Source organism: Haloarcula sp. CBA1129 (genome assembly GCF_008729015.1).
Classification (GTDB): Archaea; Halobacteriota; Halobacteria; order Halobacteriales; family Haloarculaceae; genus Haloarcula.
The window spans coordinates 2,410,627-2,465,521 of sequence record NZ_RKSM01000001.1 but is presented as its reverse complement, the minus strand read 5'-3'; the positions used below and the strand labels follow the sequence as shown (position 1 = coordinate 2,465,521).

Genomic DNA, 54,895 nt, shown 5'->3' with positions numbered 1-54,895 from the left:
GACCGAAGGCAGCTCCAGCGCACAGTACGACGAGAGCTGGGGTGTCCTGCCCCCGTTCGGTCCGTATCCACGCGAACTCGCCGACACCTATCCGTTGACCGCCGAGGTCCCGGACCGGACCGACAGAGCGGCCTACGAAGCCGCAGCGGCAGGCGTCCAGCGACTGGTCGAACTCCATCCCGACGTGTCCTTCACGCTGGTCCACGACGACTGGCCGGTGACGGCGCTCGACCGCGTGCCAGAGCGCGTCCGCCTGCGTGACCTGCACGCGAGAGACTGACGGCACTCAGTCGTCTCGGCCACCGCCAGTCAGACCGCCGGCACGGCCACGTCCTCGTCGGCGGCGTCACGCCAAGACCGGGACGGCTCCCAGCCCAGCAGCTCTGTGGCCTTGGCTGTCGAGTACGCCGCGGCGTCATCCTCGACCGTGCAGTCGTCCGGAACGCGACCGTAGTGTTCGCGCATGAGTTCGACCAGCGGCCGGCCCAGCGCGTTGTCGGGGCCGACGCAGTTGAACGCCTCATGGCCGTCGATTTCTCCCACGAGCGCGGCTGCAACGAGATCGACCACGTCTCGCACGTCCACGTACGACCAATAGTTGCCTGCGCCGGCCGCGAGGTCGTTGACGTAGTCCTCGGACCGACAGGGGTACTCGCCGGGAATCTGTATCCACGAGGGGCGGATCGACGCCACTGAGATGCCGTCCCGGCGGGTAATCGTCTTCCCGATTTCCTCGGTGACGACCTTCGAGAGCCCGTAATCGTCCTCCGGCCGGAGCGTGTGCCGTTCCGTAATCGGGAGTTCGTCCGGCACCGGCGTTTCCTCGGCGAAGAAGAAGCCGTACGCGCCGTCAGAAGATCCCTGTACGACGTCAGCGCCGACGCGGCCGGCCGCCGAGAGGACGTTGTGCGCCGCCAGCGTGTTGTTCTGGAACAGGTCTACCCCGGGGTGGTTTCCGGCCACCGGAATCGCCGCCCAGTGAACCACTGCATCGGGGTCGATGGCAGTGAGCGAGTCGAACACGCTCCCGGCGTCTGTCAGATCGAGCGCCCGGTATTCGACGGCCGGATGGCCACTATCGTCGGGGAGCTGCCGGTCGAGTACTGTCACGTCATGAGATTCGGCGAGCCGGTCGACAATCCAGCGGCCGGAACTGCCCCGGCCGCCGGTCACGACAATATCCATACCGGCTCTGGGATCGCTGGCACCCAAAACGTGGTGGTGTGGCTACTCATTCAGGGACGGTGCTTGCCTGCCCCGCTACAGGTCAAGCCGGAACCGCTCGCCGTGCGTGAACGTCGTCCAGCCGAGGATGCGCTCGTCCCGATGCGGTCGGTCGGGGTCGTCGATCGCCGCCTGCTGGGCCGAGACGTACGTCGGGACGTTCTTCACCGGCCGTCCGCTCTGTTTGAGCGTCTTCAGGTACGTGTCCTTCTCGTAATACGAATAGGCAACCTCGTACAACGAGGACGCAGCTTCCTGCTTTCTGGCGGGGAAGCCGTCACTGTTGACGAACCGGTCCGGATCTCCCTCACCCATCGCTTCCCAGGCTTCTGGGTCAGCCACGTATGGCGCGTGGGCGTCGAGAATACGTTCGATTGCACCCCTGTCACCGTCGAACTTCTGGTACTCGTACAGTGTGGGGCCGTCGAGCTTGTCGGCGTAGAGTCGGCTGAGTTCCGCGGCGGTGACCAGTGCTTTTGCCGCGTACAGCGAGTATGCGAGGCTCGACGCGCGAACGATCTCGTTTTCCAGCAGGCCGTCCTCTCGGAGTTGGTTGAAGCCGTCTTGACGGTTCCGCTGCATGGCATCACGGAAGCGGTCCCACTCCCGGAGATACACTGAGCCGGCGGCATGGGTCATCTCCTTCCAGTTGAAGATGTTCTGCTGGCCCATCTCGGTCGGAATGCCATGGCCAACGTCGTCTAGGAACGTCTTGACCCACGCCTGCAGGTCGGCCTCCGTACCGACGCTGTCGTCGTTCCACGCATCGTGGCCGCGAACGAGTTCCGCGCCCCACCACATTTTCGGGAGCGTAATGAACTGTTCGATGCTGTTTGTTTTCACGGGAGCCATCCGAGTCTCCGCGTTGAGGAACCAGTGATCCAACAGTTCGACGGCTTTCTCGGCGTACCGGTCATCGCTGCTGTACTGGTACGCGAGGCCGAGGTCGCGGATCCGGTCCCCGGTTCTGATGGCGGCGACGTAGTCCTTGCGCGCCGCGGGGTTCTCGGGGCCTTTCGTTTTGAACTCGTGGCCGTCGCCGTTGTCCGTGACACTCTCGGGATCCGCTGCCATCGCGTCACGAACGTCGTCGATGAAAGCTTCGTAGGCTTCCGTCCACGGGCTGTCGCCGTTCTCGACGCGGGACTGTATCGCGGCCAGTGTGTCGAGGTGGACGAACATCGCGGCCCCGCTTTCCTTTGGTGACTCGGATGGCCGTGCTGTCGGTGTCGGGTCTGTCTCATGTGTCGCGGCTTTCGCGCCCGACTCCCCTGAAGAGAGGTCGGTCGAACAGCCTCCCAGCGCTACGGCTGTCCCAGAGAGGGCGAGCAACACGTCTCGTCGTGTCTGTCGCTGCACGGACAGTCCATCGCCCTCGACAGGGTTAGTTAGGATGTAGTTAATCGGTGGACAGCACCCACTTTCGGGAGACGGACGCAGGTCGGACTGGCACGGACGACAGCTCAGGGAAGTGGACCCGTCGCCGGCGCTAAAGGCAAGATAGTTGGTCGCGCGTGGCTGACGCCATTGCATGACCGACTACTTCGAGATCCACGAGCGCGACAGCGCCGCGCGAGTGGGTGAGTTGCGCCTCGCCGACTCCGTGCCGACGCCGGCGCTGGTCGACGACGTGGACACAGAGACACCAGGCGACTGCCGGCACGTCCTCGACGACGCCGGAAGCCGCTGGCCGACGCCACAGGACGACCCTGAGGGCGACGACTCGCGACTCACCGTCCTGCCACATCGCGGACTCCCCGCTGGCACGCCGGACGAAGTCGAGGGGGCCTTCGCGGTCGACTATCCCGACGTTGGCTTCCCGAGCGCGGCCGTCGTCTCGCCCGATACCGCGACCGACCACGGCAGCGACGCCTACGTGCTGGCCGGCGCGCCCGGCTACGTCGGCCACGCGTCGGCGTTCGTCGATGCTGTCACGACCGTCCGGGAGGCCGTTCCCGCTGACACCGCGCTCTATCTCCCGGGTGTTGCCACGCCGCGCAACGTCGCGACGCTCGTCTACGCCGGCGTCGACCTCGTGGACCCCGACCGCGCCGTCATCCGTGGGACCGAGGGCCGATATCTCACGACCGATGAGGCGTACTTCCTCGAAGACCTCGACGAGCTGCCGTGTGCCTGTCCGGCCTGCCAGCAGCCACGCGAGGCGTTCGACCGTGAGGACTGCGTCGAACACAACGTCAACGCGCTCGCCGCGGAACTCCGGCGGGTCCGTCGCCGCATCCGTGACGGCCGCCTTCGAGACTACGTCGAGGGACAGGCCCGACAGGACAACTGGCTCACCGCAACCTTCCGGCAACTGGACCAGCAGTACAGCTATCTAGAAGAGCGGACGCCACTCATCCGGCGGGCCGACCTCTCAGCGGCCAGCGACGACTCGCTGCGTCGCGTCGAAATCCAGCGCTTCGCCGAACGTGTCACTGACCGCTACGTGCCGCGCTTCGACGACCGCCCGCTCGTGTTAGTCCCGTGCTCGGCGCGGAAACCATACAGCGACTCCCAGAGCCACAAGCAGTACCACGACGCCATCAAGTGGCGCGCCCACGTCGTCTCGATGACCTCGCCTATCGGCGTCGTCCCACAGGAACTCGAACTCACCTACCCCGCCCAGCACTACGACTCCGTGGTGACGGGCAACTGGACCGCCACCGAAATCGAATTCGTCAGCCGCGTGCTCGAACGCTATTTAGAAGGCACCGACTACCCGGAGATTATCGCCCACGTACCCGGCGAAGGTTACCGCGACATCTGCGAGCGGGTGGCCGAGTCGCTGGGCCGGGAGTTCACCTACACCGTCACCGACCACCCGACGACGGCGGACTCGCTGGGCAACCTCGCCGCCGAACTGGAGGGCTGGGACCGGTATCCGAAGCGCGAACGCGAACACAACACCATCCGCGCTGTCGCGGACTACCAGTTCGGGGCGGGTGCGGGCGACGAACTGTTCGACGACCTCTCGACGCAGGGTCGGTATCCGCAACTGCGAGCTGACGACGCCGACGGGGAGCAACTGGCGGCACTGGCCCAGCAGTACGGCGTCCTCTCGCTGACCACTGCCGGGGCGCGCCGCTGGGTCGAGAGCGACGTGCCGACCAAGACCGTCGAAATCGAACCGTTCGTGCCCCACGGCTCGGTGCTTGCGCCGGGGATTACAGACGCCAGCGACGACATCCGGGTCGGCGACGATGTAGTGATTCGGGGCGATGCGGCCTTCGGCGTCGGCCGCGCCCAGATGAGCGGCCCGGAGATGCAGTCCTCGACACGGGGCATCGCTGTCCAGATGCGCCACGTCGACGAGCAGTAGGACCATTTCCGCCGGTCACCGGAGTAGACCGTACGCCATCTGACCGTCCGACTTATCTGCCGAACGGAAGAACTGCCAGTATGGACCGGTCGGGATTCCGCCACTATCTGCCCGCAGTCGGGTTTTCGCTGCTGCTACTCGTCACCTCACTTCTCCCGATTCCCGAAGGGGCAGGCGAGCAGGTCCCCGCGTTCCTCGGTTTCGCGCTGGATAAGTGGGTTCATGCGGCGAGTTACGGCACGCTGGCGGCACTGCTTGCGTGGGGCCGACAGGCCCGTGATGTGAGCACGGTTGTAGCACTCGTAGCAGTGTCCATCTGCTACGGGGCCGGGGTTGAACTGCTGCAGGGACTCGTCCCATCACGCGGTGTGAGCGGCGCCGACTTCGTGGCCAACGCGGTCGGGGCAGTTCTGGCCGGGCTGGTGTGGATCGTGGCCCACCGCTTCGGCGCGCTTTCGGACCGAGTCGATCCACCGTCCCGGCAGTAACGAAGCGGCTTTACGCGCTCATCGGCTACCTCGCCCCAATGAGCAAGCCCAGTCCCGAGGTCTACGAGGAGGGCAAGGGCATGGACGCCCACAACTCCGTGATGCGTGACATCCGGTCGCGCAACGACTCGACCTACGACCCTCGCGAGCCGACCCGCGTGTGGCTCGACGAGGACAACACGCCAGACGGCGTGTATCAGAGCCTGACTATCATCCTGAACACCGGCGGCTGCCGGTGGGCCCGCGCCGGCGGCTGTACGATGTGTGGCTACGTCGCCGAGAGCGTCGAGGGCGGCAGCGTCGCCCACGAGGACCTCATGGCCCAGATCCAGCACTGTCTGGACCACGAGGCGGAGAACAGCGACGACAAGAGCGGCCTCATCAAGATCTACACCTCCGGGAGCTTCCTCGACGAGCGTGAGGTCCCGGCGGAAACGCGTCAGGCTATCGCCGAAACCTTCGCCGACCGCGAGCGCATCGTCGTCGAGTCGCTGCCCGATTTCGTCGACGAGGAGACGGTCGGCGACTTCGTCGATGTGGGGCTGGAAACCGACGTAGCCGTCGGTCTGGAGACGGCGACTGACCGCGTGCGCCACGACTGCGTGAACAAGTACTTCCACTTCGCCGACTTCGAGGCCGCCTCCGAGGCGGCACAGGCGGCCGGTGCGGGTGTCAAGGCGTATCTACTGATGAAGCCACCCTTCCTCTCTGAAGCCGAGGCCGTCGAAGATATGAAGCGGTCGGTGCGACGCTGTGCGGCCGTTGAGGGCTGTCACACCGTCTCGATGAACCCCTGTAACGTCCAGCGCTACACGATGGTCGAGGAACTGTACCACGACGGCGGCTACCGCCCGCCGTGGCTCTGGTCGGTCGCCGACGTGCTGGAATCGACCGCTGACGAGGATGTCATCGTCGTTTCGGACCCGGTCGGCCACGGCAGCGACCGCGGCCCGCACAACTGCGGCGAGTGCGACGACAAAGTTCAGCGTGCCATCAAGGACTTCGACCTGCGACAGGACCCGTCGGTGTTCGAGCAGGTGAGTTGCGAGTGCGAAGCGACGTGGGACGCCGTCATCGAACGCGAGCGGAGCTACTCACTCCCGCTCGCTCGATAGGTCCGCGACCCGCAGAAACCGTGTGACGGCCTGTCGACCAACGTTTATCCGTCTTTCGCGCATAATACTGTTCGATATGACCCCGAACGGTGACAAGGACAGGCGCAGTTTCAATACACGCGGGACGGTCACCGAATGTGACCTGTGCGGTGAACAGCGACAGTGTATCGACGACGACGGGATGGTTGCCTGCAGTGCCTGCCAGTCTGACCTGCTGCCGTCTAACTGGGGCATCTGAGGCTGCTGACGGACACAGTTTTCTATCGTTTACGACGGCTCGTCTCGCTCCGGGTGCTCGATAGCGGGGAGAACGCCGACGGTTGCTGTCGCCTTGAACGACGCGACGAGGTCTGCGCCCACTGTAATATCGAGTTTGTCAAGGCTTGTGTCGGTCACGAGTGCAGACAGCGTCGTGTCTGGCTCGACAGCCAGTGAGACGAGCGCGATAGATGTCCCTTCATCGACATTCGCGACGGTGCCCGCGAACCGGTTCCGTGCGCTCGTCCCCGTCGGCTCCGGAGCCTCGGGTGGTGCATTCAGCGTCACCGTGTCTGCGCGGATGCCGACCTCCACCGCGTCGCCGGGGCTCGCCTTGGTGTCGACGATGGCCCGGACTGTCCCCGGCGACGTCTCGACGGTCGCCAGTTCCCCGTCGCGGTCAACAACAGTCCCTCGGAGGACTGTCTCCGCTGCCGTGGCGACGCCGTCGAACTCGGCTTGCAGCCGCTGAAAGCGGGCCAGCAACTGCTCAGCAGTGTCAGTGAGTTCGCTGCCGCCGCCACCGCTGCCGCCGCGACTGCGGTCGACCAGCGGGCCGAAGGCGTCCTCCAGTTCGACGATTCGGCGCTGGGCGTGGGCGTAGGACCGCCCGAGCGCATCGGCGGCGCTGTTCAGCGACCCGTGGGCGGCGACCGCTTGCAGGAGCGTCCGGTCGCGGGCGGTCAGCGCCACGTCGCCCTGCCCCAGTTGCACTTCGACGTCTGCGGTCGCGTCCATACTGCCACATGACCGTGCCCTCACAAAGGCGTTGCCGCGCGTGGACTGCCACCCATCCCACGCCAGTGTGACAGACATCACCATCAACAATTAAGAACCCGGCTACCGTCGTTATGTCCATGTCGATGCAACGACGACGGTTCCTCGCATCACTGGGCGCTGCCTCAGTGGTTGGACTCGCTGGCTGTGCTGGCGAGAGCGATCCCAGTGGCTCAACGGCGACACAGAGCGGTGGCGAGGCGGACGGACAGTCCGGTGGGGCACAGGCCGGTTCGGGCCAGATCGGCGACGGCGAACTAGTGCTTGCCACGACGACAAGCACCTACGACACGGGCCTTCTCGACGCGCTTCATCCCGTGTTCGAGGAGAACTACGGCGTAACGATGAAGACCATCCCGAAGGGGACCGGCGCGAGTCTCCGGACAGCACGGGACGGCGACGCCGACGTGATCCTCGTTCACGCGCGCAACGCCGAGGACAAGTTCATGCAGGACGGGTTCGGCGTCAACCGCCGGGATGTGATGTTCAACGACTTCGTCATCGTCGGGCCGGACGGCGATCCGGCGGGCATCAACGGGATGGACAGCGCCACCGACGTCTTCACGACCATCGCCGAAAGCGGGTCGACGTTCGTCTCGCGAGGCGACGACTCCGGGACGAACAAGAAGGAACTGCTCATCTGGGACGAGGCCGGCACGGACCCCAGCGGCGAGTGGTACCGCGCCGTCGGCAAAGGGATGGGCGATACGCTCGTGCAGGCGAGTCAGACCGGCGCGTACACGCTCGCCGACCGTGGGACATATCTCTCGATGCAAAACGAGATCGAGCTCGTGATTCACGTTCAGGGGCCGTTGCAAGGCGGCCCGGTCATCCTCAAGAACCCCTACGGCGTGATGGCGGTCAACCCCGCGAAATACGACGACGTGAACTACGAGGCGGCGATGGCCTACATCGGCTTCCTGACGAGTCCGACCGGGCAGTCGATGATCACCGACTACACCGCCAATGGCTCGCAGCTGTTCTTCCCGAACGCCATCGCCGAGGAGCCGAACTTCGGACAGTACGTCCCGCAGGGGTACACGGCACAGCAAGCCAGCAGCCTCTCACCACGTGACAGGGAGTTCCTGTACTGGGTCGACAAGCGAGTACCGGCGGACTACTGACACCGATGATTCCACTGCAAGCACAGCTCCCGGACGGCGGCTGGACGTACGTCGTGAGCATCGTCGTCGTCTCGCTGTACGTCAGCCTCACCGCCGTCGGACTGAGCACGCTGTTCAGCCTGCCCGTCGCGCTGGGTATCGGCTTCACCGATTTCCGCGGGAAGCGGCTGGTCACGGCCGTCGTCAACACCGGCATGGGGTTTCCGAGTGTCGTCGTCGGGCTACTCGTCCTGATTCTCCTGTCCAACAGCGGGCCGCTGGGGAGCCTTGACCTCGCGTTTACCCCGCGGGCGATGATACTCTCCCAGTTCGTTCTCGCGACGCCGGTCCTGTTGAGTGTCAGCCTCTCGGCGGTCGAAGGCGTCGACCAGTCGGTCCGCGACGCGGCCTATGCGATGGGCGGCACCAAGGTCGACGTAGGGCTGGCGGTCATCAAGGAGGCTCGCTTCGGCATTATCACCGCGATTCTCGCCGGGTTCGGCCGGGCCATTAGCGAGGTCGGGTCAATACTCATCGTCGGCGGCAACATCGTCTACAGCGACGGCCAGTCCTACACCCGGACGCTGACGACCGCGATAACCGTCGAGGCACGACAGGGCCGCTACGAGGTCGGTCTGGTTCTCGGCGTAATACTCCTCGCGCTCGTTCTCATCGTCAACGGACTCGGGTCGTGGCTCCGGAACCAGGGCCGGGGTGAGCGCTCGGTATGACGCTCTCCGTGACCGAGGTAAACGCTGGATTCGGCGACGCAACTGTCCTCCGGACTGTCTCGCTTGCGGTCGAGCCGGGGGAAGTCGTCACCGTCGTCGGCCCATCCGGCACCGGCAAGACGACGCTGCTGCGCCTGCTTGCGACCTTCCGCCGACCCGACGCCGGAACGGTGGCGTGGGACGGCCGCGACATCTGGGCGATGGCCGACGACGAGCGGCTGGGCGTCCGCCGGCAGGTGAGTATGGTGTTTCAGGAACCGAGCCTGTTCAACGCGCCCGTCCATCGGAACGTCTCCTACGGCCTGCGGGTCAGGGAGCCTTGGCAGGCCCGACTCCACCGGGGGCTTCGCGAACTTTTCGGCTCGTCACGGCCTGCCGACACCGTTCTGTCCGCGCTCGAAACGGTCGGGCTCGCGGATGCGGTCGACCAGAACGCGCTCTCGCTGTCCGGCGGCGAGGCCCAACGGGTCGCGTTCGCGCGGGCACTCGCCGTCGACCCGGCGGTCATGCTCCTAGACGAGCCAACATCGAACCTCGACCCGCACAACACGGCACTGCTCGAAAACGCAATCGAGCGAGCGCGGGACCGCGGCGTCGGCGTCGTCGTCGCCACCCACGACATGCACCAGGCGAAGCGAATCTCAGACCGCATAGCCTTCCTCCACGACGGCGAACTGGTCGAGACCGGCCCGCCCGAACAGCTGTTCGAGAACCCCACCGACGCCCGGACCGCACGGTTCCTCGACGGCGAACTGCTCGTCGGTGACCGGGGCGGGTCGCGTGCGCCACAGTCGCCGACAGCCGACCCATAACTGCGTATTTCACTTACACTCCGGTAGGCGTGCGCTTATACGGCCTGACCCACAAAGTCGTATTAGGGACCGCCGGACTATGTCACACGCTCCGCTGGTCCCTTCCCCTTTGAAACAAATTCCATAGCGGTGCGGCTACGCGTCCAGTTCCATTCTCCAGTGAAACCACCGCAATGAACCAAAACTGCCGGTGTTATTCTGCGAAGCCCTTGAGCACGCCCTGCCCGTCGGTCCGGCCCAGATCAGAAAGCGTCGCCCGCTCGGGATGGGGCATCATGACGGCGATGTGGTCGTCCTCGCCGGTAACGCCGGCCACGCTGTGTTTCGAGCCGTTCGGGTTCGCCTCCGGCGTGATCTCGCCGTCCTCGTCACAGTACTTGAACAGGATTCGGTCCTCGGCTTCGAGTTCGTCTAGGCGGTCGTCGGATATCTCGTAGCGACCCTCGCCGTGGGCGATGGGCAGTTCGACGACTTCGCCTTCTTCGTACTGGCTGGTCCAAGGCGTGTCGGCGTTCTCGACGCGCAGGTGAACGTGTTCGCACTGGAACCGGGCGCTCTCGTTGGTCGTGAACGCGCCGGGGGTCAGCGACGACTCGCAGCCGATCTGTGCGCCGTTACAGATGCCAAGCACCGGCGTGCCCTCGCTCGCGGCCTCGCGGATTTCGGCCATGATGGGCGAGCGGGCGGCCATCGCGCCGGCACGGAGGTAATCGCCGTAGGAGAAGCCGCCGGGGAGAACGACCCCGTCGACATCCTCGGGGAGGCCGTCCTCGTGCCAGACGAGTTCGGCGTCGAAATCGAGCGACGACAGGGCCTGCACCGAGTCGCGGTCGCAGTTCGAGCCGCCGAACTGGATGACGGCGATGGTCACACTGACCACCCCGTGTGGGAACAGACCATCGACGTCAGTTTTGAGACGATGGTCATTCTGCTTCGGTCACCTCGATGTCGTAGTCGTGAATCGTGGGGTTCGCCAAGAGCCGTTCGGCCATCTCCTCGGCGCGTTCGGCCGCGTCCTCGGCGCTGTCGGCGTCGAGGTCGAGTTCGAACACGTCTGCCGAGCGGAGGTCATTCAGGTCGAAACCGAGGCGTTCCAGAGAGCGCTGTGTCGTCTCGGCCTCGGGGTCGAGAACGCCCCGTTTGAGTCGGACGGTGACGGTCGCGGTAAAGGCAGTCATTACTGGCAAGCGTGCGGGCAGCGGAGAAAACGCTTGTGTTCTCCCGGCAGGTCAGGTCCCGGCGCTGACTGGCGTCCACTCGGTCGGCTGGTCGCGGAGACCGTCCACACGGAGGTCAAGGTCGCCCGCGTCGGCGCGAACGTCGACCCGCCCATCGAAGAACTGTGCCACGCTTTCGACGACCTGCTCCTCGTGAGCGTTCGGGTCAAGCACGCAGATACCGAGGCCGTCGGCGGTTCCGACCCGGCCGGTGATGGTGTTGAGGAACCGGTACACCGCCCTGACGTCGTCGCTGTAGACGAGTAGCGGCGTCAGCGTGATGATGCCCGTCCGAACCCGTGTGTAGCCGCTGGCGTACGTCGATTCGTAGTGGCCGGAGTACTCGATACCGATGCCGGTCAGGTCCGCCGGCGTGCTGACCCCAGAGACGCTGTCGTCCGGCAGGTCGCCGCTCTCCTGTGCGCAGTCGATGACGCGGACCCGCTCGCGGTCGAGCACGCCGCCGTGCCGCTCGAAGTCCTCTAGCATCGTTGCCGCATCGCTGTCCGTCGAGACGAGGACGGTCCCGCCGTCGGCATCAGCGCTACAGAGCAGTCGCAGTCCCATCTCCCGCGCGCCGCTCAGAACCGGCCCGGTCACGAGCAGACTCGTTCCCGGATCGACCGGATTCAGCGGCAGTCCGTCGAACGTGTATCGTCCGTCCCGTCGCTGCGACATCAGGGATCCCCCTGAAGCCGTCGCCGCAACAGCAGTTGTTCCTCGACCTCGTCAGCGAATCGCCGGAGGTCGTCTAGTTCCGCCTGTGTGTAGCGCCGTGGCTCGCCGTCGGTACAACAGACCGCACCGATTGCGTTCCCCGCTTCGTCGGTGAGTCTGACGCCTGCGTAGGACCTGATATCGAGTCGCTTCAGCGCGTCGACGTTAGCGAAACGGGGGTCCTCGTGAGTGTCCTCGACGACCATCGTCTCGTCTGAGAGAATCGTGTGGGTACAGATGGTGTCCTCGCGAGAGAGTGTCCGCCAGTTGGCCCCCTCACACGCCAGAAATCGCTCCTCGTGTTCGTCCATGAGGCCGACAAAGGCCACGTCGATGTCGAAGTGGCTGGTCATGAGCGCCGTCAGTCGGTCGAACGTGTCGATTGCTGCCAATCGGTCGACGTCGTATCGCTGGACAGCGGCTAGCCGCTCCGTCTCGGTCTCCGGAACGGGATAGGCCGCCTGCGTTACCTCGGCGGCAGCCATGGCGGCGACATCAGCGACCCGCTCCTGTGACTCCGGAACCGTTCGCGGTACGTACTCGACGACCTGTTCGGGGCCGCCGCGCGGAAGGTCCGAGGGTGCATGTTCAGTATAGAGGATAACCACACAGTCCGGATTCACCTCACGGACCGCATCTACTACGTCGAACCCGTCTCCGTCCTCGAAGTCAAACGCCGTCACAACGCAGTCAACCGACCGGTCAAGCGCCGCATCTAGCGTATCGACGGACCCGACCTCTTTGACCGCGAGTCCGGCGTCGGCAAGCGCGTCGACCGTCTCCCCACGCTCGCCAGTGTCCGACTGGGCACAGAGAACGGTCGGCGAATCACTCATCACGGCCGTATATACGTGGACGGATACACAAAGCGTTGGTGTCCATGCTAGGTGGAAAACGAAGGCTTTTGACGTGGGACTGCCGACTCTGGGTCAAATGAATCACGACGCTGTCCGGAGGTGGGTATCGTGACGCGCGGTCTGACTGAAATTACGGTCGTCGGTGAGGACGATACGGGCCTCATCGCCGAAGTGACCTCGCTCCTGTTCGAGCGCAGCATCAACATCGAGGACCTCGATCAGGCCGTCCGGGAGGGGGTCTTCCGGATGACCATGCGCGTCGACACCTCCGAGATGGTGACGACGGAGGAGAAACTCCGCGAGGACCTCACCGAACTCGGCGATGACCTCGGCGTCGACGTACAGGTTCGGTTCCCGTCTGACCGTGAGACACAGACCATTGCCGTCCTCGTCACGAAGGAGTCACACTGTCTGGAGGCCCTGTTCGAAGCGTGGGCCAACGGTGACCTCGGGGCCGACATCGAGGTGGTCATCGGGAACCACGACGACCTCGAACCGCTGGCGGCGAAATACGACGTCCCGTTCCACGACATCGGCGACGAGAAAGGGACGCCGGACGAGGACCAACTGCTCGACCTGCTCGCACAGTACGACGCCGACCTCATCGCGCTGGCGCGCTACATGCGCATCCTCTCGCCGGATGTCGTCTTCCGCTACGAGAGCCGCATCATCAACGTCCACCCGAGCCTGCTGCCCGCCTTCCCCGGCGCGTCGGCGTACATGCAGGCCATCGAGGAGGGCGTCCGTATTGCCGGGGTCACCGCCCACTACGTGACGACAGATCTGGACCAAGGGCCGATTATCACCCAGCGGGCGTTCAACGTCCCGGACGACGCCACCGAAGAAGAGCTCCAGCAGATCGGCCAGCCGCTGGAAGCCGAAGCGCTCATAGAGGCCATCAAGCTCCATCTCAACGACGAAGTGAACGTCCACCGCGGCCGGACGAAACTGCGGGACCCCGAGGAAAGCTCGGCCCAGCTCGGCGCGCCGGAGAAACTCGACCAGCTGAACCCTGACCGTCCTATCGACGGCCTCGGCGAGTTCGTCGCCGAAGACGACGGTGAGATAGAAGCTGACGACTGAAAAATCGCTGTCTTTTACTGCTCTCAGAGTTCGCTGGCGGCGCTGACGGCCTCGGCGAATGACGGCGCGTCGAACACGTCGCCGCCGACGTATGCGTTCGTGCCGGCACAGTAGAGATCCCGCGCGATCTGAATTACGTCGTCATCGAGCGGCGTGGGGGACTCCACACAGAGGGATTTCCAGTCGGCGACGCCTTCCTCGTCGGCCCGCTGTTTGGCCTCGCTCACGGCCTCGACCCATTCGGGCTGAGTACGCTTGTGGTACTGGCGGATGACCTCTTTGCTGACCTGCTGCCCCTCGTAGGAGAAGCGGTTCTCGTCGAACGTACCGACCACGTCGGCAACGCGAATCTCACCGTCGTAGTACAGACACTCGATTTTCCCGTCCTCGTGGACGAGGTCGGCCTCCGCGGCCTGTTCGGTGACAATGTGATTCACTGCGCGAGCCAGTTCCTCCAGCCGACCGATGTCAGCCGTCCCGGCGATGCGGTCGGCTGCCTCCCGGTCGAGATACCGGTCCTGCTCCTCGTATTTCGTCGAGAACTCGACGATTGGCTCGTCGAGATCGACGACCTCCTCGGGCCAAGTGTCGTAGTCGAGTCCGTGGTCGGCGGGGTCAGTTCGGGACCGCAGCGACGACCCGACGCCGACGCGGTTCCGGAAGACGATTTCGAGTGGAATGAGGTAGTTCTCACCCGCATCGGCGTGGTAGGCGTCGTAATCGTAGCGCCCGCTCTCGAAGGGCAGGTCCGGGACCTGCGTGAGTTCGATGACCATCTCCTCGGGGGCGGCGTCGGCCGACAGCGCCTCACCGAGGTCTACCACCTCGTCGCTGTCTGGGAGCCTGACACCCTCGTAGTGTGTCGGGACGTGGTTTTCCTCCAGCAACTGGAAGTTGTACGCGCCCATCGTACACAGCGACGCGCCCTTGTCGGGGATTTGATCGGGCATCTTGCCCCAGTCGAACACGGAGTAGTCGTCCGTGAACACGAACGCGCCGCGGCCGAGTTCCTCGGCTGTCGCCGGTTCGTCCACGCGGAATTCCTTGACGCTCGTCATTGTGCCCGCCTTTCGCGTCGGGGACAAAGACGTTTCTCACTCGCGCTCGGAAGGCAACGTTTTCTGTCGGGCTGTCGACTGACCGTCTGATGGTTTCCAGTCTGTTGGTCGAAGTTGCGATCATCGTCATCGCGACGGCAGCGATCTGGAAAGGGAGCGACTGGCTTGAGTCTTCGAGCGAGCGGCTTGCGACGTACTATGGCCTGCCCGACGTCGTTCAGGGGGCGATCATCGTCGCTGTCGGGTCAAGCTTCCCGGAGGTCGCAACTGTCGTCGTCGCGGCGCTCGGCGGGTCGATGCCGCTTGGCGTCGGCGCAATCGTCGGTTCGGCGATCTTCAATATCCTCATCATCCCCGCAGTCGCGGGCATCGCCACGGACGACGAACTCGAATCGAGTCGGACGCTCGTCTACAAGGAGGCGCAGTTCTATATGCTCGCCGTCTCAGTCCTGCTCATCACGATGGCGCTTGCGGTCATCTACTACCCCGGCGAGGCGACGCTCACGGGCGTCATCACCCGGCCGCTGGCGGCGATTCCGCTCGCGCTATACGGGCTGTACGTCTTCATCCAGTATCAGGACACGGCCGACCACGACCCGGGGGAAGACTGGACCGCCGGAATCTCGGTCGGGCGACAGTGGCTCTTCCTCCTGCTGGGTCTGGCTGTCATTCTTATCGCAGTAGAGAATCTGGTCCACGCCGTCAAGGTCATCGGCCGGGCCGCCGGTGTTCAAGAGTTTTTGCTCGGCGCGACGATTCTCGCGGCGGCGACGAGTCTCCCTGACACGCTCGTCAGCGTCAGGGCGGCCCGCGACGACCGCGGGGTCACGTCGCTTGCGAACGTCCTCGGTTCGAACACCTTCGACCTGCTCGTCGCCATCCCGCTTGGCGTTCTTATCGCCGGCGCGTGGACCGTCGACTTCGCGATGGCTGTGCCGATGTTTGGCGTCCTGACCGGGGCGACGATACTCCTGTTTACTGTTCTCCGGACTGACCTCGTATTAACCGAGCCAGAATCGTATGCGCTACTCGTCGCCTACGCGGTTTTCGTCGTCTGGATTATCGTCGAGACTGCGGGCTGGATCGGTGGCGTGTTGCCGACCTGACCCAGCGCTCGCTTGCGCCCCGGAACACGGGGACCTGTCGACCTTGTGGACCATGTGCGTACCCATACGTTTTTGACCGTTCTTTCCCTCCTGTCCAGCAATGCCGGACGTCCCAGAGACCGTCGGTACTCCGGACGGCTCCGTCGAGTTCGAGCACCGTCCGACGACTGACCAGTCGTTCGAGAACGCGCTCGCCAAGGCGAGAAACGGGACGCGACTGACGGTCGACGACGCAGTCGAACTCTTCACGACGGGCACCGACCGGGACGGCATCGACCACTGCCGGAAAGAGCAGGTGCTCGAAGCGGCCGACCGACGCCGAGCCGAGGTCGTCGGCGACGAAGTCACCTTCGTCGCGAACCTCAACAACAACGTCACGACGGCCTGCAACACTGGCTGTCTGTTCTGTAACTTCAAGGACCGCTCCGAGCAGTTCCGGAGCGACTATCAGGAGGACCACGGCGGCTTCACGAAGACGCCGAGTGAGTCCCGAGAAATCGTGCGGGACGCACTCGACCGCGGTATCTACGAGGTCTGTTCGGTGTCGGGGCTCCATCCCGCGCTTGCGCTGGACGATGAACACAGGGAGATACTGGAGACGAGCGACCGCGGCGACCTGAACTACCGCTCGCCCGAGGAGTACGAGAAAGACCCGGCCACCTACTGTGAGCAGATTCGGGCGATGAACGTCGGCGGCGTCCACCTCCACTCGATGACGCCGGAGGAGGCCTATCATGCCCGTCGCGGCACCGACTGGTCCTACGAGGAGGTCTTCAGTCGACTGAAAGACGCCGGCCTCGACAGCGTCCCCGGCACGGCGGCCGAAATCCTTGTCGACGAGGTTCGGGATGTCATCTGTCCGGGCAAGATCGGGACTGATGAGTGGCTCGAAGCGATGGAGGCGGCTGCGACGGTCGGTCTCGATATGACCTCGACGATGATGTACGGCCACGTCGAGAACGAACGCCACCGCGCGCTGCACCTGAAGCGTATCCGGGACCTGCAGGACCGAACCGGCGCGATTACGGAGTTCGTCCCGCTCTCGTTCGTTCACGAGGAGACGCCGCTGTACGAGCGTGGGATGGTCGATGGCGGTGCGACGGTCGACGAGGACGAACTGCTGATTGCCGTCTCCCGGCTCTTCCTCGACAACATCGACCATATTCAGGCCTCGTGGGTCAAATACGGCGACACACAGGGACTGAAAATGCTCACCTGCGGTGCGGACGACTTCATGGGGACCATCCTCTCAGAGGAAATCACCAAACGCGCTGGCGGCGACTACGGCGAGTTCCGGTCGTTTCAGGAGTACGCCGACATGATCTCCGCTATCGGTCGGACGCCGGTCGAGCGGTCGACGGACTACGAACAGCGCCGCATTATCGACCCCGACGCCGACGTGCTCGGTCCGCAACTCGGGCCGCAGGCTGACGGAACGCCATTACTCAGATGAATTAGTGGACCACGGCTGGGCACTGGCCGTGGCCGACGTGGTAGAGTATTCTGCCTAGAACTGCTGTCAGAGGCACGCCCAAGCATGATATGTATTGGTGCGCCAGCATATGTGTAGCTACAGCCTAGGTGACTAGGTGATTGGTGTCCAGTATCCGCTCTGGCCCTGATGGCTGTGTATGGACAGAGACTTCGCTCGGGTGTCACAGCGCAACTGGATTCACGCCCCGGTCCAGTATCGACCGGAACCGCTCGCCGGCGTCGTCCTCGGCCCCGATAGCTGCCTCGATGGGCTCCGAGAGCCAACCGTCGTCAATGAAACGGTCGTAGACCGGCAACCGCTCCGTCAGGGGAACCTCGGCAGCCTCGGCGACGGCTGTCAGTTCCTGCAGCGCGGGCCACTCGTACTCGGGGTTGATGTGGTCAACCGTGACCGGTGAGACGCCGCCCAAATCGTCGATGCCGCAGTCTGTCAGGTCACGGGCGGGCGCGAGGTTCGGGGGGACCTGTACTGACACTTCCTCGGGAAGCGCCGAGCGCGCCATTGCCGTCACCCGGCGCATCGTCGCCAAGTCGGGGGAGCCTCCCTGCCAGCGCTCGTTCTCGACAACTGGCTGGACGATGACCTCCTGAATGTGTCCGTATCGCTCGTGCATCTCACGGATAGCAAGCAGGCTCTCGGCCCGGTGGTACCAGTCCTCACCGATGCCGACGAGGATGCCCGTCGTGAACGGAACACCGAGCTCGCCGGCCACACGGAGCGTGTTGAGACGCTGGCCGGGGCTTTTCGCCCGTGGGCCACCGTGGGCTTGGACCTCCGTGGTCGTCTCCAGCATGACGCCCATCGAGGCGTTCAGGTCGGCGACGTGGGCCATCTGTTCGCGCGTCTGGTCGCCGGGGTTGGCGTGTGGCAGCAACCCCTCCTCTAGCGCGATTTCACAGGCCTCCCGGAGGTATTCGTGGATGGAGTCGTGGCCCCACTGGGCGAGCTGGTCGTGGACAGCGGTGTACCGGTCATCCGGATCGTCGCCGAAGGTAAACAGTGCCTCGGTACAGCCGGCGTCGGCCCCGCGGCGGCAGGTCTCCCGTATCTCCTCGCGGTCCATCAGCTCCGCCTGCCCCGGCGGGTCGTAGTACGTGCAGTACGTGCAAGTGTACCGGCAGGCGGTCGTCAGCGGCAGGAACACGTTCCGGCAATAGGACAGCGCCGACGCGGCCTCGACGTCTTCGGGCATCACCGATAGCACCCGCTCGATATCGGCGTCCGGAATCTCGATAGCGATGTCATGCGCGTCCGTGCCGGGTATCACGTCCCGGGGTGTGCACCCCACAGACAAAAACCTTCACTCGCGGTGTGCGGTGACACGGCCGTCTGTGAGCGACAGACTGAAACCGGCGTCAGCGAGCCAGTCCGCGGCCGCGCCGTCGCTGTGTAACAGCACCTCCGCGAGGTCGCCCGGTTCGTCGATATCGGTCGCGAGCCGCCGGGAGTCGACTTCGGTCACGCTGGCTCCGACATCCTTGGCGATTCGCCGGTGGTCGCGTATCGACGCGCCGTGGTAGTCCACCCTGAAATCGGGGTGACGACAGACGAAGGCGTTCGTCCCGCCGCCCAAGCCCGGGGCCAGCACCACGTCGTCACTGGGGCCGAGCAGTCGCTCGATGCTCTCGCGAGTCACGAGCGGGAGGTCGGCCATCACGACAGCAAGCGCTCGTTCGCCGTCAGTCACTGTCGACGCGAGCAAGTCGTTGACGAGCGCGTCAAGTCCGCGGTCGTCGACAGTGACTGGCACAGCACAGTCGAGTGGTGCTGTTGAGATAACCTCGGGTTCGTACCCCACCGCTGTCACCGCGTCGACGACGTCTGCGAGCATCGCTTCGGTAAAATCACGGCGCTCGTCGGGAGATAGAACGGATGCAAGTCGTGTTTTAGGGGTAGACCCCGAGACGGGGACGACGAGACGCATTACAGCTTGGAGTACTCGTCCTCACTCATCTGGGTGTACGCGTAGTAGCCGCCACCGACCAGCAACAGGAGGACGATGAGTCCACCGCCGACCAGCAGGAGCGTTCGCTGGGTCTGGGCGCTCTGCTGGGCCTGTTGTGCCTTACTCTCGGCCTGCCCGGCGAGGTCTTGGGCGTTCTGGAAGTTCCCGTTTTCGTAGGAGGAGATGGCGCTACTGACCAGCTCCTCGGCGTTTTCGTTTCCACCAGCCGCGTCGATTGCAGCCTGTGCGTCGTCGATTGCCTGTCTGGCTGACTGACTCTCCTCGGTGTAATGGTGGGCGGTATCGTTGCGGAACTCGTTCTCGTTGCTCCCGCTGATTCGACTGAGGGAGGCGACCTGATAGTTCTGTGCCGGGTCGTACGTGTAGTTGGAGATCGCCGGTGCCGTGCCGACGAGTTCGACGCGAACTTGGTCACCGTTGTTGTCGATTTCCAGATCCTGTTCGAAGGACTGGTCGCCGTAGGTTTCCTGACTTACCTGGTTACCCGCACGCAACACAGTAACCGTCCAGCTAACGTCGTTGAATTCGGTCGATCCGGCGAGCGTCCATTCGTTCGGCGCGTCGGTGAACGGGTCGTCTATCGTGTACGTCACCGATACCTCTTCGTCGACAGCCGTCTCGGTCGGGACGCCTTCGGCAGAGACAGAGAACGCACTCGCTGTGCCGGCAGTCGCGAGTAGCGCGACAACACAGAGGAGTGCGGCGGTCTTGTTAGAACAGCGGATCAAGTTCATCTTCGTCGTCTTCGACCAAGTCCTCTAAGTTATCTTCGCTTTGGTTACGGATATCGTCGATGTTGTCCTGCGCCTCGATGGCGACCTGCTGGAGTTCCTTGATCCGCGGAACGTTGTGGACGCCAGCCAGCAGGATGGATGCGGCCACCTTCGGGGCGTTGGTCGGATAGTCGCCACCGCGGACCTCCATCGAACCGGTTTGCTCCTCAAGCCACTTCCGGCCGCGTTCTATCCCTTTCCGGTTCAGGTGCTCTGGCGGCCCGGCCATCACGAGCAAGGCACGCTCTGCACCTTCGATCTCACAGGGGAGTGTCAGTCGGCCGAGCGCGGCTTTCCGGACGAGCGATGTGATCCGGTTCGTCGTGTTTGCCGTATCCATCCCGTCGTCAGACGAGTCGTCGCCCTTGAACCGCGAGAGCAGGCCGCCGCCGCCCGACGAGACTTCCACATCCTCGGAGGCGTAGCCGACGGTGGAGACGCCGCCGCCGTCGAGCGTGTTGATGATCTCGGAGGAGTCGACGACGCTCTCTGCGACGTTGTCGCCGGCCTCGATCTCGCCGGCCCCGAACAGCACGCCGAAGCGCCGGACGATCTCCTCGTTGATGTGGTCGTAGCCGCCCTCGACGGACTCGCCGGTCTGTCGCCATGCGTCGTTGTCAAACACCATGAGGTTGTCCACCTCGCGCACGAACGTCTGGAACGAACGGGCGGCGTTGAGGGTGTAGATGCCACCCTCGTCGCTGCCCGGCAGGACGCCCAGACCGTACACCGGCTCGGTGTAGATGCGCTTGAGGTGTTTCGCGACGACCGGCGACCCGCCCGACCCCGTCCCGCCGCCGAGCCCGGCGACGATCAGGAAGGCGTCGACTTCGTGGACAGGGATGTTGTCAATCGCTCCCTGAACCTCGTCGATGTCCTCTTCGGCGATTTCCGCGCCGAGTTCGTTGTCCGCCCCCACGCCGTGGCCCTTGACGCGGGCCTGACCAATGAGCACTCGATTCTCCTCCGGAATGTGTTCTAGCCCAAGCAGGTCTGCTTTCGCTGTATTGACTGCAACAGCCGAGCGGACGATTCCCGAGCCGGTTTCCTTGTCGTACTCGAGGAATTTGTCCACAATTTTGCCACCGGCCTGCCCGAAGCCGATCATCGCCAGTTTCATTATATAGTTCTCCGCTTAAAGGGTCAAAGAGCGATGGCGAGTATAAGTGTTTTGCCCGGATCTCAGCCCTGAAAGTAAGTCTTGAAAACTAATATTATCTAATGCGACTTCTCTAGGGGGTGGCTACTGTCGGCGCTTATCCGCGGAGGTACCCGCTGAGCGTCGTTAAAGAGCCACTACTGACGCCAAACGCGCCGATCTCGTTCGTCGCCGGCGTGTTGTCGAACTTCAGTGACCGGTACTGGTCGGCACCCATCGGGAACCCGACGCTCCCCAGCACAGAGAGTCCAACCTTCGCTAGCGGCATCGGGAGGGGAACGATGCTTACGGATGACTTCTCGGCATCGTAGACCTGATTGGTCACGTCTCTGAGCGTCAGTACTTCCGGCCCGCCGATCTCGTAGGCCTCGCCGACGTGCTCCTCGGATTCGATACTGTCGACGAGCATCGGCACGAGGTCGCCGACCCAGATCGGCTGGAATTTCGTCTGTTTGCCGCCGCCGGGGAGCGGATACAGCGGGACGCCCGGCGCGAACATCCCTTTGAGGCGCTTCGTGAAGGAGACGAACTCCCCGCCCTCGCCGAAGACGACCGACGGGCGGAAGATGGTCCAGTCTAGCGAGGACTCCGTAACGACCTGCTCGGCCCGGCCCTTCGACCGGATGTAATGCGTGTCTCCGTCGGGGTCCGCACCCAGCGCACTCAGCTGGACGAACCGCTCGACTCCGTGTTCCTCTGCGGCTTGCACGCTGTTTTCGGTCCCACCGAGATGGATCCGCTCGTGCATCTCATCGCCGCCGTCCGGCTTGAACAGGGGCGACAGTGCGACAAGATAATACACAGCGTCCTGCCCAGCGAACGCGCTCTCGATGCTGTCGTACTCTGTGACATCCCCGGCGACGGTCTCGACGCCGTCGGGAAGCGTCGCGTCGCCCGGCGACCGGGAGAGCGCAGTGACGGTGTGTCCCCGGTCGTCGAGTTCGCGGCACAGGTGCTGTCCGATGAATCCAGTCCCGCCGACGACAAGTACATCCATAGGCTCCAGTACGGGCGGTAGACCCGTAAAGGTGGGCGTGTTTTCGGCACCGACCGGCCCGCAGTCCGGCCACTTGTGTCAGCCTATAGAGGACTGCTCAGGTCGGGGCGCTTACATCCCCCCACACAGATTATGCGGTATGCTCGTCACGCTCGAAGGACTGGATGGGAGCGGCAAGACGACTGTGTGGGAACGGCTCCAGAGCGACGACGCGGTCCCCGACGAGACTGTGTTCACGCGCGAACCGACCGACACTTGGTATGGCGACGCTGTCCAGCGCTCCATTGACGACGACGACGCGGATTCGCTGGCCGAACTGTTCCTCTATACGGCTGACCACGCTGCACATCTGTCGAACACGGTCCGACCAGCACTCAGAGAGAATCGGCTCGTCGTCTCCGACCGCTACAGCGACTCGCGGTACGCCTATCAGGGTGCCACACTCGCGGAGCACGGGGTGTTCGACGACCCACTGTCGTACGTCAGAGATGTCCACGCTCCATGGACCCGGCCGCCGGATCGGACCGTGTATCTCGATCTCGACCCCGAAACCGCCGCACGGCGCAGCGGCGCGACGAACAAGTTCGAAACCGCAGACTATCTTTCAACGGTTCGTGACAACTACGAGCGACTCATTGAAGCCGATCCGGAGCGGTTCGTTCGCGTCGACGCGACTGCCGACCCGGACACCGTGTACCAGCGGGTCCGGGACGCGATTCTCGATTAGTCCATCGACGCCGGCAGTTCGACCTCGTCGGGGGCTGGCATCCAGAAATAATCGAACGTGATGCCGACGGCGAGCGGAATGATGACGGTCACGAGGATGACGGCCGTCGAACTCCCGAGGTTCGCCCCGAGTCTGAACACGCCACTCAACACGAGGAGAATGACGACCATAACCACCGGACAGAGGAGCAGCGAATAGACGATACTTCCCCACCGCGTGTGCAAACGGACGCGGAAAAAGCGCGTCATGAGCGCCGTCACAGCACTGTTGACCAGCACGATGACAAGCAGGCCGATAATACCGGCGACACTGACCATGTCTGCCGTAGGGCGGCAAGTCCCTTTGCCGTGTCGGAACAACGCGGCTCGCTCACTCCAGACACATGTATGTGCGCGTGTCAGCGACACCGTTGAGCTCCCGGACGTGACCCGACACGGACTGCATGATATCGTACACCTCCGTGCCCGTCGCTTCGGCGATGATGTCGTACTGCCCGGCAACGATGTGAGCCTCGGTGATACCCTCGGCGTCGCGAACTGCCGCAAGGAGTTCTTCGGATTTGCCGGCAGCCGTCTTGATCATAATGAACGCACTAACCATATTCTGGTGTGTTGTGTCATAGCACGAAAAAACTTACGTCAGATAACAACAACGAGTTTGTTGTTTGATGACGTGGTCAAGGCGTCCGGTGGTTCCGCCGGGTGGGTACTTTTATTCACCCCCGCCCCATAGGAGGGTGTATGCGATTCGTTATCGTGGGTGCAGGCCGTGTCGGACTGCGGACGGCTCGCGTCCTGCAAGAGAGTGGCCACGAAGTTGTCCTCATCGAGCGCGATGAGAACGCGGTCGAGCGCGCGCGGACGGCTGGCTTCGAGGTGATCGCAGGCGACGGCGCTATCGAGGAGACACTCGGCGGCGCTGACCTTGAAGCTGCCGACGCGCTCGGCGCGCTCACCGGCGACCTGAACGACAACTTCGTCGCCTGTATGATCGCCAAGGAACACGGCTGTCGAACCGTTATGCGTATCGACGAGGACTACCGCGAGGAGATTTACCGACGCTACGCCTCCGACGTTGACGAGGTTATATACCCGGAACGGCTGGGCGCTATCGCCGCGAAGAACGCACTGCTGGGCGGGAATATCCGCGCAGTCGCCGACATCGCACAGAACCTCCAGCTCGTGGAGTTCACCATCCAGCGGCAATCGCCGATGGAGGGGTACTCACTGTCGGAGTTGGAACTGCCGTCGGATTCCCGGCTGATGGCCCACGGAAAAGGTGAGGCCCCGCTCGACATTCCCGATGCGGACGAAACGCTGGAGGCCGGCGACCGGGTCGTGATACTGGCCGACTTCGGGACGCTCTCCGATGTCCGCAGTATCGTTGTCGGTGAATCAGAACGCGCGACTGCGCTTGGAGGTGCCTGAACATGGTCATTGCCTACGTGATGGTCAAAGCTCATACTGGTGACGCGGATCGTCTGAAAGCGGACATTGAAGCCGTCGACGGCGTTGTCGAGGCCCATATCGTCGCCGGCGATGTCGACTTCATCGCAAAGGTGAACGTGGAGACCCCCGCCGAAGTCAAGGACGTCGCAGCCACACACATTCAGGAAATTCAGGGCGTCGAAACGACACAGACCTATATCGCAATGGACTGAGACGGACCGTTATTTTTGTCTCCGCGCTCGGAACCGTACAGCTACAGCGGCGTCCCGCCGCGCGTGCCCTCGCTCCCACCGGTACTCGCCGAATTGAGCAGGTCAGCGACGACGCCGACGTAGTCGTAACCGGGGATGACGCCTTCGACGTACGTCCCCTCGACATACTCGACAAAGGTCTTGGCGACATCCGCGGCTTCCTGTTCACCACCCATTGTGTACTCGAACGTGACCACGACCTGCTCGCCGGCCTCGCTGACGCTGTAGTCGTCCAGTTCGACCGCCGTTCGGGTCGCTTTCGGCGCGTCCTCCAGCCGCCGCTCCAGCGTCTCGAACCAGCCCTCGATGACGGCGGCACCGACCTCGTCGCTTGTCGCGGCCTGCAGCGACGGTGCTTTGACCGTGACCTCGTAGTTCGTCCGCCACTCTGCACCTTCAGTCGCAGTCACCCGCCCGTCGAAGTTCGTCGTCTCGACAGCGTAGCTATCCCCGGCCGGGACGAGCGCATCGTGTCGGTCGAACGCTTCGGCAACGTCGTCTGGCACATCAGTCATTACACCAGTATAGGCCACAGACGTGCAAAAGCGCGTCGTGTCCGGAGACGCCCTATCCGAACCGCCTGTCACTAACAGTCCCGCCGGAACGCCGCCCCCGAATCTGTGACCGACACAGCTGTGCCACATCTGGGCCACGTCAGACTATCGAGTGTGGCACAACTGAGCGGTCAGGGTTGCATCTTGTGGCCCACTGTGACGACTGCCCCAGGAGCCACAGGGTCCGATGTGTGGCGAGCTCGCATCGTTCTCTGTACTCAGTCGTCGCAGAATGCAAGGGATGGGATTCGAACTCGAACGCAAACGCTCGCAGGGCTCGCGTTTCCGTCGTCCGAATCGCCATCAAAACGGTGCACACGCTCTCACAGCGTTCGAGCGAGTTCATGCGAGGGATGGGATTCGAACCCACGGACCCCTACGGGAGCGGGTCTTAAGCCCACCGCCTTTGGCCAAGCTCGGCTACCCTCGCGCAGATTGAACTCTGCGGGGGCTAGTGAATGGTCCTTTCGGTCTCGGACTGTGAGGTGACCCATCGCGGCTCATCACAGCCACGTCGGCGGGCGGAACTCGATAGCGACCGTGACACGCTTCCCCTCTGACACCTGCCCCTACTCCTCGACCGGGAGTCTGTCGGTCGGGAGGAACTTCGTTCGGTCCGCGTGGTCGAACGTTGCGACCGGTGTCCCGTCCAGCTTTCTGAGCAACGTCTGGAACGTCGCACCGTCGTTTGCAGCCCCAACCGCGTCCCCAGCATCTCGGAGTTTGTACGCGCCAGCGATAAACAGCGAGGCGGCATCCGGGTCGAAGTACTCGACGGCCAGAAACACTTGTTCCCCGACCGTCCGCCGGTACACATCGTACGCCTCTAGAGGGCTCGACTCGACCAGTCGCGTCACTTCTTCGGCCTTGTTGCCCGGAATGACGAACACGAGCTCGAGTCCGTCACCGTCGTCGACTGTCTGCAGGCCCGCATCCCCGGCCGGGACGACGACGGCCTCGCGGCCGTTCGCGCGCCGCTGTTCTGCCAGCGCCTGTGTCTCCTCTAGCGTCTGTTTCCACGATGCCTTGCGGTCGTCCGAACCGGCGGCAAGCCGTTCGAGGTCGTCTGTCCCTTCGCCACCTGTCTTGACCATATCCTGTCGTTACGCCCGCGAGAGGTAAATGGTGGTGTCACTGGACGCCGAAGACGACCTCCATGCTCAGGGAGAGTCCGAGGACGAACAGACTCGCAACGAAGAGCTTCACCGGTGGCGAGAGTCGGTCCTCGGGCGGGGCGAGCGTATCGAGGGGCGGGACGACGCGAGCCAGCACCGACTCGAACGGTGTCCGCTCCCGCGCTGACACGCCAAACGACACGCTGGACTCGTCAGACTCGTCGGAATCGAGGGACGGCGCACGCCACAGGGTGATCGAGGCGTAGCCGAACAGTGCGAAGCCGATAAAAAACAGCGCGAACTTCACTGTCACCCAGCCACCGCCACGGAGCGGCGAGAGCACGCCACCGACAAGCGTTGCTGTGAGTGTAACGCCGAGGGCGTACCACAGCAGGTCGAGTAGCTTCCCCGCCAGGTTATCCATCGTGCGTGTCGTAGCCACGTCGGCGCAGCTCTTCGCCGGGAGAGTCGTGGTCCGCTGCATGCCGATGACAGAAGCTCATCCGTCCGTCATCGACATCGTAGTACTGCGGCGTTTCAGTGTCACACTGACCGCCGAACACTTCCTTGAGGTACGCCCGCGCGGCGTCGGGGTCCCCATCACTGAGATACGTCACAGCCTGTTCGACGTGTTCTCGCACGTCCGGTGGCAGGTCCACATCACTGAACTCTTCCTCGACGATTTCCTCGCCGTCGGCCAACGCGGTATCGAACCCGAGCCGTTCCTTGAGTCGCTCACCGACTGACCGCTCCGCGCGCGACCGCTCGCGAATGACATCGCGGAACTCCCGGATACGGTCCCACACCTCGTCGCTCGCGTCTATGTCTTCAGGCCGAATCCGGACGGGGCACCGCGTTGCGAAGGGGCACCCCTCAGGCGGGTCCCGAGGACTCGGTGGTGATCCGGGCAGGGTAATCCGGTCTGCCTGTGCCGTCGGATCCGGTTCCGGAATCGCGGATAGCAGTGCGCGCGTGTAGGGGTTTTCCGGGTTCTGGAACAGCTGTTCTGTTGGCCCGACTTCCATGAGGTTCCCGAGATACATCACCCCGACGCGGTCACAGATGTGACGGACCACGCTCAGGTCGTGCGCGATGAAGAGGTACGTGAGACCGAACTCCTCTTGGAGCTCCTCCAGCAGATTGAGTATCTGGGCCTGAACGGACACGTCGAGTGCCGAAACGGGCTCGTCGAGGACAACGAACTCCGGTTCGAGTGCGAGCGCACGAGCGATGCCAATACGCTGTCGCTGCCCGCCGGAGAACTGGTGGGGATACCGGTAGTAGTGCTCCGGCATGAGCCCGACCTGATCGAGCAGTGTCCGTACCTTCTCCCGACGCTCGCGGGCCGTGCCCTGTTCGTGGACGTCCAGCGGTTCGCGGATGATCTCGCCGACAGTCATCCGGTCGTTGAGGCTCGATTCGGGGTCCTGAAACACCATCTGGGCGTTACGGCGCCACTTCTTGAGGTCCCCGCCGCTGAGTTCGGTTATATCCGTTCCATCGAACGAGACTGTCCCGGACGTGGCCGTCTCCAGTTGGATGAGCGTCCGACCCAGAGTGGTCTTGCCACAGCCGGATTCACCGACTAGCCCAAACGTCTCGCCGCGCGAGATCTCGAAGTTTACGCCGTCGACGGCTTTCACCGGGTCTCCCCCGAGCAGTCCACCGCCTTCGTAGTACGTCTTCAGGTCCTGCACATCGAGCAACGTCTCGCCGGTCTGGTGTGGGACAGTATCGACGACTGATTCACTCATCTGTGTCACCCCCTTCTAGTTGTCCGCCGGCGTCTCCGGCACTGTGGCCGTGGCCACCATCGGCCCGGGCGTCGCTGTCTTCAGACCCGACCGGACCGGTATCGTCACCAGCCTTTCGACGCTCAGCCGGCCAGTCGTCCGCCGACAGCGCCTCGCTTGCCTCGGCGCCCGTCTGGTCCGCGTTCTCTTCGTGGTGTGTCACAGTATCGTCGGTAGGCATGTCTTCAGGGTACAGGAGACAGGCGGCGGTGTGGTCTGCTGATTCGCCGACCTCCACATGGGCGGGATGGACCCGCTCACACTCGTCGAAGCCCTTCGGGCACCGGCTGACGAACCGGCAGTACGACGCCGATTCGTGTGGCGTCGGCACGTCCCCTTCGATAGTGGGTAGCCGATCCGCACTGGGGTTCCGACCGGGAATGCTCTGCAGCAGCCCCTGCGTGTATGGGTGGTGTGGGTTCGCGAACAGTTCCTCTACGGGCGCTTTCTCGACGACTTCGCCCGCGTACATCACGGCGACGCGGTCAGCGACCTCCGCGATGACGCCCATGTCGTGCGTGATGAACATGATACCGATGTCACGCTCCGTCTGAATTTCCTGTAGCAGGTCCAGAATCTGGGCCTGAATAGTGACATCGAGCGCTGTCGTCGGCTCATCACAGATGAGCAGGTCGGGGTCACAGGCCAGTGCCATCGCGATGACGGCTCGCTGACGCATTCCGCCGGAGAACTCGTGGGGGAACTCATCGACGCGCCGTGCCGCGTCGGGGATGCCGACCGCACGCAGCAGTTCGATGGCTTCCGATTTGGCTTCGGCCCCCTCCATATTTCGGTGGAGCTCCAGCGCCTCGATAATCTGGTTCCCGACAGTGTACACCGGGTTGAGCGAGCTCAGCGGGTCCTGAAACACCATTGCGATGTCCCCGCCACGAACTGACCGATACTGCTTTTCGGAAAGCGTCGTCAGCTCTCTCCCGTCTAGTCGGATGGACGACTCCTCGCGGATTTCGCCCGGACTGTCGACCAGTCCCATTATCGAGCGTGCCGTGACACTCTTGCCCGAGCCGGATTCGCCGACGATACCGAGTGTCTCGCCGCGCGAGATCTCGAAGGAAACCCCGTCGACAGCGCGGATCTCCTCCCGCTCGCTGTGGAACACGGTTCGGAGGTTGTCCACGGCCAGCAGCGGCTCGCCGTCGTCGCTGTGGCTCATCCGCCACCACCTCCGGCGGCCGCGCCAGTCGCACCGCCTTCGGCACCCTCACTCTGTGGGTCGATGGCGTCACGAATCCCATCACTCAGGGCGTTGAAGCCGGTGACAACCAGCGTAATCAGGATGCCCGGAATGAGCGAGATGTGCCAGGACTGACTGGCGATGTACTGTTGTCCGATGTTGATCGCTCGCCCCCACTCAGGAGTCGGGGCGGTGATCCCGAGTCCGAGGAACGAGAGGGCAGAGACCGAGATAATGACGCCACCGAGCGTCAGGGAGGCGTACACCAGTAGATAGCCGAGGATATACGGTGCCATATGTTTTCGCATAATCACAGTCGGTCGCTGGCCGTAACTCTTTGCCGCGTCGACCCACTCCTGTTCGCCGACTTGTAATGCAGGGCCACGGACCGCTCGCCACAGCCCCGGCCAGCGTATCAACGCAAACAGAAGGATGAACAGCATCGCCCCGTTGTAGATCTCTGCTATCCAGTGGTTCTTGAACACCACTGTCGCAAGAATCACCAGCAGCAACGCTGGCATTGCCTGTACGGAGTCGCTGGTCAGGACCACGATGAGGTCAGTCACCCCCTTGTAGTAGGCGGTCACTAATGCGAGCGTCGTTGCGATAAAGCCCGCAATCGCCATCGACCCGAGGCCGATGAACAGCGACACTCGTGCGCCAAAGGCGAGGAAGGTGAACAGGTCCTTGCCGCTGACGAGCGTTCCGACAGGGTGGAACCGCCCGAAGTCGTCGTAACTCCAGAGCCCGACGTTGCTGTCCCCGCTCCCGCGCGAAGCGGAGCCGAGATTCGCCTCGCCGATAGTAATCGTTTCGACCGTCTCCGTGTCCTCGTTGAAGTACTGCATCTCGTGGGAGTACGGCCCCTCGATGTTCTCCTCGGCCGTCGTTGGGCCGACAACGGGCGCGAATGCGGCCATTGTGATGAAGAACACGACGACAGCGAGCCCGAACAGGCCCCAGTAGTGGCTCCGGAGGCGGTCGATGACGTCGTCAGTCGGCGTCCAGTTAGCCGCCCGGTAGTGCCGGCGGAAGAGGACGTAGCCGTACCACAGCCAGCCCAGCAACACTGCAACGTAGACATACACCAGCAGGAAGCGAATGAGCCATGCGTACTTCGGCTCAAGGCCGAGGAACGTGCCCTGCCAGCTACTCCCGTCGTAGTACCCGCGGTTGGGTATCAGCTCGCGGCTCAGCAGATGGGGTAGCTCGCCGAAGAAGGCTGCGGCACTCGCAAACGCCTCGGCTCCGGGCGCTCCCGGGACCACCGCGAGTCCGTACCCTATCGCGCCGAGCAGTCCATCGAGGTATGTCGGTCCTTCAAGCAACAGCAGTACACACAGTCCGATTCCCCACAGTAATGCCGGCTTGGGGTGTGCCTTGAGCCGGTCTCTCAGTGGTTGATCGATGTCGTCGGTAAGCTCTGTCTCAGTTTCCATCATCCGTCATACCCCACACGCGGATCGATAATTGTGTACGCGAAGTCCTGTACGATGTTCAGACCGACGATAAGGAGGATGAACAGATACATCAGTGTGCCAACAAGCGGGAGGTCCCCCTGCTCCGCTGCCCGGAAGAACAGGAGGCCGATACCGTTAATCGAGAAGACAGTTTCGACGAGCACCGACCCGCCAATCAGGATGAACGCCTCCGCAGTGATGACTGGCACGAGCGGAATCAGAGCGTTCCGGAAGATGTGCTTCCAGACCAGTACCCGCGGCGAGACGCCTTTGGCCTTGGCCGTCTCGACGTACTTCGAGTTGATCGTTTCGAGAACGGCAGTTCGACCGATCCGCATCTCTGTACCCATCGACGCGGACCCGAGTACGAGTGCCGGCGGCAGTATCTGTTTTGTCGCTTTCGCCAGATTAGTCCATGCCTGTCCCGGGTCGGTTATCAATCTCGTCGGGTTCTTGAGCACGGCGAGGTTCGGCGAGGTCACGACGTTGGTCTCGACGATGAAACTGGTCCAGCTGAATCCAAACAGCTGTTCCGTCTGTGAAAGCACCGTAACCAGAATCACCGCAAGCCAGAAGTTCGGCATCGCTCGCCAGACAATCCCCCCGAAGGAGGCGAAGTAGTCAGAGAACGTGTTGGGATTCAGGCCGGCGTAGAAGCCGAGCGGAATTCCGACTCCGAGGGCGATCAGGACTGCCCAGAACCCGAGCCAGATGGTCCGTGGTGCGTAGCTGATGATGAGTTCGATGGCCGGCGTTCCGGAGTTGATCACCCATGACTGGCCCAGATCAAACAGGAACAGATCACCCATGAAATCGAAGTACTGCTCCCAGAGGGGGTCGTTCAGTCCCAGCCGTTGCTCGATCTGTCGGATCGCGCGGGCATCGCCTTGTGGCCCGAGGATTGCTGCCGCAGGACTGAGCGGCCCCAATCGGATGATTGCGAACGTTACTGTCGTCCCGAAAATAATAACGGGGATTGAGAGTGCCACGCGCTTGAACAGGTATGTGAAGCGGCTCATGGCTTGTCTCGTCTCGGTTGTACGGGTATTTGTGAGTTCATAATCTTTGAGGGCTGCGAACTTGGGACCGTCACCGCTGTGACGGAGGCGAAACGCTAGCGAGGGACGCGACTACTGACGCTCTCCGAGAGAGACAGTGTTCATCTTCTGTCGGCTCGGCCCCATCCCGGCTGGCGGCGTAAAGTCGACGTGGTCGTACCAGAACAACTCCGTCAGTTCGTGGTACACCGGCAGCATTGCGACGTCTTCCCAGTTGGCATCCTCCAACTGGATATATGCGTCGTTCCGGGCGGCTTGGTCTTCCTCTGTCGGTGCTGGGTTCTCGCTGATTGACTGATACGCCTCCGTTGCCTGCTGGGCAGCGTCGCCGTTCTCCGGCTTCCAGTTGACGTACGAAATCGGGAAGTCGAGGCTCGTATCGGTCTGTGGCGGGTTCAGCAGCTGGAGGAAGTTGTCCGGGGCGGGCCAGTCGGCGACCCAGCCAAGCGAGTACATCTCTAGCTCGCCGTTGCGACCACGTTCGAGCAGCGTGTTGAACGGTGCCTGATTGATTTCGAGGTCGATGTACACGCTCTGGAGTTGGTCTCGAAGAATGCTTGCAGTTTCACTCCAGACACCGGACTCGTATATCGTTAGCTCGATGGCAACACGTTCGTTTTCGCCGTAGCCAGCCTCTTCCATCACCGAACGGGCCTCGCCGAGCCGGCTGTCGTCGTAGCCGTACGGGTACTCGTTTTCGGCGCGGTCGTTGTAGTTCTGGGCGCCGCCGGGGAAGACCGATTTCGGCGTGAAGTTGTACGCGGGCTCGCCGCGCTGCTTGAACACCTGCTCGACAACGGTGTGCTGGTTCATCGCGTACGCGACTGCCTGACGAACCGGCTTGGGCACGTTGGCCATATTAAATCCGAGATAGAACACACCGATGTTCGATACACCGGAGTAGTTGGCCGTTGCACCGTTGCGCAACTCGCCGTAGGTCCCGATCTGACGACCCTGATCGTCTTCCTCTTCAACGGATACCTTCGCGGGGTCGTACTGCGCCGTGGGCAATTCAAAGATATCGGCGTTCCGGTTCATCGCGTAGTTGTAATTGGCCGAATCGTTCTCGATGACCGCAAAGTGGACGCCGTCGACGCTCGGGCTTTCGCCGTAATAGTCGTCGTACGCACCGACCCTTGCCTCAGTTCCGGAGTCCCACGTATCGAACTCGAAGGGGCCGTTCCCGATGGGGTTCGAACTGGAGAACTCGGCTTGGGTCATCTCGCCGTCGTACCCTTCGATGTCGCCGACCATACCCTCGGGAACTGGGGAGAAAGAGGAGTACGCGAGCATCTCCAGCGTGGAGGCGAACGGCGATTCCAGCTGAATTTCAAGTGTTGTTTCGTCAACGGCCGTGACACCGAGGGTCCCGGGCTGGTACACTTCCTGTTCTTCGCCGTCGATTGTCTCTGTCGTCGTCTCGTGTGTCACGCCCAGCGAGTCCAGAACGAAGTAGGCACGACTGGAGTTTTCAGATGCAGTCAGTCGCTCGAAGGCGTAGGCGAAGTCACTGGCTGTTACGGTGTCGCCGTTGTGGAAGGTCGCATCCTTCAACTGGAACGTGTAGGTGGTGAAGTCCTCGGATACCTCGTAGTCCGCGGCCATAAGCCCCTCTACGGCGGGCTGGCTGTTGGGATAGTTCATCAGCGGGTCGAACATCTGCTGGATGACAATTCCCGACTGGGTGTCGGTCGCCTCAATCGGGTCCATCGTCGTCATCGTCCCCGTGTTGACCCGCCAGAGGTCCCCGTCCTGTTTCAGGTCGGTCCCGACATCGCCCCCGCTGCTATCCGTCGAGTCCATACCGCCTCCGGTCCCCTCTTCTTCCTCAGTTCCGTCACTATCACCCGAACATCCCGCCAGCGCTGCGGCCGCCGCAGCACTGCCCGTCGCTTTCAGAAACGATCGACGCTCCATGCTACTTGAACGTGGCATATTGAGACCCAAATTGCCCCCCACAAATAGAAGTTTTGTCATACAGTAGCTTGAAATATTAAACTGCTTGCATCAAGAAATTCAGTTTATTATCTATAGTAATCTTACATGATATATCCTGTAACGGCTGGTCTCCGAATACAGAGATTCGACCGTGTAGAACTGAATTATTGGTGTCTCTGACCGCGCGCACCGGTGGCTACGTGGATTGATAGGTGGCAGTGAAGCTGTCGCTATCAGAAACGACGCTACCAGTCGACAGAGAGTGACCCGTCGCCGTTCGGGTCCGGAGCGATTTCTTCGTTGGTTCGCCGGTCGATGACGTGGATGATGCCCCGGTCTTTCTTCGCCGGGCAGGCCTCCGCAGCCGCGATATTGTGATCGAGGTCCGCCTCGTCGATGAAGTAGGTCTCGGGCTTGGCGATGCCAGTGTCCAGATCGAGCGTCCAGTTGCGCGACTTTTCGGCGCACTTGCCCGCGCCGAAGCACTTGTTGGCCTCGAAGATTATCTTGTACGGTTTCTCCTCGATTGGGGGGCCATCCTGTTCGCCGAACTCGCTCGGGTCGACGGTGTCGTCCGCGTCTGCCATTACGCTCCATTCGAGATGGACCGTCTTTCGATTGTCGGTCTCGCCGAGATTCGCCCGTTACGTCTCGGCCGCCGACACGACCTCGACGGGGTCCCCGGCGGTCAGCTCCGAACCGCGGTCGCCCTCGGGAACGCGTGCGATGAGCATCAGCGTGTAGAAGTGGTCGAAGGCGTCCCGGTCGGCCCACTCCGGGAACATCTCCCGCCGGCGTTCGATGAACCGCTCCCGGAACTCCGGGGTTTCCTCGCCGGTGTCAGGGTCCCGCTGGGGGACCACACAGCGACCACAGGGTGTTTCGCCTTCGAAGCGGACGCCACCGGCCCGGAACGCAGGAGCGTCCGCGCCGACGAAGCGGTCCTCCCAGAACGCCGGGACGCCGCCGATCTCGACGTTCGCTCGGAGTCGTCTGCGCAGCCCGTCGACTGTCACCTCGTCGAACCACGACGCCACGGTTTCCAGCGTCGCAGTGCTGATGACCGACGGCCCCATCTCCCGCCGGTCGACGTAGCCGCAGTTCTCGTCGCGTTTGATGGTCAGATCCACGTCGAAGAACGCACCGAGCCAGTCGGCTGCTCGGGTACGGTCTCGCTCATCCCGGAGTTCGAATGACGCGCTGTCGCCGTCGGCTGTGACCGACAGCGTTCCTGTCTCGGCGGTATAGCTGGTGTCGATATCGTGGACGCGATCCGTTCGCTTTCCGTTGACCACGTTGTCGTCGGTGTCGGCCATGGCGAACTCGCGGTCGTGAGCCAGCGTCCCGCCCGGGCGGATCGATACCGAGTCGCAGTCCATGCCGTCCAGCGCCTTGACGGGGTAGACGGTAAGTCGTTCGACGTGTGCCACTGTCAGTGGTTTCGGTGGCCGGGCCTATAGCAGTGTCTTGTTCTGGGACAGCGCGGCGGCGTATCGACCCGGTGCAATGACGATGCGAAGACGCGGCTTGCGAAACTGTGCTCCGGTGTGTTTCCGGCAGTGCTGCGCCCTTATTCCACACTGTCTTGCTCCCGGTCGCAAGCGAAGACGACGCGAAGCGGGCGTCTTCTCCACGGATCGTCGAAAACAAAACGGGAGGCGGTGTTGGGACGATCACTTGAACGACACTATTACGTACCGACTGGGGCAATCAGTCGCCAGACGAATGGTCGAACACACCCGAACGCTAGACTTCAAGATCGCGTTCGCAATCGGGCTGGGGACGATGATAGCAGCCGGGATTTTCTCGCTGTCTGGCACTGCCGTCGCAGCAATCGGGTCGAGCGCCGTCATTGCGTTCGTCATCGCCGCCGTCATCGCGGGCGTTACCGCCGCCGCGTACTCCGAGTTCGCATCGGTCTACTCCGAGAACGGCGGCGGCTACCTCTTCTGTTCGCGAACCTTCGAGGAACGGGACCTGCTGACCTACAGCATCGGGATGTCGTTGTTTCTCGGCTACACCGGGACGACGGCGTTCTACCTCGCGACGATGGACGAGTGGGTCGTCCGCTTCCTCCTCCCCGAATCGCTTCACTTCCTGCCCCACGGGACCGCCGGCGTGGCGACGGCGCTCCTGCTCGGGATCCTCAATGCGCGGGGGACCGAGGAGAGCGGAAGCTTCCAGCTCATCGTCACGGGCGCGAAGGTCGCCGTCCTGATGGCGTTCATCGGCGGCGCGTTCGCCTTCCGCGGTCCTTCGGTGGCCGTCGGCAAGTTCGCCGCTAACTTCGGCGGCGGTCCCGTCGATATCCTCACCATCTCGGCGCTGGCGTTCATCACGTTCTTCGGTTTCTCGGCCATCGCGGCCAGCGCGGGCGAGATAATCGAGCCGAAGCGGACTGTCCCCCGTGCCATCGCCGCGAGCATGCTGACGGTCACCGTCCTCTACGCGTTCGTCATCATCGCGATGGTGAACTCCCCGGTCCCGGCCGAGATTATCGCACAGGAGGGCGAAACGGCGATGGGCCGGGTCGCCGCCTCGTTCCTCGGAAGTATCGGCGAGAGCCTCATCGTCGCCGGCGCGATTTTCTCGATGGTTTCGGCCTCGAACGCCTCGATTCTCGCCGCGAGCAGCATCGGCTCGTTGATGGGGACCCGTGGGCAGGCCCCCCGGCGGTTCTCGCGCATCCATCCCGACTACGGGACGCCGTCGTGGAGCGTTGGGAGCGCGACGGCGGTCATCATTCTGCTCATCGTGTTCTTCATCGCGCTGTTTCCGGCGGAGGGTGGCCTGCTCGCCGGGCTCGGCCTCCATCTGGGGCTGAACGCCCTGACTGGGTTTGCGACGCTGAACCTCCTCATGCCGCTGGCCGTCGTCAACGTCGCACTCATCTACTCCCGGCGGCGGTTCCCGGACATCACGCGCGGCTTCCGCGTGCCGGGCGTCCCGGTCGTGCCGGTCATCGGCGTGCTCGCGAACCTCGGTCTCATCTACAACCTCCCGCCGAAGGGCGTCGTAACCGGGCTGGTTCTGACGGGCGCTATGGTCGTCGCGTACCTCGCGTGGGGCGGTGCGCCGGAGACCGAGGACTTGCTCCGGGAGGTGGTTCCGGAGGCCCCGGCATCGGGTGCGGCGAGCGAAAGCGAGGTTGAAGCGGTCGCCGGGGCCGCTGGAGCGGCCGGAGACGGTGGCTTCCGCATCCTCGTTCCCATCGCACGCCCGGACCGCGCCGCTCGCTACGTCGAACTCGCGGCGGCGCTCGCGGAGGTGTCCGACGAGGACCCAATCGTCCACGTCCTCAACGTGACGCAGGTGCCCGACCAGACGCCTTGGGAATCCGTTCAGGACACCGCGAAGGCACGAACCGAGCGGATCCGGTCAGAGCTAGACGAGAACGGGTACGGCGTCGACTTCCTCATCGAGGGCCACACCTGCCGCGACGTAGCCTTCGACATCCTCCAGACGGCGCGCGACGACGACGCCGACCTCATCCTCATGGGGTATCCCGAGCGCCATCAGGACGTCACCGAGACTGTCGAGCGCGAAGCGCCCTGTGACGTGTTCTTTGCCGACAAGACCACGTCCGCGGACGACCTCGACGTGATCAACATCGGTGCGGGCGGCGGCCCACACCACCAAGCAGTGCTCCCGCTCGTGAACGCGCTCGGGCAACTGGGGAGCGACCTCCACCTCATCAACGTCAGTACCGACGACAAGGGGGCCAACGAGGCCCCGGGCACCACGCTCGATGCACTCGAAGGCGTCGAGACGACGCAAGTCCACAACGTCCGGGCCGGGACCGTCGCCGACGGCCTCGTCGAGACTGCGGCGGAGAACGGCGGTGTGCTGGTCATCGGTGCGTCGCGGGACCGCTGGCTCAGGCAGGCCCTGTTCGGCAGCACGCCTGACGAGGTCATCGCCCTCGCCGCCGAGCGGGACGTGCCAGTCCTCGTCTACGCCAGCCAGACCGGGGTTTCCGGTCGGCTGAGCGAGCGGCTGTTCCCGATTACACGCTATCTCAGAAAGCGGCTATCGCGGTCCGGCCCGAAACAGGGCTCCAGCCCCGACTGGAACTAGTTCGGGTTCGACGGCCAGTTATCGGTGAATCTCGACGGATTCGAGCAGCATCTCCTCAGTCGGCGCGTCGTTGCGGTCGGTGTCGACGCTGCCGATGGACTCGACGACCTCCATTCCGTCGATGACCTTCCCGAAGACGGCGTGCTTGCCGTCGAGGTGAGGCTGGGCGTCGAGCGTGATGAAGAACTGCGAGCCGTTGGTGTTCGGGCCGCTGTTGGCCATGCTGAGGACGCCCGGGCCGTCGTGGCTGAGTTCGTCGTGGAACTCGTCGTCGAAGGAGTAGCCGGGGCCGCCGCGGCCGGTGCCGGTCGGGTCACCCATCTGAATCATGAAGTCCTCGATGATGCGGTGGATGTCGATGTCGGTGTACAACGGGTCGATGCGCTTCTCGCTGGAGTCGGGGTCTTCCCACGCGCCGGTTCCCGGACCGACTTCGGTTCCGTCGTAGTCGTCAGCGCCTTCGGCCAGTCCGACGAAGTTTTCGACGGTGGTCGGAACGCGCTCGTCGTACAGTTCGACTTCGATCTCGCCCTCTGTCGTGTGGAGGGTCGCGGTCAGGTCGCTCATACTCGGTCGGAAGGAAGCCCGGCAGAAAAGCCTGCCCACTGACCGAGGGTTCAAGTACTGGAACGGGGCCACCGCCGCCATGCTCTGACCACCTATCGCGTGGCGGGACGCGGGAGTCCGACACATCGCCACGCGAGCGGGAGTGTCGGCTGTTCGCCAGTGCAGGCTACGACAGATGTGACAGTAGCAGGTCAGCCACTTGCTCGGGGGCGTCGAACTGGACCCAGTGGCTCGCCGCCGGGAGCCGCTCGACCCGACAGTCCGGAACCCACTCGTCGAGATCCTGCGTCAGGGCGAGCGAGAGCGCGTCGTCTTGGACACCCCAGATGAGGAGCGTCGACGCCGTCACCGGACGGCTACCGACGCCGCCCTGTGTGAGCGTCAGTTTCGCATTCCGCCGAGCGAGCGCCCGGTAGTAGTTGACTACGGCCGTGAGCGCGCCCGGTTGCCCGAGCGCCCGCTTGTACCGCTCCACGTCAGTCTCGGTGAATGCATCGGGACGGGTCGGTCCCTTCGTTAGCATCCGCTCAACTAGGGCAAAGTCGTTCCAGCGGAGGCCGATTTCTGGGAGGGCCGGGAGCTGGAAGTACAGCACGTACCAGGACCGCATAAGCTGGTCGAACGAGCGGCGGAGCTCTCGTTCGTACGCCGACGGGTGGGGCGCGTTCAGGACCGCTAGCTGGTCAACGACGTCGGGACGGTCGATGGCGGTCTGCCAAGCGATGACGCCGCCCCAGTCGTGGCCAACAACATGGGCCTGTTCGCGGTCGAGCGCCGAAACGAGGCCTGCCACGTCGGCGACCAGTTCGTCGATGTGGTACGCGGCGACGCCGTCGGGCTTGTCGGAGTGGTTGTACCCCCGGAGGTCGGGCGCGACCACGCGGTAGCCGGCGTCGGCGAGTCTCGGGAGCTGGTGTTTCCAAGCGTACCAGAACTCGGGGAAACCGTGTAGCAGGACGACGAGGTCGCCGTCGGATGGCCCGGCAGTCACGGTGTGGAGCCTGATGCCGTTGGTGTCGATCAGTTCGTGGACGCCGGGCGTCTCCGATGCGGGTACTGTCCACGCAGTGCTGTCACGAGCGCTGGCGTGTTGTCCCATCAGAACCACTTCGCTCGCTCGGTAAAAGTGGGTTCCGCTCCGCACTCCCGTCGCCCGATTAGAAGGCCCGGAGGTCGTCGAGTCTATCGGCAGCGCTGCCGTCGGCAATCGCCTCACGGGCCTGCGCAAGCCCGTCCTGAATACTATCAGCGTCTTCGCGGGCGTAGATGCGGAGCGCGGCGTTGAGCGCGACAGCGTCGGCGAAGCCGTCCTCGCGTTCACCCGTCAGCACAGCCTCGGTTATCGCCGCCGACTCCTCGGCTACGTCGTCGACCTGCAGGTCCTCGCTCTCGATGTCCATGCCGTACTCGCCGGTCCGGATTTCGAAGTCCGCGATGTCCTCGTCGTCGGATTCGTCGCCGGCGACAGGCCATTCGGCGACGATAGTCTCGCCGGGGCGGACATCGTCGTAGCCCTCCATTCCTTGGAAGAACAGGGCACGCTCGACGCTGCTGGTCTCGGACCGGGCAAGCGTTCGGACCATCTTCTTCGCGAAAGCCAAGTGATAGAAGCTGCCGAGATGCACGTTTGCGTTGGCTGGGTTCGCGAGCGTTTCAACAGTGTTGACGAACGTCCGGACGCCCATGTTGTCGCGGCGCTCGAACAGGGCGTCGATGCCGGGGTTGAACGCCGGCTGGTAGTAGAAGCCAAAGCCGACTTCGTCGACCATGTCGGCGCTTTCGCTGGGCTCGATTTCGGTTCGGACGCCCAGTTCGTCCAGCACATGCTTGTAAGCGTCCTGCTTCTGTGTCGGGACGCGGTCGCCGGAGTGGACGACAACGGGCGTGCCAGCGGCGGCGGCGACGACACCCGCGGCGACGCCGAGAATCGCGGACCGTCCCTTGCCGTCGTAATTGGCCCCGCAGTCGACCGGGTCAGCTTCTGGAGTGGCTGTCTCGACGGATTCCTCGGACATCACGTCGACGTACGCACCCAGTTCTTCGGGGGTGTTACGTTTCCAGCGGTTGGCGAGCCAGAACGCGCCAAGCGTCGTGTGGTCGGGTTCGTCGCCGAGGATGCGTCGGAACGCCTCCCGGGCCTGTGTGCGGGACATGTCGTCGGCCGATTTGTGACCGGAACCGACGACCTCCGTCATGAGTCGTTTGAGCGGCCATTCGCCGTACTCCCGGGTCGCTTGCGCCATGGAAACGTGTTCGGGCCAGAGTTCAAAAGCCCCTGCGTTTCGTTCTCAATTTCCGGGAACCGGCTGGGGTCCCGAAAGGGATACACGACTACACTCCTAACCAGAACCAATGAGTCTCCAGTCGGGCGAGTGGCGTGAGCAGATCGACGAGACAGACGCTGCGCTCATCGACGAGTTCCAGAGCGACTTCCCGATTCAGGAACGCCCGTTCGAGGCTGTCGGTGACACGTTGGGGGTCTCGGCAGAGACAGCCCTCGACCGGGTCAAAACACTCCGTAACGACGGCATCTTCCGTCGGTTCGGCCCGGTCCTCAACCCACCGGTAATCGGCTCCTCGACGCTGGCTGCTGTCAGTGCCCCAGAGGACCGGTTTGACAAGATCGCCGAGACCATCAACGAGTACCGGCAGGTGAACCACAACTACGCTCGCGACCACGAGTGGAATATGTGGTTTGTCGTCACCGCGGGATCCCGACAGCGACGCGACGAGATTCTGGCCGAGATCGAGGACCGAACCGGCTGCTCGGTGCTCGTTTTGCCGATGTTGACCGACTACTACATCGATTTGGAGTTCCCGGTCGTCAACGGTGACCGGTTCGCCCGGGAGACGCGACTGGCGGACGCGTCTCCGGACGAACGAGCGGCGCAGTCGCGAGTCAGCGAGAGTCTAGAGACGACTGACGCCAGCGCAACGCGGATAAGCGAGGACGCCGCCGTCGATCTCTCGGAACTGGACCGGCGATTGCTGCTCGAAATTCAGACTGGGTTTCCACTCGTCGCAACGCCCTATCGCGACGTGGCGGACGCTGTCGATGCCGACGTTTCCGACGTCCTCTCGGCGATCAAGCGACTCCAGCGAACCGGCTGTATCAAGCGCATCGGCTGTGTCGTCAACCACATCGTTACCGGATTCGACAACAACTGTATGGTCGTCTGGGATGTGCCGGACGATGCCCTCGACGAACGTGGACAGGCAGTCGGCGAACTCCCCTATGTCACGCTCTGCTACCACCGGCCGCGCCGCCCGGAGCAGGACTGGCAGTACAACCTCTTTACCATGATTCACGGTCGCGAAGCAACCGTGGTCGATCAGAAGATAGACGAACTCGCGACCGAACACCTCCCCTACGACCACGATCGACTCTACTCGACGGCGACGCTCAAACAGACCGGCGCACGGTACGACGACATCGTCGGCCAGTAGCGTCCGGGCGAGAAGACAGAGTGGGAGTGGGATAGCCGGAACCCTTTTGAAATTCTGTTGTAAATGTGCTAGGTAATGACAAAGGGTCGGCAAGCGACAATCCTTGTCGTTGACGACGAACCAGCGGTAGCCGACGTGTACGCGGAACAGTTACAGGACCGGTACACAGTCGAGACGGCATACAGCGGTGAGGCCGCCCTTTCGAAGCTTGCTTCCACGGTCGACGTTGTCCTGTTAGACCGGCGGATGCCGGACCTCTCCGGCGACGAGGTGCTGTCGGCAATCCGTGAGAAGCGCTACGACACGCGCGTGGCGATGGTGACCGCAGTTGACCCCGACTTCGACATCATCGAGATGCCCTTCGATGATTACGTCCTCAAACCGGTGTCGAAGGAGGACCTCTTCCAGACAATCGAACAGTTGCTCCTGTACGCCGATTACGAGGAACGTCTGCGTGAGTGCTACTCGCTCACGGCGAAATACGCTGCACTGGAATCGTCGAAGTCACAGGCCGTCCTCGATGAGAGCGAGGAGTTCACTGAACTGAAGGCCGAACTCACAGAGGTACGTGCGGAGCTTGACGACATCACGGATTCGTTCGACGCCACGGATTTCGAGTTACTGTTTCGGGGCTTTGAGACGGACGAATCAATGCCGGACAGCACACAGCTTTGATCGGGTTTGGAGCGGATAGTTTCTGGGGTGGCGATGCTCACGGCGACCCGCCCACCCTTTCGAAAACACTAACCGATTCTCTTCCATAGAGAGGGCAATGAGTCAGCAACTCCCGGACGTGCAGGCGTCGAGTCCGGACGTAACGGTCGGTCTCAATCGCGTCGGTGTGACGGGCGTCGAGAAACTCGTCAAACTGGGGCGTCGTGACCGCGACCCCATCGTACTCATGGCGGAGTTCGAAGTGTTCGTGGACCTGCCGTCTTGGCGAAAGGGGGCCGATATGTCCCGCAATATGGAGGTTATCGACGAGACGCTGGAAACCGCCGTATCCGAGGAAGCTTATCGGGTTGAGGATGTCTGTGGCGACGCTGCCGAACTTCTGCTTGAGAAGCACGATTACACGACGAAAGCGGAAGTCCGGATGGAAGCGGAGTACGTCACCCACGAGTCCACGCCGGCCTCCGAAATGGCGACACAGTCGACCGCTGACATCATCGCCTCGGCGACGGCGACTGAAGACGGGACGAGCGAGGAAATCGGCGCTCGTGTCACCGGGATGACTGTCTGTCCGTGTTCACAGGGGATGTCAGCCGCCCGCGCCCGCGAGACGCTCCAGCAGCTAGATGTCGACGACGACGTCATCGAAGAGTTCCTCGAAACCAATCCGCAGGCCGGCCACTCACAGCGGGGCCACGCCACGCTCACTGTCCAGAGCGACGGTGCGCCCGAGGTCGACCTGAACGAACTCATCGAAGTCGCCCGCGACTCGATGAGCGCTCGCATCTACAACCTCGCGAAGCGGCCTGACGAGGACCACATGACCTACGAGGCCCACAAGGACGCCAAGTTCGTCGAGGACTGCGTCCGCGCGCTCGCCGAAGGTGTCGTCGAGACGTTCCCGGACCTGCCGGACGACGCTGTTGTGACGATGAAACAGTCCAACGACGAGTCCATCCACCAGCACAACGCCCACGCGGAGCGGGTGGCACAGCTGAGCGATCTACGACAGGAAGTTAGCGAATAGAGCGGATAGCGGGGCTGAGCGAAGCCTTCGGACTGTCGAGCGGGGAACGTCGCAAGTTGTGAGATACGGTCGTTTTTGAGACGAAACCGAGTGACTGAGCGACACCGCCCAGCTACGGCGGTCCGACCGGCGTCGCTTCGGCCCAGTGTTCCTCGAAGGCTTTTCTGATATCAGCAGTGAAATCCGAGTCTTTCATGTCGATGACGCCGAAGGTCTCCTCGCGGCCGAGGGGGTGTGGGACCTCGATACAGACTTCGACGCCGTCGAGCAGCTCGAACGTGGTCCTGATGTTCGGACTGGCACGGGCGCTGTAGTTGTCGTAGTGGAAAAGGCGCTCGTAGTACTCTCGGTTGGCTTCCTCGGGAAGGCTCTCGAACAGGTCCGGTCGGACGAGCAGGGACACCTCAACGCCCCGTTCTAACGCCGCTTCGAGTTCATCGACGATCCGCTCGGTGCCGGAGAGGATGTCCACCTGCCGGGCGGGTGCCGAGCCGACCATGATGATCTCGTCGTCGGCAGCGGCCAGCCGTTCAAGCAACAGATCAAGCGAGTTATTGGGACCGACGGCAGCAGTCCAGAACGGCTCTTCGACTGGTTCTGCCGACTCCAACTGTGACGAGAGATCAGCAACGATTTCCTCGTACTGGCCGACCTTCTCCTGAAGTTCGCGCTTCTTGTCCTCGAGCAGGCGGTCAAGGGCCGTGTCCGGCTCGACCGCGACGTATTTCTTGGGCCGACTGGCGGTCTGGCTGCGGACGAGATTGTATGTTTCGAGGCTGTTGAGCACGTCGTAGATGCGGCCCATCGGGACGTCGCTGGCCCGCGACAGTTCCTTAGCCGTTGTCGGTCCCGTTTCAAGTAGCGACCGGTATGCTCTTGCTTCATACTCGGAGAGTCCGAGATCTCTGAGACTGGACATACCCATACATCAGGGTACGTGTGCAAAAACTTGTCGGGGGTTTACCGTTTGTCCACGTTTGCTACCGTTGTTCGTGTCAGCGTTCGCCAGTGAGCGACGATTCGAGTTCGGCTGGCGTCGTCCCCTCGGCGACGATGGCGTCGCCGTCGAGGAGCCGCGCGGTGCCGTCGCCGGCAGGCTCCGGCACAACGGTGGTTTCGTGGTCGGCCAGCCGGAGCGCCGCACGGTGGAGGTCCGTTCCCGCTTCGGTGCCGACGGTGAGCGTCTGGGGCTGCTGGAGCCGGGCCGCGACGCCGGCGTAGCCGGCCACTTCGACGCCCATACGCTCGGCTGCGCCGGCGAAGGACTCGACGGCTGTCAGCGCTGCGTTGCGGTACCGGTCCTCACCGGTGAGCGCTGCGAGGTCGACGAAGGCGTCGGCCAGTTCCACTGTCGCATCGAGCGGATGGAGCGAGCGGTTACAGAGCCCTGCTCCGCTGGCTGGACCGTCGCGGAACGCGCTGTCGTTCTGCTGGCGATTTTCGATGGTCCAGTCGGCGACAGCTCTGGCTGGCCCCGGCTCCCCGAGGACCTGCCAGCTCGTGGTCAAGCCCTGCAACAGCTGGGCTTGGTCCAGCAACAGGCCAGTGTCGCTGTCCGCGCCGTCGTAGTGGGCAACCTCGCCGCCGTCGACGAGTGTGTCACAGACAGCGTCTCTGGCACGACTGGCGTACTGCTGGGCGCGCTCGTCGTCAGTGTAGGCCGCGACCCACAGCAAGGCGTCGATGGCGAGCCCGTTGCGGTCGGCAAACACCGTCTCGTCGACGTTCGGCGGTATCGTGTCTTCGCGCTCGCTTGGCTCCAGTCGGTAGTACTCGTCCGACCCGGCCTGACTCGCCGCGAACGCATCACCGGACCACAGCGTCGTCGTGAGGTAGTCGACGGTCCGCTGGGCGGCGTCCCGGTACGCCTCGGTCCCGGTGTACCGGTAGCCGTGCGCGAACGCCCGGACCAGAGCGGCGTTCTCGTCGAGCAGTTTCTCGCGCCGGGGGTTCCCCCAGTTGCGCTCCGTGGAGTACCGGAAGAAGCCGCCGTCGTAGGTGTCGAGCAGGTGCGTGCGGATCGCTTCGAGCGTCCGGGTCGCCTGATCCCGCGCACGGACGAGGGCGAACTCGACCGTTCGTGGGAGCGGGAACTTCACGTCGGTTCCCCAGCCGCCGAACTCGTCGTCGAACGCACCCAGCAACTGCTCGACCATGTGCTCCTCGATGCGCGGTTGGAGCTCGCCGGCCGGCGGCGATTCGTCCTGTAGCTGTCGGGGGACCGAGCCCGCCGCCGCGCCCTGTGCGTCCCATGACTCTCGAACGGAGTCTAGAATGCCGCGGAACCCGTCCGGCCCGAGGAACGTCGCCCCGGTGATAACCTCGCCATCCGGAGTGAGAAACACCGTAGACGGGAACCCGCCCATCGTGTACCGCTCCCGGACGCGTGGGTTCCGGTCGGCGTCGACGCGGACCGGGACGAACCCGTCGTTGATGTTGGCCGCGATGCGCGGCTCGCCGTACGTGCCACGGTCCATCGCCCGGCACTCGTCGCTCCACGGGACCGTCAGCGCCAGCAGTACCGGCTTCCCCGACTCGGCGGCCTCCTCGAATGGGGCTGTCCCCCATTCGCGCCACTCGACCTTCGTGTCGCGTGCGTATTCGTCCATACCGGGTCTGGGCGGTGGGCGTACAAAGGCCCTCTCACTCCCGGCGAAAGACCGATTGGCAGGGCGGCCTAAGCATCGGCGATGGATTCCCAGCAGGCGATTACCGACGCCCCGGAACCGGTTACGCCGGGCGACCGGCCGCCCCGTCTTGGTCGCGTCCCGTTCGTCGACAACACCGCCGCGATGCTGCGTGATCCGCTCGGGTTCTACGACCGCGCCGGCGCTCACGAGGCCGACGTGGTGGGGTACAGCGTCGCCGGGACGACGGGCTGTTTCGTCTGCCACCCCGACCTTGTCGAGCAGGTGCTGGTAACAGACGCCGACGCCTACGAGAAGGGGCAGCTCCTTCAGGACACGCTCGGGCAGTTCATCGGCGAGGGGCTATTCTTGCTGGAGGGCGAGGAGTGGCAGCGACAGCGGACGGCGCTCCAGCCGGCGTTCTACCGCGAGCGAATCGCCACCTACGGCGACACGATGACCGAGTTCGCCGACCGAACGGCGACGGGCTGGGCCGACGGGCAGCGCATCGACGTACTCCCACATATGCAGTCGCTGACGCTGAACATTCTCGGGAAGACGCTGCTGGATGTCGACATTGAGACGACCGCTGACGCGCTGGAACCGCTCCTTGACGCGCTGCGAAAACGCCTTGACCCGCGGTCGCTGTCCGCGTACCTCCCGCTGTGGGTGCCGACAGGAACGAATCGCGCTGTCACTAATTCGCTGGCTGAGTTCCAGTCGACGCTCGACGATGTTATCGCCGCTCGCGAACGCGAGGACCCGAGCGCCCGCGAGGAGCGTGACGACGTGCTCTCCCTGCTGCTGTCGCTCGACGACGAGACGATGGATCGCGAGCGACTGGGCCACCAGCTCCTTACCTTTCTCGTTGCCGGCCACGACACGACGGCACTGACGCTGACCTACGCCTTGTTCCTGCTGGCGAACAACCCGGAGCGACAGCAGCGCCTGCACGAGGAACTCGATGCGACGCTGGAAAACAGCCGGCCGACGCCCGAGGACCTGTTCGAGCTGCCGTATCTGGACCGCGTGCTGAACGAGGTCCTGCGGCTGTACCCGCCCGCATTCACGGTGTTTCGACAGCCGACGGAGCCGGTGACGCTCGGCGGGTACGATATTTCTCCCGACGCACAGCTCACCCTCCCGCAGTGGCTCGTCCACAGGGACGAACGGTGGTATGACGCACCCGACGCGTTCCGCCCCGAGCGGTGGAACGACGACCTCGAAGCGTCGCTCCCGGACTACGCCTACTATCCCTTTGGCGGCGGTCCGCGCCACTGTATCGGGATGCGCTTCGCCCGGATGGAGGCCAAACTCGCACTGGCAACCATCGCCCAGCAGTACGCTGTCGAAGCGGTCACCGAACCGCCGCTTTCTCTGGCGATGCAGATCACGCTGAGTCCCACAGCGCCTATCGAGGTCCGACTGCGGGAGCGGTGACCTGCTACCCTGGGTGGCCGACAGCCCGGTCCCGCTCTCGAAAGGCGTTTGGGGGCGGGCCTGCAAGCGATGGTATGCTCCGGGTTATCGGGCTGTTGCTGCTCATCCCGCTGTTCGACATCGTGTTGCTGGTGGCACTTGCGACAGGAGTCCTGTTTCCTGTTCCGCCGCTTGTTCTCATCGCGCTCGTCGTCCTGACGGCGCTAGTCGGCATGCTGCTCGTCCGCGCTGAAGGCCGTGCGACGCTCCGGAAGATCCAACAGCGGCTCGCAGCCGGGGAACTCCCAACCGATGAACTCATCGACGGCAGCCTCCTCATCGCCGCCGGCGCGTTCTTCCTCACCCCCGGTCTGGTGACGGACTTCGTCGGCCTCCTACTCGCGGTACCGTTCACCCGCTACCCCGTCCGCGCCGCCACCCGTCGCTGGGTCGTCCAGCCCTACGTCGACGCCAAAACCGGCGGCTTCGCCAGCGGACAAGTGTACGTCGGCGGCTTCCCCGACGACGAAGGCGGCCCCACCGGGTCTGGGCCGACCGGGCCAGACGGCGGCCCCGATTCGAGCGCTGGGTCCAGCTCCGGCACCTCCTTTGACCCCACCGAAGCCACCGATGTCGACTTCGAAGACAACGACGAAAACTGAAGCCCTGACGCGGTTTCACATCCCCAACCGACCGCGAAACGTTACCCTTTTCAATACCCCTCGGGTACAAGTGAATGCGTTGGGCCAATAGCTCAATCAGGTTGAGCGCTCGGCTGATAACCGGGAGGTTCGCGGTTCAAATCCGCGTTGGCCCACTATTCTGCGCTACATAACGAGGAACAGAAAGATCGGTCTGTGCTCTCTGTTCCTTCCGAGCCTATTGCTACTCTCACAGAATCACCTGTGACTCTGTCTGTGGTACAATAGGGACGCGCACGTCTCCACACACAACGGCCAGAGCGCACCCAAAAACTTTCCTTTCGACTGCCTGTCAGCAGTAGCATGCGACGCCGCCAGTTCCTCGCGAGCGGAACAGTCCTCCTCTCTGTCGCTGTCGCCGGCTGCGGTCATCCCGCCGTCGTGCTGGATATGAGCGACGCGACAGCGGCCGACATCGCCAGCGAAGTTTCGATGTCGCCCGAGCCCGGGTCGGCGGAATACACCGTCGTCTCGGAGGCCATCGAAAACGGCACTGCGACGCGCCGGGGTCGAAACGAACTGTTCGACCAGATCGATACCGTCCGGATTGACGACTCCTTCTACGAAGTTTCGGAGACGCCACTCGAGAGCAACGAAGTGACGGTGTATGAGGTACGAATCGATTTCGACCCGGCTGATTCGACGGCCGAAATCGGTGAAATCGCCTACGAGGAGCTCCCGGCAGTGGACCGCCAGCGCCTTGATCCGATTATTTCAGACGACAACCCGCCCAGCGGGGACGGATACGACGTAGGTATCGGGTACGGAACCGCCGCCGAAGTGGGTGACGGGTCGGTGTTCGTTCCGGAGCGCCAGTACGATATTATCGTCCACGACGGCAACCGCTACCGAGTGACGGTCAGTACACGAACGACAACAGAGACGAAATACCGGTACGAAGCGACGGAAGTTGCATCGGGTGTCGACTCGTTTGCTGACCAGATCCGAGACCAGTACCGCTTCACCCTTACGGGCCTTTCCGAAGCCGAGCGAGAGGTCGTTGAAGAAGCGATTGACGGCGGCTACTTTCAGGATGACGAGGCCTTCCGGTCAGTCACTGACCGCATTCGGGAGCACGAAGGGATCGAGGTCACAGATAGCTACGGGACGTGGCTTCTGGCGTACGAACAGGACGAGTATCTCACCTACGTCGAGTGGTAGTCAGCGGTCAAGGCTGAGGCTATTCGGCCGGTGCGTTGGAGCGCCTGAGTTCAGCGTCTACAGCAGGTGTCGGGTTACAGTAGCCACACAAATTCAGTGGACACCAGATCGCACGGGAGCAGTGCGCTCAGTGTGCCAGTCGTTTCAATTGGTACTGTTGTCAGTGAATTCGTCGAACAGGTCGGTGACACGCTTCTCGATCTCGTTGCGGATTTCCCGCACCCGCTCAGCTGACTGTCCGTGTGGGTCATCTAGCGCCCAGTCACGCACTGCGACGTCGGCGTCGAGTTCGAGCGTCGAACAGCCCATCGTCGCAACGACGGTACAACTGTTGAGTTCATCGTCCGAAACCGCTTTCGGGACCCGGTCGGAGAGGTCGATGTCGAGTTCGGCCATCGCCTCGACGACTTCCGGGTGCACTTCGTCCGCGGGGTCCGTGCCGCCCGTCAGGATTTCGACCTCATCTTCGAGGCCACGACGGGCCCGTTCGCGCTCGGCAAACGCCGCGGACATCTGGCTCCGGCCGGCGTTCTGGACGCAGACGAATCCGAACTTCAGCGGCGTATCAGTCATGGCGTAATAGTTCCGAGCGAGTGGAATAACCCTTCCTAAGACCACTATTGAGGGCTATATATGCAGGACTTCTCACACTACGACACCAGTGGCCGGCGACCCGACCTGCGACCGGAACGCCCTCACGTACGTATAGTCCCTCCAGATTGAGGGGGCAGTTCCTTCGGCTATCCCAGTCCGTGCCTGAGTACATGCCAGAGTACCGCTTCACGTGCCCGAACTGTGATGCGTGTGCAACGGTCGACGGTGGCGTTCGGGAGCGCCTGTTGGTTGCTGGATGCCCAGTCTGTGCCGAGACGGTCGATACCCCGGCGTTTGTCGAGCTCTCGCCGCACAGTACCGACCGTACCTGAGCCACGCCGTTGCCCGTCCTGCATTGGTCTGAGAGCTTCGATGTCTGGAACGCAGCTTTCAATGATTACACAACTTATTTGAATCTATCTTAAGACTGACTGCACATGATAGAGGACGCGCTTCGCTACCAGACACAAGGCGATGACTGGGTCAAACGCGTCGCAATCGGTGGCGTTGTACTGTTTTTCGGCTTTTTCATCGTTCCGCTGTTCACGTTTCAGGGATACATGCTCGAAGTGATGCGCCGGGTCCTCAGAGGCGAGACTGACACGCCACCGGTCTGGAACGAACTGGATCTGGTCGACATAACCGTTGACGGAGTCCGACAGACGGTCGTCGTTCTGGGGTACGCTTTGCTGCTCGGCCTCACGCTTGCTATCCCGGGCCTGCTGATAATCAGCGGTGGACTCGGTGGCTCGGAGGGGTTGCTACTCGCCGGCCTACTCGTCGCTGCTTTGCTCTACTTTATTGGACTCCTCGCAATGGCAGTGATACTGCCCGTTGCGACGGGGAACTTCGTCCGGGCGGACAGTATTGCTGCGGGCTTTGACCGTGATGTGCTCTCGTCTGTTGGGACGAACCGAACAATGCTGATGGCCGTGGTACTGGCGTTTGCGGTCAACATCATCGTCTCCGTTGGAGCGACCGTTCTGGGATTCACCATTATCGGCTACCTTGCGGTTCCGTTCCTCGCGTTCGTCGGCCAGTCAGCGATGATGTACATCTGGGGGCGTGGCTTCGCGGACGCATACGAGGAAGAGTACGGCGAACCGCCGCTTGCCTCCACGACTGCGGTCGGCGGGACACGCAGGTCCGGACCAGCTACGACAGGGGCCCCTTCGAGCGAGGATGGACCGAGTGGAGACGGCTATACTGACGAATCGAGTCGGAGCGACGACACCGATACCGACAGATTCGGCACTTCAGCTTGGGACGACGCGGATGACGGTGACAGCGGGCGACGCTGATCGCGGCTACTGGACAACGCGACGCGCCGTCAGAAATCGCTCAACTGCGACTGAAGCCCGGCGACGAGTTCGGACTTGCGCCGTAACTGTCCGAGACTGACAGGGAGTTGGTCGGCGATGGCCGTCAGCGTCTCCCGGAAGGACTGGGCGGTCCCGGGTTCGCCGTCGAACGCATTGCGGACCCCCTCTCGGACCTGCCAGACGCCGACAGGTGCCCAGTACTCATCGGTGATTTCCCGCAACACCAGACACTTCGCCTGTTTGTCGCGCTCTTGGAGGTGTTCGAGGACGCCCAGTCGTGCCGCGTAGTACGCCCCGGCTGTCTCCTCGACGTAGGCCGTCCGTCCTTCGTACCCTTCGTGAGCGCTAGACATATAGTAGCCCGTCTCCGGCCGCGGGTTCCAGACGCTCTGTGGGGCTTTCATCTCGACGAGTTCAAACTCCCAGCGACCGGGTGCGAGAACGACCCAGTAGCGGTTCCCCATGTACTCGTTGTACCACAGTTCCGGCTTGTCGATGGTGTTGGCGTTGCGCAGCGTGCCACGGACGTACTGCCCGACCGTGTCGTCGACGGCGGTGATCGACCACCGTGTCGGCACCAGTGACCGCTCGCTGGCCTGTCCCAACGCGCCCGCGGAGAGGATGGTGTTGATGTCGTACACGTCGAACCCACGTCGGTACAGGTACGCCATCGCGCCCTCCGCGCGCCAATCGTCGTCCGACAGCGTCTTTTCTACGGGTCGGGGCACGTGGGGGTTCTCCGCTAGGTCGGCACCCGTCGCGTGCGCCCGCGGTCCCGTCGGCGTCCCCACGTCGTCGAAGCTCACATCCATTTCAGGGGTGCCATCGAGACCGACCTCCACATCGACGGGGTGGTCCGCGATAGCGACTTCCCGCTGGACGCCGACGAAGCCGTTCCAGACGTCGTGGACCCCGCCGTTGCCGCGCCCGCCACCGGCGCTGACGGAATCGACTGATGTCGTCTGCGTCGAGTTTACCATGCCGGTCCGGCGCTGGAGGACGTCCTCGATGCCAAGCCCCTCCTGATACCAGTCGCCGCTGGTCGCGAACCCGGCAGCCGCGGCGTCGGTGTCGACCGGCGAGAGCAGGCCCGTCGAGACGTTGGGATACCCCGAGCGGCCGACGAATATTTCTGGTGCCGTCGACCCGAACAGCGAATCGCCCTGTACCGCTGCTTCGAACTGCTGCTCGACGTCTTCGAGGTGATTCGTGATAGCGTAGGATTTCTCCGCCGCGAGGCGACGCCGCTGTGCGGCCTCGTCCTCCTCAAACCCCTCGATGAACTCGTCGAGTTGCATCTGTCACGCTTTCGTCCCTCCCCGATAAGAACCTTTCCGGCAGCCCATGGGAGAGCAACTCTTACAGGGTTGGATTGAGTAACAACAGGTGATATAAATCATGGCAAATACAACGAAGTGGTTCCTGCTCGGCGCAACGCTGGTCAGCATGGTTGTGATATTCGTTTCAGCAGTCATCCCGGTCGCGTATCAGCAGGCGCTCGTCAATCTTCTTGTCGGGGAGATCGCGACCCTCACGCTCGCCCACTCCACGTACCGCGTCTCGTCGGGGAAACAGGTAAGCCCCGTCGCAGGGGCGATAGCCATCCTGTCCGGCGTCGTCCTGTTTCTCTCGCCCATCCTCATCGAGCCTGTCGATCCCATTCTGTCGATAATGTTCGCCACCGGGGCCGTTATCGCCCTCGGTGGACTGGTCGGTGTCTTGGGTCGGGTACTGGGCGGTGAAGAGGGTCGACAGACCGGTGCCGAGCGGATCAGCGGAAACATCGGGAACTGACGGGCCGACCACAACCTCTATATCGGCGGGTCAGCCACCCTCGGACAATGCCGGTTATCGAATGTGATGAGGCGACGGCTCGCGAGCGTCTGGTGGACGCTGGACTCGACATTCAACAGGGAAACACCGATCACGAGCGTTGGCGCGTCGAATACGGCGGTGCGACGGCGGTCGCCTACGAGGGAAAGGTCGTCGTGCAGGGAGAGGGGACCGCACAACTTGAGGCACTGTTACGCGGCAATGACGGCGGTCGCGTGCATGCATATTTTGATGGCGCATCGCGGGGCAATCCGGGGCCAGCCTCGGTCGGCTACGTGCTGGTCGATGACAGCGGAATCGTCACGGAGGGTGGGGAGACGATCGGAACAGCGACGAACAATCAGGCGGAGTACAGAGCACTCATCCGTGCGGTCGAAGTCGCACGCGATTACGGCTTCGACGACGTTCACATCCGGGGTGACTCAGAGCTTATCGTCAAACAGGTCCGCGGTGAGTGGGATACGAACGACCCAGAACTGCGCGAAAACCGTGTCCGCGTGCGCGAACTGCTGACAGGCTTTGACGACTGGCAGATCGAGCACGTTCCGCGGGAAATAAACGACCGTGCGGACGAATTAGCTAACGACGCACTCGACGATGACTGACCTGCCGACAGACGTGACTGAACAGGCCGAACGGCTGACAAGACTTGCTCGTGAGGCGGTCGACGATGCCGAGGCCGATGCCTACAGGACCGAACGCGATGAAACCCTCGCCGAGTACGACTACACTGCCCGTATCAGGAACGACGAGACTGGCGACGTGCTCGTCTGCCATCCCGCCGAATGGGTCGATGATGGTGTTATCCGTCCGGAGCGGGTTGACGACACCGATCGTGGCGTCGAGATACGGCTTTCGGGTCCCGGCGACCCGGACGAGTGGGCGGAGATCGACGCTGAAAACCGAGCCGTTGTCGAGGCTGTTACCGACGCACACGGTGAGATACACGGAGCCAACGCGGAGCTTCTCGCCGACTTCATGGGCAACCACTACGCGAAACCGATTTCGGAGGCGACGCCGGAGGAAATCGAGGAGTTTCGGGACGACTACGTCCGACGAAATACGTGGCCAACTGCAGAACAACAGTCGGTCCTTGACCAGTCGATCCGTCTGACTGTCGAAGAAGCCGGTGGCCGCGTTCCCGACGCGTAACTGTTCGCGTACACCCGTCGGTAATCAGTGTTGTTTCGCGTTAAGGAGTGATTAACAGTAGTTCGCAGGTGCCCAGATGCGAGTCTACTGCTGTGCCGCGATCAGATCACGGAGTTCGTCGGCTCGACCGTCCTCGGAGGTGAACTTTCCGAACACCCATCCGAGCTGGTCGAGGACTGCGTCCTTGCCCGACTCTGTTAGGGAGTACTGGTTCGTTCGCTTGTCGAGTTCGCTCTTCTCGACGAGACCCATCTCGACGAGGTCGTCGAGGTTCGGGTACAGGCGACCGTGGTTGACTTCGTCGTTGTAGTACTCTTCTAGTTCGCGCTTGATAGCGAGACCATACCGCGGCTCTTCAGCGAGTATTACTAGGATATTCTGCTGAAAAGCGGTAAGTTCTTTTGCGATGCCCGGACTGTCAGTAACTGTTTGTGCCTCTGACATAGTTGAGTAAATGTCAGCAAGCTATTTAACACTTGTTAACTCTGGTGCACAACGCCTG

General features: G+C 63.1%; 58 protein-coding genes and 2 tRNA genes (1 of these 60 cut by a window edge). 26 read left to right on the top strand and 34 right to left on the bottom strand.

All coding sequences use genetic code 11. The features are described from left to right. A protein-coding gene (tgtA, locus tag Har1129_RS12435) for a tRNA guanosine(15) transglycosylase TgtA (RefSeq protein ID WP_151100947.1) crosses the window boundary here: on the top strand, positions 1–280 show its 3' end. It extends 1,193 nt beyond the left edge of the window; 280 of the gene's 1,473 nt are visible here — the last part of the coding sequence; its start codon lies off the left edge, out of view; the stop codon is at positions 278–280. A gap of 29 nt (positions 281–309) precedes the next feature. On the opposite strand, the gene Har1129_RS12430 is transcribed toward tgtA, so the two are convergent. Both Har1129_RS12430 and Har1129_RS12425 read right to left on the bottom strand, forming a co-directional pair. Continuing rightward, positions 310–1,185, bottom strand: a complete 876-nt coding sequence (locus tag Har1129_RS12430) for an NAD(P)-dependent oxidoreductase (protein ID WP_151100946.1) — start codon at positions 1,183–1,185, stop codon at positions 310–312. A 75-nt stretch (positions 1,186–1,260) separates the two neighbouring features. Next, positions 1,261–2,406, bottom strand: a complete 1,146-nt coding sequence (locus Har1129_RS12425; RefSeq protein ID WP_191906197.1) for an alginate lyase family protein — start codon at positions 2,404–2,406, stop codon at positions 1,261–1,263. A 349-nt stretch (positions 2,407–2,755) separates the two neighbouring features. Here Har1129_RS12425 and arcS point away from each other — a divergent pair, with 349 nt between their 5' ends. The 4 genes from arcS to Har1129_RS20615 all read left to right on the top strand — a co-directional run bounded on the left by arcS (position 2,756) and on the right by Har1129_RS20615 (position 6,384). Then, positions 2,756–4,543 carry an archaeosine synthase subunit alpha gene (gene arcS / locus Har1129_RS12420; RefSeq protein WP_151100944.1) on the top strand — a complete coding sequence of 596 codons (1,788 nt, stop codon included), beginning with the start codon at positions 2,756–2,758 and terminating at the stop codon, positions 4,541–4,543. Positions 4,544–4,623: 80 nt separating this feature from the next. Beyond that, the gene (locus Har1129_RS12415; protein ID WP_151100943.1) at positions 4,624–5,031 is read left to right on the top strand and encodes a VanZ family protein; all 408 of its coding nucleotides are present in this window, start codon (positions 4,624–4,626) and stop codon (positions 5,029–5,031) included. Between the two features lie 38 nt (positions 5,032–5,069). Beyond that, positions 5,070–6,146 (top strand): archaeosine biosynthesis radical SAM protein RaSEA, encoded by a 1,077-nt coding sequence (locus Har1129_RS12410; RefSeq protein ID WP_151100942.1) that lies wholly within the window; start codon positions 5,070–5,072, stop codon positions 6,144–6,146. A 76-nt stretch (positions 6,147–6,222) separates the two neighbouring features. Next, positions 6,223–6,384 carry a hypothetical protein gene (locus tag Har1129_RS20615; RefSeq protein ID WP_191906163.1) on the top strand — a complete coding sequence of 54 codons (162 nt, stop codon included), beginning with the start codon at positions 6,223–6,225 and terminating at the stop codon, positions 6,382–6,384. Between the two features lie 29 nt (positions 6,385–6,413). Here the strand turns inward: Har1129_RS20615 and Har1129_RS12405 are convergent, their stop codons facing one another. After that, the gene (locus tag Har1129_RS12405; protein ID WP_151100941.1) at positions 6,414–7,142 is read right to left on the bottom strand and encodes a TOBE domain-containing protein; all 729 of its coding nucleotides are present in this window, start codon (positions 7,140–7,142) and stop codon (positions 6,414–6,416) included. A gap of 119 nt (positions 7,143–7,261) precedes the next feature. On the opposite strand from Har1129_RS12405, the gene Har1129_RS12400 reads away from it, so the two are divergent. From Har1129_RS12400 to Har1129_RS12390, 3 genes are read left to right on the top strand one after another with little or no spacing between them, the layout of a single operon-like run. After that, a complete protein-coding gene (locus Har1129_RS12400; protein ID WP_151100940.1) occupies positions 7,262–8,305 on the top strand; it encodes a substrate-binding domain-containing protein in 1,044 nt (347 codons plus the stop codon). Positions 8,306–8,310: 5 nt separating this feature from the next. Continuing rightward, on the top strand, positions 8,311–9,015 hold the full coding sequence (locus Har1129_RS12395; protein ID WP_151100939.1) for an ABC transporter permease: 705 nt from the start codon (positions 8,311–8,313) through the stop codon (positions 9,013–9,015). Then, positions 9,012–9,827 carry a phosphate ABC transporter ATP-binding protein gene (locus tag Har1129_RS12390; protein ID WP_151100938.1) on the top strand — a complete coding sequence of 272 codons (816 nt, stop codon included), beginning with the start codon at positions 9,012–9,014 and terminating at the stop codon, positions 9,825–9,827. The genes Har1129_RS12395 and Har1129_RS12390 overlap by 4 nt, the downstream gene beginning before the upstream one ends. 193 nt (positions 9,828–10,020) lie before the next feature. Here Har1129_RS12390 and purQ read toward each other — a convergent pair whose 3' ends face one another. Genes purQ through Har1129_RS12370 form a run of 4 tightly spaced genes read right to left on the bottom strand, consistent with a single transcriptional unit; the run spans position 10,021 to position 12,597 of the window. Next, entirely contained in the window at positions 10,021–10,698 is a 678-nt protein-coding gene (gene purQ / locus Har1129_RS12385) for a phosphoribosylformylglycinamidine synthase I (RefSeq protein ID WP_151100937.1), read from the bottom strand. Positions 10,699–10,750: 52 nt separating this feature from the next. Beyond that, complete coding sequence (purS, locus tag Har1129_RS12380) at positions 10,751–11,005, bottom strand: phosphoribosylformylglycinamidine synthase subunit PurS (protein ID WP_151100936.1); 255 nt, start codon at positions 11,003–11,005, stop codon at positions 10,751–10,753. A 51-nt stretch (positions 11,006–11,056) separates the two neighbouring features. After that, positions 11,057–11,722, bottom strand: a complete 666-nt coding sequence (locus Har1129_RS12375) for a hypothetical protein (protein WP_151100935.1) — start codon at positions 11,720–11,722, stop codon at positions 11,057–11,059. Beyond that, complete coding sequence (locus Har1129_RS12370; RefSeq protein WP_151100934.1) at positions 11,722–12,597, bottom strand: GAF domain-containing protein; 876 nt, start codon at positions 12,595–12,597, stop codon at positions 11,722–11,724. Before Har1129_RS12370 ends, Har1129_RS12375 begins: the two co-directional genes overlap by 1 nt. A 120-nt stretch (positions 12,598–12,717) precedes the next feature. On the opposite strand from Har1129_RS12370, the gene Har1129_RS12365 reads away from it, so the two are divergent. After that, positions 12,718–13,701 carry a formyltetrahydrofolate deformylase gene (locus Har1129_RS12365; RefSeq protein WP_151100933.1) on the top strand — a complete coding sequence of 328 codons (984 nt, stop codon included), beginning with the start codon at positions 12,718–12,720 and terminating at the stop codon, positions 13,699–13,701. A 23-nt stretch (positions 13,702–13,724) separates the two neighbouring features. Here Har1129_RS12365 and Har1129_RS12360 read toward each other — a convergent pair whose 3' ends face one another. Beyond that, entirely contained in the window at positions 13,725–14,759 is a 1,035-nt protein-coding gene (locus Har1129_RS12360) for a phosphoribosylaminoimidazolesuccinocarboxamide synthase (RefSeq protein ID WP_151100932.1), read from the bottom strand. Between the two features lie 89 nt (positions 14,760–14,848). Here Har1129_RS12360 and Har1129_RS12355 point away from each other — a divergent pair, with 89 nt between their 5' ends. Beyond that, positions 14,849–15,865 (top strand): sodium:calcium antiporter, encoded by a 1,017-nt coding sequence (locus Har1129_RS12355; protein WP_151100931.1) that lies wholly within the window; start codon positions 14,849–14,851, stop codon positions 15,863–15,865. A gap of 100 nt (positions 15,866–15,965) precedes the next feature. Next, positions 15,966–17,318, top strand: a complete 1,353-nt coding sequence (gene cofH, locus Har1129_RS12350; protein WP_151100930.1) for a 7,8-didemethyl-8-hydroxy-5-deazariboflavin synthase subunit CofH — start codon at positions 15,966–15,968, stop codon at positions 17,316–17,318. Between the two features lie 202 nt (positions 17,319–17,520). On the opposite strand, the gene cofG is transcribed toward cofH, so the two are convergent. The 5 genes from cofG to Har1129_RS12325 all read right to left on the bottom strand — a co-directional run bounded on the left by cofG (position 17,521) and on the right by Har1129_RS12325 (position 22,255). Continuing rightward, the gene (cofG, locus tag Har1129_RS12345; protein WP_151100929.1) at positions 17,521–18,627 is read right to left on the bottom strand and encodes a 7,8-didemethyl-8-hydroxy-5-deazariboflavin synthase subunit CofG; all 1,107 of its coding nucleotides are present in this window, start codon (positions 18,625–18,627) and stop codon (positions 17,521–17,523) included. Positions 18,628–18,660: 33 nt separating this feature from the next. After that, positions 18,661–19,284, bottom strand: coding sequence for a 2-phospho-L-lactate guanylyltransferase (cofC, locus tag Har1129_RS12340; protein WP_151100928.1), 624 nt, complete (start codon positions 19,282–19,284; stop codon positions 18,661–18,663). Further along, positions 19,284–20,060 carry a hypothetical protein gene (locus Har1129_RS12335; RefSeq protein ID WP_151100927.1) on the bottom strand — a complete coding sequence of 259 codons (777 nt, stop codon included), beginning with the start codon at positions 20,058–20,060 and terminating at the stop codon, positions 19,284–19,286. The genes cofC and Har1129_RS12335 overlap by 1 nt, the downstream gene beginning before the upstream one ends. Continuing rightward, positions 20,038–21,219, bottom strand: coding sequence for a tubulin/FtsZ family protein (locus Har1129_RS12330; protein WP_005536054.1), 1,182 nt, complete (start codon positions 21,217–21,219; stop codon positions 20,038–20,040). Before Har1129_RS12330 ends, Har1129_RS12335 begins: the two co-directional genes overlap by 23 nt. Before the next feature lie 136 nt (positions 21,220–21,355). Further along, entirely contained in the window at positions 21,356–22,255 is a 900-nt protein-coding gene (locus Har1129_RS12325) for a complex I NDUFA9 subunit family protein (RefSeq protein ID WP_151100926.1), read from the bottom strand. Between the two features lie 139 nt (positions 22,256–22,394). Between Har1129_RS12325 and tmk the strand changes: the two genes are divergently transcribed. Continuing rightward, entirely contained in the window at positions 22,395–22,982 is a 588-nt protein-coding gene (gene tmk / locus Har1129_RS12320; RefSeq protein ID WP_151100925.1) for a dTMP kinase, read from the top strand. Here the strand turns inward: tmk and Har1129_RS12315 are convergent. Continuing rightward, on the bottom strand, positions 22,979–23,299 hold the full coding sequence (locus Har1129_RS12315) for a hypothetical protein (RefSeq protein ID WP_151100924.1): 321 nt from the start codon (positions 23,297–23,299) through the stop codon (positions 22,979–22,981). The genes tmk and Har1129_RS12315 overlap by 4 nt on opposite strands. 52 nt (positions 23,300–23,351) lie before the next feature. Then, the gene (locus Har1129_RS12310) at positions 23,352–23,582 is read right to left on the bottom strand and encodes an Lrp/AsnC family transcriptional regulator (protein WP_151100923.1); all 231 of its coding nucleotides are present in this window, start codon (positions 23,580–23,582) and stop codon (positions 23,352–23,354) included. Between the two features lie 140 nt (positions 23,583–23,722). Between Har1129_RS12310 and Har1129_RS12305 the strand changes: the two genes are divergently transcribed. Next, entirely contained in the window at positions 23,723–24,409 is a 687-nt protein-coding gene (locus Har1129_RS12305) for a TrkA family potassium uptake protein (RefSeq protein WP_151100922.1), read from the top strand. 2 nt (positions 24,410–24,411) lie between these two features. Then, a complete protein-coding gene (locus tag Har1129_RS12300) occupies positions 24,412–24,642 on the top strand; it encodes an Lrp/AsnC family transcriptional regulator (RefSeq protein WP_151100921.1) in 231 nt (76 codons plus the stop codon). Between the two features lie 41 nt (positions 24,643–24,683). Here the strand turns inward: Har1129_RS12300 and Har1129_RS12295 are convergent, their stop codons facing one another. From Har1129_RS12295 to Har1129_RS12245, 11 genes are all read right to left on the bottom strand, one after another. Then, complete coding sequence (locus Har1129_RS12295; RefSeq protein WP_151100920.1) at positions 24,684–25,196, bottom strand: DUF5813 family protein; 513 nt, start codon at positions 25,194–25,196, stop codon at positions 24,684–24,686. A gap of 384 nt (positions 25,197–25,580) precedes the next feature. Further along, a tRNA-Leu gene (locus tag Har1129_RS12290) sits at positions 25,581–25,665 on the bottom strand. A 139-nt stretch (positions 25,666–25,804) separates the two neighbouring features. Further along, on the bottom strand, positions 25,805–26,329 hold the full coding sequence (locus tag Har1129_RS12285) for a hypothetical protein (protein WP_151100919.1): 525 nt from the start codon (positions 26,327–26,329) through the stop codon (positions 25,805–25,807). A 37-nt stretch (positions 26,330–26,366) separates the two neighbouring features. Beyond that, positions 26,367–26,774: a hypothetical protein gene (locus tag Har1129_RS12280; RefSeq protein ID WP_151100918.1), complete on the bottom strand. Its 408-nt coding sequence runs from the start codon at positions 26,772–26,774 to the stop codon at positions 26,367–26,369. After that, positions 26,767–28,104 (bottom strand): ABC transporter ATP-binding protein, encoded by a 1,338-nt coding sequence (locus Har1129_RS12275; protein ID WP_151100917.1) that lies wholly within the window; start codon positions 28,102–28,104, stop codon positions 26,767–26,769. Before Har1129_RS12275 ends, Har1129_RS12280 begins: the two co-directional genes overlap by 8 nt. After that, positions 28,097–29,317 (bottom strand): ABC transporter ATP-binding protein, encoded by a 1,221-nt coding sequence (locus Har1129_RS12270; protein WP_151100916.1) that lies wholly within the window; start codon positions 29,315–29,317, stop codon positions 28,097–28,099. Before Har1129_RS12270 ends, Har1129_RS12275 begins: the two co-directional genes overlap by 8 nt. Beyond that, on the bottom strand, positions 29,314–30,777 hold the full coding sequence (locus tag Har1129_RS12265) for an ABC transporter permease (protein ID WP_370455415.1): 1,464 nt from the start codon (positions 30,775–30,777) through the stop codon (positions 29,314–29,316). The genes Har1129_RS12270 and Har1129_RS12265 overlap by 4 nt, the downstream gene beginning before the upstream one ends. Then, positions 30,777–31,817 (bottom strand): ABC transporter permease, encoded by a 1,041-nt coding sequence (locus tag Har1129_RS12260; RefSeq protein ID WP_151100914.1) that lies wholly within the window; start codon positions 31,815–31,817, stop codon positions 30,777–30,779. The genes Har1129_RS12265 and Har1129_RS12260 overlap by 1 nt, the downstream gene beginning before the upstream one ends. A gap of 111 nt (positions 31,818–31,928) precedes the next feature. Next, entirely contained in the window at positions 31,929–33,773 is a 1,845-nt protein-coding gene (locus Har1129_RS12255) for an ABC transporter substrate-binding protein (RefSeq protein WP_151102143.1), read from the bottom strand. Between the two features lie 266 nt (positions 33,774–34,039). After that, positions 34,040–34,381 carry a ferredoxin gene (locus Har1129_RS12250; protein WP_151100913.1) on the bottom strand — a complete coding sequence of 114 codons (342 nt, stop codon included), beginning with the start codon at positions 34,379–34,381 and terminating at the stop codon, positions 34,040–34,042. A gap of 57 nt (positions 34,382–34,438) precedes the next feature. Then, positions 34,439–35,224 carry an MOSC domain-containing protein gene (locus Har1129_RS12245; RefSeq protein WP_151100912.1) on the bottom strand — a complete coding sequence of 262 codons (786 nt, stop codon included), beginning with the start codon at positions 35,222–35,224 and terminating at the stop codon, positions 34,439–34,441. A 295-nt stretch (positions 35,225–35,519) separates the two neighbouring features. On the opposite strand from Har1129_RS12245, the gene Har1129_RS12240 reads away from it, so the two are divergent. Then, complete coding sequence (locus tag Har1129_RS12240) at positions 35,520–37,871, top strand: amino acid permease (protein WP_151100911.1); 2,352 nt, start codon at positions 35,520–35,522, stop codon at positions 37,869–37,871. An 18-nt stretch (positions 37,872–37,889) separates the two neighbouring features. Here the strand turns inward: Har1129_RS12240 and Har1129_RS12235 are convergent, their stop codons facing one another. From Har1129_RS12235 to Har1129_RS12225, 3 genes are all read right to left on the bottom strand, one after another. After that, positions 37,890–38,438, bottom strand: coding sequence for a peptidylprolyl isomerase (locus tag Har1129_RS12235; RefSeq protein WP_151100910.1), 549 nt, complete (start codon positions 38,436–38,438; stop codon positions 37,890–37,892). A 166-nt stretch (positions 38,439–38,604) separates the two neighbouring features. Beyond that, on the bottom strand, positions 38,605–39,537 hold the full coding sequence (locus Har1129_RS12230; protein WP_151100909.1) for an alpha/beta fold hydrolase: 933 nt from the start codon (positions 39,535–39,537) through the stop codon (positions 38,605–38,607). A 58-nt stretch (positions 39,538–39,595) separates the two neighbouring features. After that, on the bottom strand, positions 39,596–40,681 hold the full coding sequence (locus Har1129_RS12225) for an anthranilate phosphoribosyltransferase (RefSeq protein WP_151100908.1): 1,086 nt from the start codon (positions 40,679–40,681) through the stop codon (positions 39,596–39,598). A gap of 109 nt (positions 40,682–40,790) precedes the next feature. Here Har1129_RS12225 and Har1129_RS12220 point away from each other — a divergent pair, with 109 nt between their 5' ends. The 3 genes from Har1129_RS12220 (at position 40,791) to mptA (ending at position 43,584) form a co-directional block, all read left to right on the top strand. Then, the gene (locus Har1129_RS12220; RefSeq protein WP_151100907.1) at positions 40,791–41,885 is read left to right on the top strand and encodes an AsnC family transcriptional regulator; all 1,095 of its coding nucleotides are present in this window, start codon (positions 40,791–40,793) and stop codon (positions 41,883–41,885) included. A gap of 75 nt (positions 41,886–41,960) precedes the next feature. Beyond that, on the top strand, positions 41,961–42,560 hold the full coding sequence (locus tag Har1129_RS12215) for a response regulator (protein ID WP_151100906.1): 600 nt from the start codon (positions 41,961–41,963) through the stop codon (positions 42,558–42,560). 97 nt (positions 42,561–42,657) lie between these two features. Then, entirely contained in the window at positions 42,658–43,584 is a 927-nt protein-coding gene (gene mptA, locus Har1129_RS12210) for a GTP cyclohydrolase MptA (protein WP_151100905.1), read from the top strand. A 112-nt stretch (positions 43,585–43,696) separates the two neighbouring features. Here the strand turns inward: mptA and Har1129_RS12205 are convergent, their stop codons facing one another. Together Har1129_RS12205 and Har1129_RS12200 are read right to left on the bottom strand one after the other, a co-directional pair. After that, the gene (locus Har1129_RS12205; protein ID WP_151100904.1) at positions 43,697–44,503 is read right to left on the bottom strand and encodes a TrmB family transcriptional regulator; all 807 of its coding nucleotides are present in this window, start codon (positions 44,501–44,503) and stop codon (positions 43,697–43,699) included. Between the two features lie 76 nt (positions 44,504–44,579). Then, positions 44,580–46,193: a DUF255 domain-containing protein gene (locus tag Har1129_RS12200; RefSeq protein ID WP_151100903.1), complete on the bottom strand. Its 1,614-nt coding sequence runs from the start codon at positions 46,191–46,193 to the stop codon at positions 44,580–44,582. Between the two features lie 81 nt (positions 46,194–46,274). On the opposite strand from Har1129_RS12200, the gene Har1129_RS12195 reads away from it, so the two are divergent. The 4 genes from Har1129_RS12195 (at position 46,275) to Har1129_RS12180 (ending at position 49,492) form a co-directional block, all read left to right on the top strand. Further along, positions 46,275–47,651, top strand: a complete 1,377-nt coding sequence (locus Har1129_RS12195) for a cytochrome P450 (protein WP_151100902.1) — start codon at positions 46,275–46,277, stop codon at positions 47,649–47,651. 74 nt (positions 47,652–47,725) lie between these two features. Continuing rightward, positions 47,726–48,292 (top strand): FxsA family protein, encoded by a 567-nt coding sequence (locus Har1129_RS12190; RefSeq protein WP_151100901.1) that lies wholly within the window; start codon positions 47,726–47,728, stop codon positions 48,290–48,292. Between the two features lie 81 nt (positions 48,293–48,373). Next, positions 48,374–48,447: transfer RNA gene (locus Har1129_RS12185), tRNA-Ile, on the top strand. 187 nt (positions 48,448–48,634) lie between these two features. Beyond that, positions 48,635–49,492: a hypothetical protein gene (locus Har1129_RS12180; protein WP_151100900.1), complete on the top strand. Its 858-nt coding sequence runs from the start codon at positions 48,635–48,637 to the stop codon at positions 49,490–49,492. A gap of 144 nt (positions 49,493–49,636) precedes the next feature. Here Har1129_RS12180 and Har1129_RS12175 read toward each other — a convergent pair whose 3' ends face one another. After that, the gene (locus Har1129_RS12175; RefSeq protein WP_151100899.1) at positions 49,637–50,065 is read right to left on the bottom strand and encodes a low molecular weight phosphatase family protein; all 429 of its coding nucleotides are present in this window, start codon (positions 50,063–50,065) and stop codon (positions 49,637–49,639) included. A 458-nt stretch (positions 50,066–50,523) separates the two neighbouring features. Here Har1129_RS12175 and Har1129_RS12165 point away from each other — a divergent pair, with 458 nt between their 5' ends. Then, complete coding sequence (locus Har1129_RS12165; protein ID WP_151100897.1) at positions 50,524–51,387, top strand: DUF4013 domain-containing protein; 864 nt, start codon at positions 50,524–50,526, stop codon at positions 51,385–51,387. Positions 51,388–51,416: 29 nt separating this feature from the next. Here the strand turns inward: Har1129_RS12165 and nreA are convergent, their stop codons facing one another. Then, entirely contained in the window at positions 51,417–52,706 is a 1,290-nt protein-coding gene (gene nreA / locus Har1129_RS12160; protein ID WP_151100896.1) for a DNA repair protein NreA, read from the bottom strand. Positions 52,707–52,806: 100 nt separating this feature from the next. On the opposite strand from nreA, the gene Har1129_RS12155 reads away from it, so the two are divergent. Genes Har1129_RS12155 through Har1129_RS12145 form a run of 3 tightly spaced genes read left to right on the top strand, consistent with a single transcriptional unit; the run spans position 52,807 to position 54,393 of the window. Continuing rightward, positions 52,807–53,202: a hypothetical protein gene (locus Har1129_RS12155; protein WP_151100895.1), complete on the top strand. Its 396-nt coding sequence runs from the start codon at positions 52,807–52,809 to the stop codon at positions 53,200–53,202. A 47-nt stretch (positions 53,203–53,249) separates the two neighbouring features. Further along, positions 53,250–53,846, top strand: coding sequence for a ribonuclease HI (rnhA, locus tag Har1129_RS12150; protein WP_151100894.1), 597 nt, complete (start codon positions 53,250–53,252; stop codon positions 53,844–53,846). Beyond that, a complete protein-coding gene (locus Har1129_RS12145; protein WP_151100893.1) occupies positions 53,839–54,393 on the top strand; it encodes a rnhA operon protein in 555 nt (184 codons plus the stop codon). The genes rnhA and Har1129_RS12145 overlap by 8 nt, the downstream gene beginning before the upstream one ends. An 84-nt stretch (positions 54,394–54,477) precedes the next feature. Here the strand turns inward: Har1129_RS12145 and Har1129_RS12140 are convergent, their stop codons facing one another. Further along, entirely contained in the window at positions 54,478–54,837 is a 360-nt protein-coding gene (locus Har1129_RS12140) for a PadR family transcriptional regulator (RefSeq protein ID WP_151100892.1), read from the bottom strand. Between the last annotated feature and the right edge of the window lie 58 nt (positions 54,838–54,895).

Excerpts from the sequence above, each read along its gene's own strand:
- Har1129_RS12235 (WP_151100910.1), bottom strand. The coding sequence starts at position 38,438 with ATGAGCGACCTGACCGCGACCCTCCACACGACAGAGGGCGAGATCGAA.
- Har1129_RS12375 (WP_151100935.1), bottom strand. The coding sequence starts at position 11,722 with ATGTCGCAGCGACGGGACGGACGATACACGTTCGACGGACTGCCGCTG.
- Har1129_RS12360 (WP_151100932.1), bottom strand. The coding sequence starts at position 14,759 with ATGACGAGCGTCAAGGAATTCCGCGTGGACGAACCGGCGACAGCCGAG.
- Har1129_RS12430 (WP_151100946.1), bottom strand. The coding sequence starts at position 1,185 with ATGGATATTGTCGTGACCGGCGGCCGGGGCAGTTCCGGCCGCTGGATT.
- Har1129_RS12180 (WP_151100900.1), top strand. The coding sequence starts at position 48,635 with ATGCGACGCCGCCAGTTCCTCGCGAGCGGAACAGTCCTCCTCTCTGTC.
- Har1129_RS12275 (WP_151100917.1), bottom strand. The coding sequence starts at position 28,104 with ATGAGTGAATCAGTCGTCGATACTGTCCCACACCAGACCGGCGAGACG.
- Har1129_RS12395 (WP_151100939.1), top strand. The coding sequence starts at position 8,311 with ATGATTCCACTGCAAGCACAGCTCCCGGACGGCGGCTGGACGTACGTC.
- Har1129_RS12305 (WP_151100922.1), top strand. The coding sequence starts at position 23,723 with ATGCGATTCGTTATCGTGGGTGCAGGCCGTGTCGGACTGCGGACGGCT.
- Har1129_RS12230 (WP_151100909.1), bottom strand. The coding sequence starts at position 39,537 with ATGGGACAACACGCCAGCGCTCGTGACAGCACTGCGTGGACAGTACCC.
- Har1129_RS12390 (WP_151100938.1), top strand. The coding sequence starts at position 9,012 with ATGACGCTCTCCGTGACCGAGGTAAACGCTGGATTCGGCGACGCAACT.
- arcS (WP_151100944.1), top strand. The coding sequence starts at position 2,756 with ATGACCGACTACTTCGAGATCCACGAGCGCGACAGCGCCGCGCGAGTG.
- Har1129_RS12165 (WP_151100897.1), top strand. The coding sequence starts at position 50,524 with ATGATAGAGGACGCGCTTCGCTACCAGACACAAGGCGATGACTGGGTC.
- Har1129_RS12355 (WP_151100931.1), top strand. The coding sequence starts at position 14,849 with ATGGTTTCCAGTCTGTTGGTCGAAGTTGCGATCATCGTCATCGCGACG.
- Har1129_RS12155 (WP_151100895.1), top strand. The coding sequence starts at position 52,807 with ATGGCAAATACAACGAAGTGGTTCCTGCTCGGCGCAACGCTGGTCAGC.
- Har1129_RS12270 (WP_151100916.1), bottom strand. The coding sequence starts at position 29,317 with ATGAGCCACAGCGACGACGGCGAGCCGCTGCTGGCCGTGGACAACCTC.
- Har1129_RS12220 (WP_151100907.1), top strand. The coding sequence starts at position 40,791 with ATGAGTCTCCAGTCGGGCGAGTGGCGTGAGCAGATCGACGAGACAGAC.
- Har1129_RS12370 (WP_151100934.1), bottom strand. The coding sequence starts at position 12,597 with ATGAGTGATTCGCCGACCGTTCTCTGTGCCCAGTCGGACACTGGCGAG.
- Har1129_RS12225 (WP_151100908.1), bottom strand. The coding sequence starts at position 40,681 with ATGGCGCAAGCGACCCGGGAGTACGGCGAATGGCCGCTCAAACGACTC.
- purS (WP_151100936.1), bottom strand. The coding sequence starts at position 11,005 with ATGACTGCCTTTACCGCGACCGTCACCGTCCGACTCAAACGGGGCGTT.
- cofH (WP_151100930.1), top strand. The coding sequence starts at position 15,966 with ATGCCGGACGTCCCAGAGACCGTCGGTACTCCGGACGGCTCCGTCGAG.
- Har1129_RS12410 (WP_151100942.1), top strand. The coding sequence starts at position 5,070 with ATGAGCAAGCCCAGTCCCGAGGTCTACGAGGAGGGCAAGGGCATGGAC.
- Har1129_RS12310 (WP_151100923.1), bottom strand. The coding sequence starts at position 23,582 with ATGGTTAGTGCGTTCATTATGATCAAGACGGCTGCCGGCAAATCCGAA.
- Har1129_RS12415 (WP_151100943.1), top strand. The coding sequence starts at position 4,624 with ATGGACCGGTCGGGATTCCGCCACTATCTGCCCGCAGTCGGGTTTTCG.
- Har1129_RS12175 (WP_151100899.1), bottom strand. The coding sequence starts at position 50,065 with ATGACTGATACGCCGCTGAAGTTCGGATTCGTCTGCGTCCAGAACGCC.
- rnhA (WP_151100894.1), top strand. The coding sequence starts at position 53,250 with ATGCCGGTTATCGAATGTGATGAGGCGACGGCTCGCGAGCGTCTGGTG.
- Har1129_RS12260 (WP_151100914.1), bottom strand. The coding sequence starts at position 31,817 with ATGAGCCGCTTCACATACCTGTTCAAGCGCGTGGCACTCTCAATCCCC.
- Har1129_RS12335 (WP_151100927.1), bottom strand. The coding sequence starts at position 20,060 with ATGAACTTGATCCGCTGTTCTAACAAGACCGCCGCACTCCTCTGTGTT.
- Har1129_RS12405 (WP_151100941.1), bottom strand. The coding sequence starts at position 7,142 with ATGGACGCGACCGCAGACGTCGAAGTGCAACTGGGGCAGGGCGACGTG.
- cofC (WP_151100928.1), bottom strand. The coding sequence starts at position 19,284 with ATGCGTCTCGTCGTCCCCGTCTCGGGGTCTACCCCTAAAACACGACTT.
- Har1129_RS12250 (WP_151100913.1), bottom strand. The coding sequence starts at position 34,381 with ATGGCAGACGCGGACGACACCGTCGACCCGAGCGAGTTCGGCGAACAG.
- Har1129_RS12200 (WP_151100903.1), bottom strand. The coding sequence starts at position 46,193 with ATGGACGAATACGCACGCGACACGAAGGTCGAGTGGCGCGAATGGGGG.
- Har1129_RS20615 (WP_191906163.1), top strand. The coding sequence starts at position 6,223 with ATGACCCCGAACGGTGACAAGGACAGGCGCAGTTTCAATACACGCGGG.
- Har1129_RS12400 (WP_151100940.1), top strand. The coding sequence starts at position 7,262 with ATGTCGATGCAACGACGACGGTTCCTCGCATCACTGGGCGCTGCCTCA.
- Har1129_RS12330 (WP_005536054.1), bottom strand. The coding sequence starts at position 21,219 with ATGAAACTGGCGATGATCGGCTTCGGGCAGGCCGGTGGCAAAATTGTG.
- Har1129_RS12325 (WP_151100926.1), bottom strand. The coding sequence starts at position 22,255 with ATGGATGTACTTGTCGTCGGCGGGACTGGATTCATCGGACAGCACCTG.
- Har1129_RS12240 (WP_151100911.1), top strand. The coding sequence starts at position 35,520 with ATGGTCGAACACACCCGAACGCTAGACTTCAAGATCGCGTTCGCAATC.
- Har1129_RS12145 (WP_151100893.1), top strand. The coding sequence starts at position 53,839 with ATGACTGACCTGCCGACAGACGTGACTGAACAGGCCGAACGGCTGACA.
- Har1129_RS12215 (WP_151100906.1), top strand. The coding sequence starts at position 41,961 with ATGACAAAGGGTCGGCAAGCGACAATCCTTGTCGTTGACGACGAACCA.
- Har1129_RS12285 (WP_151100919.1), bottom strand. The coding sequence starts at position 26,329 with ATGGTCAAGACAGGTGGCGAAGGGACAGACGACCTCGAACGGCTTGCC.
- nreA (WP_151100896.1), bottom strand. The coding sequence starts at position 52,706 with ATGCAACTCGACGAGTTCATCGAGGGGTTTGAGGAGGACGAGGCCGCA.
- Har1129_RS12425 (WP_191906197.1), bottom strand. The coding sequence starts at position 2,406 with ATGTTCGTCCACCTCGACACACTGGCCGCGATACAGTCCCGCGTCGAG.
- Har1129_RS12280 (WP_151100918.1), bottom strand. The coding sequence starts at position 26,774 with ATGGATAACCTGGCGGGGAAGCTACTCGACCTGCTGTGGTACGCCCTC.
- Har1129_RS12255 (WP_151102143.1), bottom strand. The coding sequence starts at position 33,773 with ATGGAGCGTCGATCGTTTCTGAAAGCGACGGGCAGTGCTGCGGCGGCC.
- Har1129_RS12140 (WP_151100892.1), bottom strand. The coding sequence starts at position 54,837 with ATGTCAGAGGCACAAACAGTTACTGACAGTCCGGGCATCGCAAAAGAA.
- Har1129_RS12190 (WP_151100901.1), top strand. The coding sequence starts at position 47,726 with ATGCTCCGGGTTATCGGGCTGTTGCTGCTCATCCCGCTGTTCGACATC.
- Har1129_RS12195 (WP_151100902.1), top strand. The coding sequence starts at position 46,275 with ATGGATTCCCAGCAGGCGATTACCGACGCCCCGGAACCGGTTACGCCG.
- Har1129_RS12295 (WP_151100920.1), bottom strand. The coding sequence starts at position 25,196 with ATGACTGATGTGCCAGACGACGTTGCCGAAGCGTTCGACCGACACGAT.
- Har1129_RS12315 (WP_151100924.1), bottom strand. The coding sequence starts at position 23,299 with ATGGTCAGTGTCGCCGGTATTATCGGCCTGCTTGTCATCGTGCTGGTC.
- Har1129_RS12300 (WP_151100921.1), top strand. The coding sequence starts at position 24,412 with ATGGTCATTGCCTACGTGATGGTCAAAGCTCATACTGGTGACGCGGAT.
- Har1129_RS12265 (WP_370455415.1), bottom strand. The coding sequence starts at position 30,777 with ATGGAAACTGAGACAGAGCTTACCGACGACATCGATCAACCACTGAGA.
- mptA (WP_151100905.1), top strand. The coding sequence starts at position 42,658 with ATGAGTCAGCAACTCCCGGACGTGCAGGCGTCGAGTCCGGACGTAACG.
- Har1129_RS12205 (WP_151100904.1), bottom strand. The coding sequence starts at position 44,503 with ATGTCCAGTCTCAGAGATCTCGGACTCTCCGAGTATGAAGCAAGAGCA.
- tmk (WP_151100925.1), top strand. The coding sequence starts at position 22,395 with ATGCTCGTCACGCTCGAAGGACTGGATGGGAGCGGCAAGACGACTGTG.